Genomic DNA, 57671 nt, shown 5'->3' on the forward strand with positions numbered 1-57671 from the left:
GATCGTGTCGATCTCTGACTCCATGGTTTCCGGGCCGGTGTCGAGATAGTTCCGAAGGAGGTGGGACACTTCGTCACGGGTCTTGACGGTGTCGGCGCTTGCGACCTGCGCGAGAGCCCACCACTGCGGTTGGGTAGTGCCGATCCCCGCGAGGGCGGCCCGGGTGCGAGCGATGACGGCCTTGTAGGCCGCCCAACTCCAGTAGCCGATGGGCTGCTTGATCAGGTCGGTGTCGCTGTGCGAGTACTCCATGGCTGAAACCCCTGTCGCTGTCTGAGTCGGTTCGACGAGATCGACCGTAGAAACTCAACTGGACTTGAGGTCAAGGGCGTACCAGTCGGCTCGTCCAAGAGGTCGCCTACTTGCTGCTCACTCACCGTGAAACCACCGGCTGTAGTACTAGGGCGTGTTGTGAAAGTGCTGGTCACAGCCACTCATTGATGGCTGCAACCAGCACGGTCGCCTCGTAGCGGACGGCGAGCTTGTCGTATCTCGTGGCGACCGCACGGTGGCGCTTGAGGCGATTGATCCCGCACTCCACCGCGTGGCGCTCCTTGTAATCGGCCTTGTCGAACTTCGGCGGACGGCCGCCGCGGGAGCCGAGCTTCTGGCGGTTGCGGACCTGGTCGGCCTTCTCCGGGATGGTGCAGCCGATGCCGCGTCTGCGCAGATAGGCGCGGTTCCCGCGGGAGCCGTACGCCTTGTCGGCGCGAACCTTGTCCGGCCGGGTTCGCGGCCGGCCCCGACCGATGCGGGGCACCCGGATCCCCTCCAGGACCGGCTGGAACTGCGGACTGTCGTGTCGCTGGCCGGCGGTGACAAGCAGCGACAGCGGCTTTTGCCCCTGCTCGACCGCCAGGTGCAGTTTGGTGGTCAGCCCGCCGCGCGAGCGTCCGAGGCCGTGGTCGTCGGGTTCGGTGGCGACGCCGCCGGGAGGCTCCTTCTGCAGTGCCCCTTTTTACGCGCCCCGGCGGCATGCTGGTGGGCCCGGGCGGTTGTGGAGTCCACGCTGACGTCCCACGTGATCAGGCCCTTCGCATCGGCCTCGGCCTGCAACTGCTCGAAGATCCGCTTCCAGGTGCCGTCGCGCTGCCAGCGCCGGAACAGGTCGTAGGCCCGGTCCCACGGCCCGTACCGCTCCGGCACGTCGCGCCACGGGGCACCGGTCCTGGTCCGCCACCGTATGCCGTCTATCAACTGCCGCCGGGTCCACACCGGCGGACGGCCCGGCTTTTTGCCCAGCGGCAGCAACGGCTCAAGCCGGGCCCACTGGTCGTTCGTCAGATCACCACGCCCCACGGCAAGTGATCATTCACGACCAAGATCGACTTTCGCAACACGCCCTAGAGCTCATCCCGCGTTACAACGAAGGGACGTTTCCCTGCCGCTCCTGACGGCGCTGCCAGCGGTCCAGACTTCGGCAGGTCGATTGTGGGGAACTACCCTCGGGAGCCCTGGAAGTCTGGCAGAGTGATCAGTCGAGGTCCTGAGTATGTGTCCGCCACACCTGCAGGGATACTAGAATGTCTGATACGTATGACCTTCTGAATCCAGACTCCCTATCAGAGAACTACGTCCGGCAACTTCGCCAAACCATCGATGCCTACCTTCCCCAGTACATCTTCATTGGCGAGGTTCTCCAGAATTCTCTGGATGCGGTGCGCGAGGCACCGAAAGGGAAGCACAAGATTGATATACGAATCGACTTCGACACCCTAGAAGTGTCGATCCGCGACGACGCCGCAGGGTTCCCAAATGACCCAAAGCTCCTTTTCTTGGGTGGCGGCAAGAAAGATGGAAAGAAGCTTGCCGGCCAGGTAGGTGTTGGCCTCAAGGTAGTCCTTTTCAGTTCCGAGCATTTCACCATCCGGTCCAGGACACCGCAAGGCTCTTTCAAGTTCTCAGTCGAAAACGCCTGTGACTTCGACCAGGATCCGAGTGCGCGGCCCAGCTTCACGATGCCGAAGCAATTTGATCCGGACCCGGATCCCCTGGAAACCCTCGGCACGGAAATCACATACCGCTTCCGGAACAGCTCCAAAGTTCCGATGAATTACCTCCAGGAAGTCCAGGAGGAGGCTCTCCCAAGGGGACTTCGGTCAGACTTCGGTCAGACTCTCGCGAACGCAGTTCAGAGCGGCAATTTTCCCACCCGTTTTGCGGCTCTCCTTGCCTGCGACCTCAAGAGGTTTTCCTACCTCGGTATGACCCAGGTACCAGACGCCCTCAAGGACACGGCCGTCAATATCACGGTGAGGTGCACCAACCCGGCTACCGCCATCGGCAGCCCTCTCGACGAACTGTTCGACCACGAGCCCGAGTTTACGTTTCAGGCACCGGTCGGCTACCTCACCATGGGAGACACGGTTTCCTGGGCGAAACCTCCAAAGCCTGCTCTGTATTCCCAACATCTAGGGGCAGGCGGCGTTGACTTGCCCAAGACACATAACGGCTTCAACGTCACTGAATACCGCACGCCGGATGAATTCGAAGCCTTGCTCACCAATGCGCGCGGAAAGCTCCCTGATGGCATGGAATCCTTCAAAAAGGCACTCTTTCCGAAGATTAACCACGTGCGCCTCACCGTTGCTCGGATTCCTCATTTCGAACGCTATCTACCAGGGGGCAGCCAGCGTGTATTCAGCGCAAACGGAGTCGTCACTCGGCACTCGGCCGATCTGACCAAGGGGCGAAACCAGCAGTACGTGCGCTGCTTCGATATCGTCGTTGATGTCGACGCAGAACTGAACTACGGAAAGTACCACCTAAAGAATATGCGGCTGGTTGGCTTGCTGAAGAGCTTCGTCAACGAGGCGTACCGGTCAACTATCCAGAACGCGGCATCACGCTTTGTTGGCAAAGCTGACCCCTTTGAGGAAGAAGAGCGATCCGTCGCCTTCTGGTCCAGGAAGGACTTGATGCGGCCAGAGCTAACGATCCGCAAAGTTCCTGCCGACGAGAACGACGTGATCGCTCTTTTCTTCGAACTGGCCGGCATGGGAAAGTTCCCTGAATTCAGCTGGTACGGGCTGTCGCAGCGGGATAGGTACGATGCACGGGCAGTGATCCAGCGTGTCGGCGAGAGTGCCGATGTCCTCAAGGGCCCGGCCGAGTCGGATCTCCGGGTCGTTGAGTTCAAGATCCGAGCAGGGTCCATTACCCAGGATTTTGACCGGGAAGACAAGAGTCCGCGGGATGTCCATCTCCTCATCGCCTACGAGGAAGGCGAGTCGAAGTCTGCTCAATTCCAGTTCATCGATCTGCAGGACTCCGACACAGCGCATAGAGCCCCGGAGAGAATCTTCCCGCACGTAGCAAGAGTACTCAAGGACACGCAGACCGGCTATGAAGTGCAAGTGCTGATTCTCCGGGATTGCCTTGAGGTATTCTTCTCCCCGCCGCCGCCGCCCACCGCACCTGAAGACGTAGTCGACGAATAGCTTTAAGTCCACAGATAGGACTGGGACTGGTCCTCAGAACTGCCGAACCCCATAGGGGGGCGGGCCGGAAGTTGTCCGTTTCCGGCCCGCCCCCCTATGACGAAGGAAAGCACCCTCAAGGTCACAGATGGCAAACTGAGCAACCGGCTTCGTCGTCGTCAGAATCAAGTGCGTCGCTAAGCACTTCCAGGAGCGGCCGGTTGGGCTTGATGCGCTTGGCCGCGCGCTCCAGAGCCGCCTGGTGCTTGGCCTCGATCTCGTCCTTGCGCTCTATCAACTCCGGAAGCGACTCGCCCTGTGACCAGGTGTAGTTGCGGCCCTTCATGGCGGTGTGCCGGTATCGGACCTTGTCCTCGTACTCCACGGCCTTGGCGTACAGCTCGGGGTGGCGTTCCTTGAGGCCGACCCACTCGTGCTTCCGCTGGAAGAAGCAGAAGTAGCAGCCGGAGCGTGTGCGCCATTCGTAGTAGTCGGGCAGGCCGATGCCGGCCTCGTCGAGGATGCGCATCACGCCGTCCTTGTCAACGCCGTCCTCGCGGAAAGGGAAGACAGCCTCGATATTCGGCTTGGTGCTGACGTAGCCGAGGCGGTTCTCATCGGCTCGGATGGCTACGTAGGAGATGACCTTGTCGTCGCCGACCCAGTCTTCCAGGGGCTTGATCTTGAGGTTCTTGGTGCACCAGCGCATCTGCGGGCTGGGCAGGGTGCCCTGGTAGACCTCCATCCAGTGGTCGAAGTCGCGGTCGGCGTTGAGCCGCACGATGGACTTGCCCAGGGCGGCCTCAAGCCGGTTGAGGTACTCGTAGGTCTCAGGCAGTTCGGCGCCGGTGTCGCAGAAGAAGTACTCCATCTCCGGGACTCGGTCGCGCATGTAGACGGCGAGCGCGGAGGAGTCCTTGCCGCCGGAGATGCCGAGCACGTGCCGGGCTTTCTGGGTGTCGGCTTCGTCGGTCATCCCTGTGCCTTCCTTTCACTCGCCGCTGTCGCGGCTTCGGTCACGCGCTGGGCGAGGGCAGCGAGCAGGATCCGCGCTCCGTCCGGGCCGAGTGCCTTCTCGGCCTGCTTCAGGATGTCGGCGGCGAGGGTGTTGGCCTCGTCGCGGGCTTGCTCGGGTACGTAGATCAGGGTGCGCTGCTCTACACCGGCGCTGTCGGTCAAGGTCAACAGCTGAGCGTCGAGCTTCTCTTCCCGGCCACGAATCTCACGCCCAGCATGATGCAGGTGCCCAACGCGGTCGAGGGCCGCGGCCATGGCTCGGGCTTTCTGGGGGAAGACCTTGGCTTCGTGATCGTCCCAGTCGCCGAGGGCGGAGTTGGTGAGGCGTACGACGATGGGTTCCAGCCAGTCATCGTCTTCAAGGCTGTCACTGAGGACGAAGTCGACAAAGCCCCGCAGTTCCGGTGTGAGAACGGCGTCTGCGAAGCCCCGCAACCGGGCCGCGAGCTGGGTGCGCAGCTGGGACAGTTCGGCCGGCAGGCGAAACTCCTTGGCGAGGACCCGGACGACCTCGGCGCGCAGCCGACTGTCGATCGCGACGAGCTCGTCCGCCGCCGCAGCGAGGCGTTCGACGTAGGTGTTCGCTACTTCCGCGTTGACACGCGTGCGTGCCGGGACTTCGGGCAGGCCGAGGGCCTTCGGCAGCGCGTGGAAGATCAGCTCATCAGGGTCCACTGCCTTGGCAATGGTGGAGCGCACGACTCGGGCGTCGGCGGAGATGTTCTTGGTGGTGCGTGCGTACTTGTTGAGGTCGGCCACCCGCATGATCAGGGCGCTGGCGACGGCGAGCAGGTCGGGGTTACGCAGGGCCTTGGACCGTGGCGCCTCCACGCCGAGCGAGACCATCAGCTTCTTGATGATGCTGCCGCGCTGACCGTCTCCGGCTGGCGTGTACTTCACCGAGAATCGTCCTGGACCCTTAACGAGGCGCTCGACCGCATCGATGGTCAGCCGGGGCAGATAGGTGCCTTCCTCAAACAGGGCGACGTCGTGGCGGCGGATGACCAGGGCCGGCATCAGGAACACCGGGACAACACCCGCCTTGAGCCCGAAGGGCGGGCTCATCAGGGTCCGGATGACCTCCTCGATACCCAGGCGCTCGGTGGCACTGGTCAGGACCTCGTTCAGCGCATTCCAGGCGGGCTGGGCGTGCTCGTGTCCTTCGCCAGGCGGGGAGAAGCCGTACGGAAGCAGACTCTCCTGCTGACTCTCGGCCTGGGCCACCCCGTTCTCGCGGTGCAGGCCGAGGTAGGCCAGAGCACCGCTGTACATGGCGCGCTCGGCACGGTAGCCGTCACTGAAGCCGAGGTTTCTCTCCCCCGAGGCGGAGAGCATAGCCGTCAGCAGTATGCCGCGGGCCTGGGCGGCCTGGCTGGTCAGGACATGACGGCCGAGCATCTCATTACGGATGTGCGGCGTGTGCGGGTACACCGACTCGCAGGCCAGGGAGACCAGTCCGCTCAGGCTGCGGGCCGTCAGACCGGAAACGGCGGGCTCTACGCCGGATGCGATGCCGCTGTGCCAGAGGCTCCACGATGCCTCGGAGGATGGCGGGTAGAAGGCGTCCTGCAGCAGCTCCAGCAGCTCGGCCTCAGCCTGCACGATCCGCTCAGTGACTTCCCGCCGGGCGACGTGGTCGAGGCCCTGCTCGTTACTGAGTTCCTTGAGCGCGACCAGGTAGGTGGCCGTGGTGAGCACCACGTCGGGATTGGGGGTGGTGCCGACGAGTACCGGCAGGGGCGAGTCAACGTTGGGCCGGTCGGCGTCGGTGCCGAGGTGGAAGACGACGAGGCCGTCGGCGGGCTCCTTCAGCTCATCGGGGGCGGCGACGGTCTTGGTCTCCGGGCCGCTGACCGCGGTGTAGAACACGCGCATCATGCCGGTGACCTGACTGTGGCGGCCGGCCACGAATGCCTGCGGGACGAGGCTGCCGAGTCGGCGGATGACCGAGGAGGCATCGAGGTGGGCGATGATCTCCTTGATCTGGCCGTCGATGTCAACGTCCGTGCCCTGCCAGACCCGGTATTCACCGCTGAATTCACGGTGAACCACGAAACCTCGGCGGACGAGGTCGGCGAGCCGCTCTTCGAGGGCCGCGAAGGCATCGGGGTCAGCTACGTCGGTGGGATCGTGGAGGGCGAAGTGGATCATCGGCGCGGTGGCGCTGAGCGCTCCGTCGGAGTCGATCAGGTTGAGGACACCGATGGTCTTCAGGACGTCCTGGTCTGCGTCCGGGAGCCCATTGGCATCCCGAATGCGCGAGTCGACCTCGATCCACCGGCTCGCATTGGCGGAGGCAAGCAGGGTGGTGCGCCCGGAATTGAGGAAATAGTCGTACAACTGCGGCAGTCGCACCGTGCTGGCGCGGTCAGTCTTCTCGTTGCTGTGCTGCGCCAGCGAGTAGCGGACGGTGTTGGGCTCCCCGCTGTTGAGGAAGCCCGACAGGCTGCGGTCGTGCTGGCCGATCTGAGCGGCAAGGATGGGCGCGGCAAGGGCCGTGATCGGGTGCAGCGGGTAGAGGCCCGCGAAGTGGTCCGGCCCGAGTTCGGCCAAGACCCCAAGACCGTGCTCCGCCCAGATGCCAGCGGACGCCTCGGCCGACGCGGCGATCAGGGCCTGCCCCGCAGCGCTGACGGCCGAGCGGTCAAGGCGACGGCGCAGCAGGTGTAGGGAGTCGCCGTGGTGGGGGACGAAGGTGATGTCTTCGAAGCGCCCCTGGATCTTGGCCCATTCGCGGGTCTTGAGTTCGCTGGACCGTGAGGCGTAGTCCATGAACGACAGATGCTGCAGGGTCATCAGGTAGACGGGCAACCCGTTGGGGCCGGCCGCCTTCTCAGCAAGTTCCTGCAGCAGGAACAGGTCGTGCTGGGCGTCGGCGAACTCGTTGTGGCCGGCGAGGTGTTCCAGCGTCTTGCCGAACTCGTCGATGACGAGGAGCAGAGGCTGCTGCCCGTCCGCCGTCAGTGCGGTGACGGCGTCGAGGATGTCCTTGGCGCCGGCGCTGTCCGGGTCGGCGCATGCCGCGAGAGCCTCGGCAATGGCCTTTGGGACACGCTTGCCCCAGCGTCGTTCCGCCGCGGTGTGCAGGGCCCGGGCAAGCGTGGTGACCAGGGATTCGCGGCGTGCGGTGGCCACGCCGCCGAGGAATCCATCGGAGGCGATAGCGTCGCGTGCTGCGGCCAGGCGCTGGGCGAGAGCCGGACTGGCCTCGTCGAGGATGCGCTCGGCCTCGCTGCGCCGCTTGGCGTCCCGCCCGAGCAGGGCGTCGATGAAGTTGGACAGGGTGGACTTGCCGGACCCGTAAGGACCGGTGAACGACCAGGCGCGGGTGCGGCGCTGGTCGGCCAGCGCGCTCGCGATGCGTTCCAGAACGTCGACAGCCCGGGCTCCGACGTAGGGGTCGTGCAGGGCGTCCGCAACATCGCGCTCGAGGTTGGTCGAGCGCATCTGGGAGCCGACGAGTTCGATGCCTGCGGGGAACTGCGGGGCGGAGCTTGCGGGGCTGCTGGAGGCCCGCGTGGGGGTTGCGGTGGTCACGCGGTCTCCTCAAAGAGTGGCTCGGTGGTGTCGGTGTTCGTGGTGAGTTCCTTCTGCTCGGCCTCGGCAAGCTTGGGGAACTTGGCGGCCCACTCTTCGCGAGTGGGGAAGCCGGGGCGGCGGGTGACGAAGTCGTACTGTTCGTCGAGCACTTCCCAGGCCAGGACGAAGGGGTCGGCTGTGAAGGCGAGGCTGCGCTGTCCCACGGCCTCGGTCAGGTTGAGCTGCGGGTGGTCCGCGGCAATTTTCTGCAGCGCCATGACGATCTCGTTCTCCCGGACGCGGAAGGCGCGTCCTGGAGAGCCCGGCTCGTTGGCGAGGCGGGCCACGGAGATCGAGTTGGGCTGGCGGGAGAACTTAGCGGCATAGTCGAGGCAGGCGTAGGCCAGGACCCGGGCGGGCAGCGTGGTGCGGTGCCCGCTGGTGAACTGCCACTCGGGCTTGCCGCGCGTCCCGACGAAGGTGAGCAGGTCAAGATCCCGGAAGGGGCAGGCGAGCAGGTCCTCGTAGCTGCCCGGGGATCCGGCCTTCTCCGGGGCGCTGCGCGCGTACATCTTGGTGAGGCAGTCGATGTCGCGGATGATTGACGCTTCGACCGGGCTCTCCTTGTAAGAGAAGTTCACGTGCCGGGTGACGACCTGTGCCATGTCTGTCACCGTGAACCGAGAGAACGGTGCGAGGTGGAAGGCCGCGTACCAGGTCGGTGCGTGGCTCTTGGCCCCGGATCGGGAGGAGACCAGCCACCAGTGCAGCAGCCACAGGCTGCCATTCTCTTCCAGGTACGGGTCGGCGCCATCCTCGTCAAGAAGCCAGCGGGCCTCCCACGTGGGGAAGGAGTACTTGGAGCGCGCTCCTTGTGTCGGGTAGTGCTCGCGGGTCAGCTTGAACGCCCGCGACCAGTAGCGCATGGCGTTGACCATGTTCTTGCCCACGCCGAACAACACCGGCGCGTCGTCCGCGAGGAACGCGCTCGGGTCGTCTTTCACCTGCACGTATGCCTTGTGCAGCCAGCCGAAGCGGGGCGCGAACGTTTCGTGTCGCGCGAAGGCAAAATGGGCGGCTTCCCCAAGCCGGCTGTCTGACATCCGGGACCTCTCTGTGTCCAATGCGATTGCTCTAACAGGGCGACGGTCAGCAAGGACCGTGGGCTTCGGTCAGCGCGACGCGAACCTGCGTCACGGCGCGTTTGACGGCCTGCGCGGCGTGCTCGATCTCGGCATCCGTGGTGGCGTAGCCCAGCGAGAAGCGGATCGTGCTGTCGGCGTCTTCTCGGGACAATCCCATCGCCAGGAGCACATGGCTCGGCGTCGGAGCGCCGGATGCGCAAGCGCTGCCCTCCGAGGCGGCGACGTCGGGCATGGCCGCCAGGACTGCGTCCGCCGGCACCCCCGGAAAGGTGATGCTTGTAACGCCCGGCAGGCGCTGATCGCGCCGGCCGTTGATACGGCAGTCGGGTAGCGCACCGACCATCAGGTGTTCGAGTCGGTCACGCAGGGCCGCGACCCGCTCGGCTTCCTCGTTGAGGCCGCGGCGCGCGGCCTCGGCCGCTGCCCCCATCCCGATGATCCCTGCCACGTTCAGCGTGCCCGCGCGCCAGCCCCGCTCCTGTCCGCCGCCCACGAGGAGCGGCCGATGCGGCAGCGGCGCCCCGCGCCGTACATACAGGGCTCCAACTCCCTGCGGACCGCCGAACTTATGGGCCGACAGAGACAAGAGGTCGACGTCGAGTTCAGCAACGTCCACAGGGAGGCGGCCAATGATCTGAGTGGCGTCCGTGTGGATGAGTGCACCGGCTTCACGGGCCGCTTTGGCCGCGACGCGGAGGTCGGTGAGGACGCCGGTCTCGTTGTTCGCTGCCATGAGGGAGACCACACCCCCATGGCGTCCCGCGAAGACCTGATCCAGGGCGTCGAGATCCACCAGGCCGTCAGCGCCAACCGGCAGCAGCACAAGATCCTCGGGGCTCTCGACGGTGACCGTGCGGGCCATCTCCAGGACGGCCGGATGCTCAACAGGGCTTGTGACCAGGGGATTTCCGGCAGTGAACGCGGCACGGAGGGCCAGGTTGTTCGCCTCGGTCGCCCCGGACGTGAAGATGATCTCGCCGGGCGAGCAGCTGAGGAGGTCGGCTAGCCGCCGACGGGCGACGTCGACCCGATGAGCCGCCTGCCGTCCCGGTTGGTGCGCGCTTGAGGCGTTTCCGACCAACTGCATGGCCTCAAGAGCGGCCGCGAGGGCCTCAGACCGGATCGGGGCGGTGGCATTGTAGTCAAAATAGGACACATCAGACCCGTCCGGCCTGTTCATAATCCGCCACCCCGCTCCGCTCGTGTCGCACACCAATGTACTGCTGGTGGAAAGCTGCTCCCGCATCCAGGGTTCCACCAGGAGCACGAAGCGATCCTATCCACACAACAAGATCCACTATTTGAATCACCCAGAAGCGTGATGTCACAGACCTTTTATCGAACGAATGTTCTACCCCTTGGCGATGTGTACGCAACTCGCTCGCAGCAAGATCCACCCGAGGGGTCGGAGAACCTAGTCATTAAGTGACAAATCCCGGTCCTGGCTGGGGTTTTCGTCTGATGATGCTCCTGTTGTCAGTGCTCCCGATTAGGGTGGTTCGCACGCTGCGACATGGCAGTACCTGCCCGTTGGCGGTGCTTGGCGTGCTCGAACCGGGGGTGGGTTCATGATGACTGTGCTGACCGAGGCGCGTGCGGGCTCTTGCCCGCCACGCATCGGGCCGGTGATGCTGTGACGACGTGGTCACCGGGGATGTCCTTCAAGGCGCTTCTGGCCGATGCGCCGATGTCGTACATCCGGGCACATCTCGGCGATCAGCTGTGCGCCCTGCTCGATCTGATCGAGGGGGGCACAGCGGCAGATGACCGGCTGCGGGCCGTGGCCCCGATCGCCATCGACGCCGAGCGCCTGGTTGCTGACGAGGCCGAACGCTCCGCTCTCATAGCCTTGGCTCCAGGCCCCAAGCGGGCGGAGCTGGCGCAGCGCCTCGGCTCCGTGGGTGATGGACAGGCCCCGCTGGACTACCTTCAGAGCCTGAAGTGGACGGCGGACGAGCGACGCGAGCTGCTGGAGTTCTTGGGCTTCACTATCGATCGGGTGCCGTCCCTCCCGCCGGCGTTCAAGCAGGAGACGGCACCCGAGTACGGCTTGTTCCCGCATCAGCGACACGCGGCGGCCCGGGTCAAGGAATTGCTGTACGACGGCACGCGGCGGACAGTGCTTCATCTGCCCACTGGAGTCGGCAAGACCCGTACGGGCATGAGCCTGATCTGCGACCATCTGCGGCAACGTGAACCCACCGTGGTGGTGTGGCTGGCACACGGACAGGAACTGCTGGAGCAGGCCGCCGCCGAGTTCGAGCGCGCCTGGGCCAAAGTCGGCGACCGCCCGCTTCCCGTTCTGAGGGCATGGGGCAACGCCCCGGCGGAACTCGCAGGCATGACCGACGGGCTAGTCGTTCTCGGCCTGGAGAAGGCCGTCTCGACAGCAAAGTCGGACCCTCAGTTTCTGGCCACTCTCGCGGCACGCAGCACCCTGACCGTGTTCGACGAGGCACATCAGATCATCGCTCCCACCTTCCAGAGGGTCGTCGACGAGTTGACTATCCGTCATGACGCCAGCCTTCTTGGGCTGACGGCCACTCCTGGGCGTACGTGGGCCGACATCTCCAAGGACGAGGAGCTCTCCGATTACTTCTCCCGACAGAAAGTCATGCTGAAGATCGAGGGCTACACCAACCCCGTGACGGCCTTGATCGAACAGGGATACCTGGCAAAGCCGCTCATGAGGACCGTGGCCTCTGAGCCCGGCATGCACCTATCGGCCCGCGATCAGCAGCTTCTTGCACGATCGTTCGACATCCCGGCCGCGATGATGGCCGAGCTCGCGGGGGACGAGCAATGGAACCTCAAGATTGTCGAGACGATCATGGAGCTGCTCCAGGAGCAACACCGCCGGATCCTGGTGTTCGCCGCGTCCGTCGACCACTGCCGACTGATCGCGGCCGTGCTTTCCGCGGCAGGCATCGATGCTGAGTTCGTAACCGGCGAGTCCTCCCCTCGGCACCGCAGCCAGGTCATCTCTCGGTTCAAGGGGTCCGGTCGGCGCCCCATGGTTCTGTGTAATTTCGGCGTCCTGACGACCGGCTTCGACGCCCCAGCAGCCAGTGCGGCAGTGATCGCGCGTCCGACCAAGTCTCTGGTGCTCTACAGCCAGATGGTCGGCCGAGTCATCCGCGGCCCCAAGGCCGGCGGCACCCCTACCTGCGAGATCGTCACCGTCGTCAACCCGGAACTTCCCGGGTTCGGTGACGTGGCAGAAGCATTCACCAACTGGGAAGACGTATGGGAGATAGCGTGACCAGCGGCGGCAGCAACTACCGGATCGTCAGCCCTTCGCTGACCGTCAAGGCCATGCGGGACAGCGGCTACAAGAACACCGCCTACGCCCTTGCCGAACTGATCGACAACAGCATCGATGCCAAGGCCACGCTCGTGGAGGTCTTCGCCTGCGAGAAGCCGGTGAAGGTCAGCGCCCGGACCAGCCACCGCGTAGAGACGATCGCCGTTCTCGACAACGGCCACGGCATGACGCCCCCGCAGCTGCGGCGGGCCCTGAAGTACGGTGACGGCCAGGGCGCCGACCCCGGCCGCATCGGCCGTTTCGGCATGGGGCTGCCCAACTCCAGCATGTCCCAGTGCACCCGGCTGGACGTCTGGTCGTGGACCAACGGCCCGGGCAACGCCATGCACACGCACCTCGATCTCAAAGAGATCGAGGAAGGGTCGATCGATGACGTTCCTGAGCCCACACACGACCCGCTGCCGGACGAATGGCGGGACCTGAGCGAGGGACTCAGCGACACCGGCACGCTCGTCGTCTGGACCGACCTCGACAAGGTCAACTGGTACGGAGCCGCCGCCACCCTGAAGAACACCGCCGACCTCATCGGCCGCGTCTATCGACACTACCTCCACAACGGACGCGTCGACCTCCGGATGGCTCCCGTCCGAGACGGCAAGGTCACGGACGGCGAGTACTACGCCGTACCCAACGACCCGCTCTACCTGATGGCTCACACCTCCACCCCGGAGCCGTTCTCGGACAAGCCGATGTTCATGCCCTTCTCCATGGGCAGCGAGTCCGAACCCGGCGTGACGCACTTCCCCGTCATCCACGAGGGCAAGAAGCACAACATCACGGTCCGAGCCTCCATCGCCCGCCCGGAAGCCCGCCGTGCCGACGTCGAAGGCCACCCGTGGCCTGACGGCGTCAGCCGCACGTCCGACGCAGGCACGCTCCCATGGGGCAAGCACGCCGACCGCAACATCGGCATCTCGCTCGTACGCCAGGGCAGGGAGCTGGACCTCGACTCGTCCTGGGCGATCGGCTACAACCCGACGGAACGGTGGTGGGGCATCGAGGTGGAGTTCCCCCCGGAACTCGACCCCATCTTCGGCGTGACGAACAACAAGCAGAGCGCCACCATCTTCTCGTCCCTGGCCCACTTCAAATGGAAGGCCCATGCCGAGGCCGGCGAGTCTTTCAAGGGCTTCAAGGAGCGCCTCGTCGAACTCGGCGATCCGCGTCTTCCTCTCATCGACCTCGTGCTCTACCTGGAGGAGAAGCTCCTGCCGGCCATCCGGCGGCAGCTGAAACAGCAGACGGTCGGTACCCGCAAGACTAAGAAGCGGCACGACGATGACGTCGCATCCAAGGCCACGGACGCCGTCAAGCGCCGCAGCGAGGAGGGCCACACCGGCAAGACCGACGAGCTGGACGAAGGCGCGACTACCGAGACCAAGCGACAGGAACAGGTCGATACACTCACCCAGAGGCACCACCTGGACGAGGACACCGCGCAGTCCATGGTCGAGGAGGCCTTGGAGAAGGACCTTCGCGCACGGTGGATCTCCAGCTTTCAGGACACCTCCGCCTTCTTCAGCATCGACCTCATGGCCGGCATGCTGCAGGTGATCTTCAACGAGAAGCACCCCCTGCACTCTCAGTTGATGACCGTCCTCGAAGATGTCCCGGAAGACGCTGACGCGGACGAGCTACGCGACCGGCTCAACCAGGCCGCCGAGACCTTCAAGCTGCTGCTCTTCTCCTGGGCGCGCATGGAGGACGAGACCTACCCTGACCGTGAGCGCGAACGCATCGCGGACGCGCGTCGGGAGTGGGGCCGGTACGCTCGCGACTTCGTGGATGGAAAGGCCGGCGACGCGTGACCGAGCCCGCCCACATCTGGCGGCAGATCGAAGAACTGATGACGGGCGCCCATGGACGCGTAACCCTTGTGGCGCCCTTCATCAAGCGCGAAGTGCTGGCAGCCGCCCTCTCCGCCATCCCCGACTCAGTGGAGACCATCGACTGCATCACGCGGTGGATCCCCGAGGAGGTGGCGGCGGGGGTCTCGGACCCCGAGATCATTACCCTCGCGGAGGACGACAAGCGGCTGCGCGTTGCCCTGTGCCCGAGCCTGCACGCCAAGCTCTACCTCACCGGCGAACGCTGCCTGATCGGGTCGGCCAACCTGACAGGCAAGGCCACCGGGCGGGTCCCGAACCCGAACCTCGAGATCCTGGTCGAGGCGTCAGCAGCGCATCCCGAAGTCTCCCGAGTGCTCAGCGAGATCGAGGCTCGTGCGCTCGAGGCGACGCCCCACATGGCCGCCCTGGTGAGACAACAAGCGGAGCTGCTGAAGGCCCATCGCCCTGCTGCCTCCGACCAGCCACGAGAGGAAGCACAGCAGGGCTGGTACCCGGTCACGCGACGTCCGGAGACTGTGTACCCGTACTACTGCGGAAGGGCCCAATTCGGGCGATCCGTGGAAGCAGCCATCCTCCGTGACCTTGCGTTCCTGGGCATACCGGCGGGTTTGACCGAGACCGAGTTCACGGACTGGGTCGAAAGCCGCCTGCGCCAGATTCCTGCCCTCCAAACGCTGGTGCAGGGTGATCGCCTGACCAACGTCGAGCTGCAGCACGCACTGCAGGAGCAGGCGGGCTTGACCGATGAGCAGGCCAAGAGAGCGACTGAAACCATCGCCGCGTGGCTTCGACACTTCGGCCGCTTCTACACCGACGTCGGAACATGGGAAATCAGGCACGGACAAGAACTGTCGTAACCGCTCGCCTGACGTGACGCCGACCTCGGTACCGAGGCCGGCCCGCACCCGAATCTGATCGCCGGCGAGCTGCCGTCGGACCCGCCAACCTGAACCGCGGACTCGCCTAGGATCTGTTCGGATAGCCAGCTGTGGCGGCAGCGCCCCACCTGGCGGTCTCAAGGCAGGAACTCAGGTGCGGGAAGGTCCTCATGGCTCAAGCGCGGGTCCCCTACCTGCTCGGGCATGCTGAGATCGCTTCTCTCTTCCAAATCGAACGCCAGACATCTCAGAAGTGGCGTACGGAGGGCACGCTCCCCGAGCCCGACCTAGTCGCTTCTGGTAATCCTTACTGGTTGCTGACGACGGTGTTGAGCTTGGGCGGCGTCGGAGACCGGCAGGTTGATGAGCGGCAGCTCGACGCCTACAAAGCTGCCATCTCCCACGGCTACGTCCCGCGGGAGGATGAACAACTACCTGTGATCATCGGCATCCAGGAGGTGGCTCGCGTCCTAGGTCGAGACGCCCAGGCCGTCTCCCGGTGGCGTAACCGTCGACGTATCGCCGAGCCAGACCTCGTTCTCTCTGGCTCTCCGCTCTGGCTCTTGGAAACGATCATCGCGGATGCGTATCAGCGGCAGCGATCCGTCGTCCCCGCCGAAATCGCCCTGCTCCGCGCAGGACAGCGTGCCCCACAGAAGCCTCGCGGTCGCAGGTCAGGCAACCCCACCGTGCGCCCGCCAAAGGCGGTGGCGCCAGCAGCACGAACCTTCACGAGCGACGAGCAGGCCACCGCCGTGGAGTTCCTGGAATCGGTACTGACCCAGGGCTACTCCGTCGTGATCAAGCCTCAGACCTGACTCAACTGACCCTCTCCAACTAACGATCCCGAACGTCCAACGCCACCTGGCTGCGCCCACGTTCGCCGACAGCTGCGAGAGAAACACTTGATGAATGCCGGGATCATCCCTACTCTCTCTCACATGTCGATCTTGCAGCGCACCAGCGGCGCCCATAACGCCGACTCAACCGACACCGACCCACAGGCCGCCTTCTGCGAGCCGAACCACAACCCGATGAAGGTCGTCTCCTACGGAGGCGGCGTGCAATCAACGGCGCTGCTAGTGCTGGCGGCCCGTGGAGAGATCGACTTCCGCACCTTCCTCTTCGCCAACGTCGGCGACGACAGCGAGCACCCGGCAACGCTCACCTACGTTCGCGAGATCGCCATCCCGTACGCCGCACGTGCGGGACTGGATGTCCACGAGCTCAGGCGGCGCCGACGCGATGGGGCCGCGGAAACGCTCATGCAGCGGCTGAACCGGCCGGACACCCGGTCGATCCCCATCCCGGTCCGCATGGCCAACGGTGCTCCTGGCCGCCGCAACTGCACAGCCGACTTCAAGATCAAGGTGGTCGGCCGGTGGCTCCGGGAGCATGGCGCCACCGCGAAGGCCCCGGCGGTGGTCGGCATCGGCATATCGCTCGACGAAATCCATCGCGCCAACCGCCGGCGGAGGGAAGCCCACGAGATCATCGAGTACCCACTGCTCGACCTCGGGCTGCGCCGGGACGACTGCGAGCGCATCATCGCCGAGGTCGGCCTGCCGGTACCGCCCAAGAGCTCCTGCTTCTTCTGCCCCTTCCGCACCGTCGACGCCTGGCGCCACCAGCGCCGGCACGAGCCAGAGTTGTTCGCTCAGTCGGTCCGGCTGGAGGAGACGATCAACCGTCGACGGGCCGCACTGGGGCGGGATGCCGTGTATCTCACGAGGTACGGCGTCCCGCTCACCCAGGCCATCCCCGACCAGAGCCCGGGGGTAGATGACGTCGATGAGGATGAGGGGGCTTGCGACTCCGGCTGGTGCATGACCTGATACGTGCCGAGCAGGCCGCGATGGGTGGAGCCCGAAAGTCATGGCTTCGGGCCCCACCCATCATTTGTCCCTGTCGTCCGACGTGGCCGCCGCAGGGCGCTGCCGGTGGCAGATCAGAGCTCGGGCGGCTCACCGGGCTGAAGGTGGAGGACGGCGAGGTACTCGCCGTAGGGCATTTCTTCGTCCACCCAGCGGCTGCCCGAGGGGTCGGGAATCCACATGCCGTCGAGAAGGTACTTGTCATCGAAAACGGCGACGCGGTCCTCCTGCACCGCTGCCGCCATCAGCAGTTGGATTCCCAGCAGCAGCACCGTGGAGGCTTCCCTCAGCGCGCAAACCTCGGCGTGCCCGGTGGGAAAGACGTTCCCGTCCGCGTCGCTGTCCGGCTCAGGGATGGCGGCACGACCCCGGACGACCATCTCGTGCAAGGCAATCACCTGGGCCACCGCTGCCGCCACCGGCGTGCTGGCACCCGGCACGCCGTCCGGGGCATGCGTCCGCAGATGGTCAGCGACCGCGCGAGCATGGACGGGCCATTCCTCGGCGGGGTGATGCAGCCGCCGTTCGGCGGCCTCGACGGCCATCCAGGGCTCCGTGGCGTCCGGGTGCAGCAGCCGAACAAATCCTTCAAGTGCCGCGCGCAGGTAGCCGAGACGGACCTGGTGCTGCTGCCACTCCTCCATCATCTCGGTCCAGACGGCGTCGAAGTCGAGGCCCTCCGAGCACATGCCGCCGTCGTCGTACGACATGTCGAACGTCACCGAGCGCAGGCCCTGGGCGAGCCGCAGCCACTTGTAGGCCGTATCCCAGACGTCCTGCGCCCCGGGGACTCCGGTGACGGCGGAGGCGTGCTGCACCCAGTCGGTGAGTTCACGGACGTGGTCCTCGGACTCGGACAATGCGAGCGTTGACAAGGTGCGGTACGAGGGCAGGCAGGAGCCCTCCATCCGGGTAGTGGTCATAGGGTGGAGCGTGGCACACAGCACTGACAATCGCTCCAGCGCCGTGCACCGATGCGACGCTCAGGTGGTAGTGGTGCGGCGTACGAGCCGGTGGCCGCGCAACTCCCGCCCGCAGCGTACGAGTTCCCGCTCCCAGCCCTCTTCGGTGCCGATCAGGTGCGGGCTCTCGTAGAGGCCGGCGCGAACCTCGGCCTCCGTGAGCCTCCGGTACTTGGGTGCGCCGGGATCGTCCTCGGCAAGGAATTCGTGCTTACGGTGGAGAAGGGGACGGTTGGTGGAGTCCGCGTACGAGGTGAAGGAGGACTTGAGGGTCTTCAGGTCGACGGCGTACGAGGCCGCGATACGCGGGTGGGGATCCGTGTCGAACTCGGGGTAGTCGAGCCAGCTGACACCGCGGCCCTGGTGACGGAGCTTGACGACGGACCACTCGCCAGGGCGGCCGGCAGCGATGCTCGCGCACTGCTCGTACAGGCGCAGCACGGCCGGGATCCGGTGGAGTGCCCGGCGGTGCACGTACAGGGCGGTCGCGGTGAATTTACCGGCGATCGATCCGTTCATCGCGCGACGGACGTAGGCGTCGTCGCGCAGCTTGAACAGCAGCCGATCGGCTCGCTGGCACGCCTCGGTGTATGAGGGAAAAAAAGCACGGATGTCCAGTTGAACCGGCAGGGGCAGACTGCTCACGGGGCCTCGGCCATGGAACAACTCCAGCGCGAGGAACAGCAGCGTGTCGAGGGCTCCGCGTTCGGCGCTCCGCTCCACCTTCACCGGGTCGGCTTCCTGCTCGGCAAGGCGCTTCAATTCACCGGGGCGCAGGTGGCCGAGCAGGCTGATGATGGACTGCGGCATTTCCTCAAGCTGCGGCATCCGGCCCCGCTGCTCGAGATGAGCGACAACCGAGGTGATCGCCGAGGCGGTGTCCTCAGAAGCCAGCCATCCCCCGTCAGGGGCGACCTGGCGGGCGAGATAGCTCAGGCGGGCCGCATCGTCCTTGAAGGCGTAGACGATGCCCGGCGCCGCCGACACGCAGCGGACGCCGGTTGCTTCCTCTACGTATTCGCGCAGCTCGCCGGCGGCGTAGAGGTGCTGGAATGTGCGGCGCTGAGTGAGGATGCCGTCGCCGTACTCCGTGCCTTTGATCTGGTTGCGCTCCCACCTCAACCGTGCGGACACCACGAGCACGGACTTGGTGAGTGCCCAAGCACGCAGGAGCGTCTCTCGTCGTTCGTCGGGATTCTCGATGACGTTCAGGACATAGGTGAGAAGGACCACCTCGGCAGCCTCGCGCCGCCCATCCGGGAAATGCACCGGGTCCCACCCTGCGGCATCAAGACCGAGGTGCTGCAGTGCCCGTACATCGCCGCCACGTCCGCACCCGTAGTCCAGCACTCCCGTGTCTGCTTCCAACTGGAGATCGCCGACTGCACGGCGGGCCGGTAGCGAGAGGCCGACACGACCGATGGCGGTCCGATGCCTCTGGCTGCTCCAAAGCTGCTGTGTCATCGGTGTCCCCTGAGTCCACGGACAGGCCAGCATGCGACAGCACCGAACCTTATCTGATACCCGATACGATGACCCGGTTGTGCGGAGCCGCACCTCACAAAATCGCTAAGGAACCGGCTGGACGATATCCGCATATCGCCGCAGAACTTGCGGATTACGTCGCAGGCGCTGCTCGATCTCCGCTCTTCCCCACCAGCCGGTGAAGCAGTCACCACGCTGCGCTATTTCGTCCAGCAGGTCGATGGTAGCTACTGCTGGCTGACTTGACGTGGCAAGGAAATAACCCTCGGCTTTATACATGAATAGCGTGTCCAAGATCCCGCCACCCAGATCAGATCGACCAACGCTGCGCTTGCGGGCCTTGCATTGGATAATGACGCGGCGTTCTCTTGCCACCGCCTCACCTTCCATGACTGCCGCACCGGTAGTGGGTGGCGTTACCCAAGATGCAACGATGTCTCGGCCACCATCGCGTTCACGTGAAGCGCCGATCGCGCGGACCTCACGCACACCCGGTTCACACTCGAGCAAGTCGTAGATCAGTCGCTCGAATCTTCCGCCGTCGATTTTCTCGGACCAGGTGAACTCGCTGGGCGGGAAAAGTCGCTCCTGTTCAATACGATTCCGCTCAAGAACCAGAGAGCGTTCTCGCGAGAATCCCGAAAGTCCGCTCTCATGACGAAGCAGGACAGCGCGATTCCCACTGGATAGGACAACACTATCCTCTAAGGGAACAATGGTCGCACTGGCGGCTGGACTAGCACTTCCAAGCAATACCCCTTCCAACCCAAGAACGCGATCTGCGACGTGGAGAAGTTCTCGAGATACGTAATGGTGGAAGTGATTGCCGGTATAGAGGAACCCATTAATTCCCGCAATCTCTTCACTTGGATCGACACGCACCGCCTTTAGGAAATGGGCAACTTCTGCGGACTCGACCACGGCAACCGACCCGTCGTAGGTCCGATAGTAGAGCCAGCCAGTGCTATCCCTTTGAAAAAAGAGATCCCCTTCCGATGCCTCCGTCCGCAACTGTTCAGCGACACCCCTCGCCCAGATTTGATCAGTTTGACGAGTTGGGTCATAACCGTCATCCATGGGCGATGAATGTTGGGGGTGCCAAAGAGTGGTTACCCTATGAGCTAGACGTTCAAACAAAGCTAGATGCCCGAACAACTCTTCCGCAGAATCAAGCCCTACATCATCCGGAGGCAACAAGTAGTCTGCCCCTTGTTCCGGGACAAGGTAACGGCCGGAGAGCTCACCTGGAATCATCGTGGCTGGATGTTCAATATCGATCAGCGTCGCGGAAAAAACGCCTGTGTGCCGAAAAACGGAAGCCGCCAGCAGTGAGTAAACGTCGTGTAGGTCGGTCCGATCTCTGCTGAAGATTCGGGAGGCGCTGCAGTGCAGGGATGTGAAAACATCTCCGCCAGGTGTCTGCTCAAATATCAGTGACAGAGGAGAGCAAGACAGACCTATCCGCAACCAATCGGGACGTTCATGGATCTCAAAGCCAATGTCGTCCGCCCCCAGCAAGGACTCCTTGATCCTCTCAAGCACTGCGCGCGCCTCCCCTCCCGATGGACGCACTTCGCGTCCAACAGGAGCTGAGTCTATGAGCTCTTTCAGGGTTGCCGCTCCGGAGCGAGGAGGCCGCGGCAATTGACAACCTTCCATCCGGTCTGCCTCGGACTCGTCGAAAGGCGTGCCAGGACTCCAGTCTGGCCAGGCCGCGTTCGGTCGGCGCCCGTGCTGCGGAGAGCGCGCGGTTGACCGTGCCCTGGGTCGACGACCACTCGCGGCCGGGTGGGCGTTGGCCCTGAGAGCCAGCCGAGCCCGCTAGCCGCCGTCGTGGCCACAGCGCCGCTGCGTGCGGTACCACCAGCGCTGGGGCTACGGCGGGCAAGCCGAGTGGAGGGGCTAGCAGAGTTCTCACAGGCGGTACGAAAAGCGCAGCGCGCCGCCCTCCTCCCGGTAAAGATCGCGGCCTCGCGCGCTGAAGGGATTGGGGAGCATAGCCACCCGGAGCCGGGAGGGTTCCAGGACCGACGTGACCATGAGGATCCGCCAGCGGTCGCTGCCAATGTTCCGCTGGGCCGCCCGGACCTCGCTTTCACCGAGTTCAATCTGGCCTCCCTCGCCCTGACTGGCTTTGACTTCGAACAGCAAGGGGTGACGGCCACTGCCGACACGGAAGTCGTACCCAAGCCCGTCGTCCCCAGGGAGTCCAGGGAAGAACTTCCTGCGGTTCGTCGATACCCAGCTGGTTTCGTTAGCGGCCGAGTAGTTTCGGCAGAGCCACTGATAGGCGAACCATTCCCCGGCGTAGCCGATCGCCTCTCTTTGCGCGGCCGACAGCCTTCGGGGCTCTCCTCTGCCAGCGCCACCACGACCAGAGGGCGACGCTCCCCGTCGCCCCAGCCCCACGGGAGTCAGCGAGGCGAAGACGTTGCGGTTGCCGAGGAGCCGCGGATCCGCATCGAGCGCTCGCTGGAGCTCGGCGGTGAGTTCGCCGAAGTCACCGGTGTGTACATCGAGCTCCTTCCCGCCGATGGTGACAATCCGCTGGCGGTGCTCGCGCTGTGCCCGTGCCGAGTCGGCAGCCATGCGGCCGTTTTCGAGTTCGGCGGCTGTCACACCGTGGACGGCAGGGTCCGCGCTGGCAGGCATGCCAGCCGACCAGTGCCCGAGCGCCGCAAGCCAGGCGGCGATGTCATCGGGCCCGAGCAGACGGAAGTCCAGCGCGCCGGCCTCGTCGAGGAGTTCAGTCACCGCCTCCGCCGGATCTCCCTGGTCGAGTGCGGCGGGCAGCGGACGGCGGCAGGCGCGGATCAGGGCGACCAGATCGGGCACAACCGTCCTGATGGCCGCTCGGTTCCGGGGAAGCAGGGCCGTATAGGCAGGGAGGTCCGCGCCCCCCGCTGGGAGTCGCGAGCCCAGCCGCTCGGCGAGGACCTCCTCCACCCGAACGCGTACCTGCTGCGGTGTTGCCGTCTCCAGCGTGGTGTTCCACTCCGCGGGGGGTTCAATTCCCTCCAGCGTGCGCAACTGCCGCCAGTCTGGCTGGGCCTCGCGGGCGTCGAATCGCCGGAGTCGAGCCAGTCGGAGACGGTCGAGAAGCGCTCCCCGATGCCGCTGCAGATGCTTCTCGATCGCCTCCCGGTGGGCGTCCGCGTGGCTGATAACGGTGTGCGAAGGAGCCAGCCCGGCCAGGGTGGCATTGAACTCCGCGAACCCGACGCCGAGCACTTCGCGCAGTTCGTCGATGTCGCGTGCCCGCCGGGCCTCGGTCAGGAGCACGCTGGCCTCCACCAGCAGTTCCTCCGCGTGTACCTCAAGCGCCGCCTGAAACTCCCTGGTGTCGCGGGGAGGTGGTTCGACTAGGGCGTCGCCCCGCCGACGTCCCAGGAAGTGGACCAGGAACGGATAACAGCGGTGGACGACGGCGGCGGTTGTGCCTTCGTAACGCTGCACGGTTTCGGCGAACTGGTGCGGAGACAGACCGAGTGCCTGGCCGAGCTCCTCCTCCCCCGGCTCGCGGAGATCGGCGTGCAGGTGTTCCAGCTCGCGGGCCACCAGTCTCAGCCGGACACCGAGGTCGGGGCGGCCGGCCAGGTGGGCGACGGGTTCGGCGAGCCGGGCCACCGCGTTCCAATCTTCGGGCTGGGCCCGCTGCAGGAGCAGAGGGCGGTCGTCGTCGGGCAGCGGCAGGACCCCGCCGAGCCGGTTCGGCAACGCCACCTCTTCTTCGTCCAGCCGGATCTCCAGCGTCCGGTAGGTGCGCAAGCCGATCCGCCGGACGCCCGCGACCAGCTCCGCAAGGGACGTTTCAGTCGGCCGGATCCCTGTCGGACTGTGATCGGCCAGGGCCGCCAGCACCAAAGGCAGCCAGGGCAGGACGGAGACGAAGGGTGTCCCAGTCTCCGACCGGTCCAATGGTTCCTCGTCGACGACGACTTCCAACCGGGCCTCGTCAACATGACGTACCGACCGTGCTCCCCAGCGCCCGAGCAGATCGACGATCTCCCTGGCCAGGCCCGGCACCACGAGCAGCGGGCGTTCCATCTCCTGGGTGATGCGGGTCTTGACGCTTGCCCGTTCATCTGTGACGTAAAGCGTGCTGTTCCCGTCGCGCAGGGCGGCGAAGGGCACGGCGATCAGCAGCTCTCCCGACTCCGCGAGCAGGGTGCCTTGGGTGAAGGGCGGACTGCCAGGCGCGGCGGACGTGCGGGCTCGGGTGACCAGGGACCGCCACGCGTACTCGTTCGCGCGTTGCACCGCGGGGCGGTCTTCGGGCCCGACCGCGCGTTCAGCGACGAAGTCGGCCAAGGCCGCGACAAGCCTGCCGCTGTCCCGGGGGTCGTTCCACGTCGGAAGGCCGTACGACCGCAGCTTCGCCACCACCTCCGGAGTTTCCAGCAGGGAACTCACCTGGCGAGCGATCGTCGGCGCGAAAAGGGGCTCCTCTTCCATGCTGGGCGGGCAGTGCCAGGCTTCCCGGGGGCGTACGAAGCGCACTACGCGGCCGCGGCCGCGCACCGGAAGCCAGGGTTGCTCCCGTACGAAGGCGCCCAGCGGAGTGGGTACTTCCTGGGGGTCCTTGTTGCCGGGCCGGTCCCTGAGCCAGGTGCTGGTGAAGCAACTGGCCTGCCAGCGCGGCAAACCGTGCAGCACGAGTCGGGCGAAGGCGAGGCGGGCGGGCTCGCTCAGTTGGCAGACGATCTCCTGGCCCGGGAGCCGCCAGGCAGGGCTCCCCTTGTACGGCGTGTAGGGGTGCTGGGCGGTTTCGCTGTCGCGGTGGATGTGCGGCTGCCATTGCTCCGCGACGGCGACGGGCACCTTCGCCATGCGCACCAGGGCGGCCGGTGTCAGTTGCGAACCCTCCGCCATGGTGTCGGCGGTAGGCGTGAAGACCGGACGAAAACCGTCGGCGACTCCGAGCTCGGCGAGAAACGCCCGCCAGTCGGCCTCTGTATCCCTACGGCGGAGGAACGCGTCCGGCGTCGCGATGAACTGCCGGACGAGCGAGCGCAGAGCCGCGCTTTCCTCGCGCCCTTCATCCGCCACACGCGCCAGATCCTCCCCCATGGAGCCGGACCAGCCCGGCCCGAACTTGCCGCTGGCCGCCGGGATGAGCGGTCCGTCCGCCGACGGCACGTACAGACCGAGGTCGCGCAGGCGCAGCGCACCGGAGGACTGACGAGAACAGTGCAGATGGAAGACGAAGCGCAGGGCCTGATCGCGCAGCCTTCGGTCCTTGCTCTGCGAGAGCGCGTGCCGTATGTGCTCCAGCAGGCCCGCCGCGTCGAACCGGCGTACGAGACGGTGCTGTTCCAGGAAGAGGCGGGCCTGTTGTCGACGGACCTGCCCTTCGCTTTCGATCCAGGTCAGTTCCGGATGCAGATAGAACAGCCGCTTGCTCAGGGCTGGGGGTACCGCCAGGTTGCCGTCGGGAGCGGCGGCCGTGGCGCCGGAGGGCCCGGAGAGCCCCCTGGCTGGCGGGAAGAACGCCTGGCGCCGGGATTTGCGGCGTTCCTTGGCAGGGGCGGAGTCGACCGCTGCCGTGCCGTTCGTACGCTCCAACGTCCCGTCGGCCGTCAGCAGCAGTCTGCGGCCTTGCAGCACCCGGCCACGGCCTTCGAAGAGGTGGGGCAGATCCGCGTACACACCGTCCCACACGTCGACGGGGTCGTCGGGCCCGGGAAGCGGCAGCGTGGCCGCGATCCGCTCGACGTGGCCAGCGAGTGCGTCCGCTGACGGTTCCAGCGGGCATCGCAGGGCTTCGCAGAGTTTGGCCAAGCGTGCGCGCGGCCCGCGCGGCAGAACTGTGTCGACCACCGCCACACCAGCTTCGCATGCCGCCCGGGCGGTTAGCGCCGATAGATCCACCTCAGGCCACAGAACGACGGCTCGAGGCGCTGCCCACGCCGGCGAGGATCCGGCAGGGCCGAGCATCGGCACGATCGGTGTGTCGGCGAGCTCTCGCCCCTGAATACGCCGGGAGGCAGCGGCCAGCCGCCCGGCCCACTTCGGCTGCCAGCTCACCAGATCCACGGCCAACCGGGCCGCGTCAGGTGCTGCGCTGTCTCGGAGCGCCGTGGCGGCGGTGAGACAGGTCTCCGCCGCGGCATCGAGAAGCATGGTGTTGAGCGGGTGTTCCCCGTCGTAACCCGTGCGGTCGGTCTTGGTGTAGAGCGGCGCGTTGAGATGGCCGGCCAGCGGAGCGGTCACGTCGTCGCCGAGCGGCAGAAACGTGTACACACGCCCAGATGAGGCTGGCACGACCGGCAGGGCGATCTCGATGACGGCAGGCTTGGACCACTGGGTCCAGGAGTCATCCAGCCCCTCGTCGTCGACGGCCTCCGCGACCGTGGCCTCCAGTCTGGCAGCGGGCACCGTGCCGCGTACGAGCACGAATCGGCCAGCCGGTCCGAGATCGACCTGCGTCAGCGACACGGCCGGTGCAGCGCCTGCGGCCGGAACGTCCAGCACCGCGGGCAGCCGCTCCTCGCAGCGCGTCAGTTCGGTCCGCTCGTGCATGTCACCCGCACGCCGTTCCAGCACCAGACGCTCAAGGCGCTCCAGGAACAGCATGGGCGGAGCGCCTGAGCCGGCCAGCTCATCGATCCGCCGACGTACCTCGCGGCATGCCATCTCGCTGCGCAAGGGCAGTCGGATCACGGTGACATGGCCGGCTAGGGCCAGCTTCGCGCAGGTCTCGGGGACTACGGACACTGGGAACGGGAGCTGAAATGGCGGAAACTCCTCGGTCGCCCGGCGCACCAGCTCGGCGTCGGCCAGCAACAGGCTCAGGTCGTCGGGCGTGGCGAATCGGAAGCAGTATCCGTCTAGCGCGGCCGGGGTGCCGCCGTCGGGCCTGCCGCTGTAGATCTCGGGTGCGGCACTGATCTGCAACACGCTGCGGAACCCGACGCCCTTGTTGCCGATTCCCTCGCCGACCACCTTGTCGCTGCAGGAGAGCTTCGACACCGAATCCACACGGTCCCAGGTGAAGGGGTTGCCAGCGTTGGCGACATAGAGGGTGCCGTGCTCGCCTTCGTCCTCGTCGAGCAGGACGTGCACACGCCCGTCGTTCCGGTCATCAGGGTGCGCGTCATGGGCGTTCTGCAGCAGTTCCAGGAGGAAGCGCCCTCTGTAGTCGCGAGCGGTGCTCCGGGAGAGGCCGCGCAGCTGCTTGCCCGGCTGCCACCTACGCGTGTGCTGCCACTCGTCCAGCACCTCCCGGGTGTACGTCATCAGTTGTGCGGTGAACTCGCTGCTGTAGCCAACTGAGCCATCGGTACCCCGCAGCGCCCACGTCTCCCCAAGCTGACCCAAGTCGACAGCAGCCACGTATGCCCCCTCTGCCCCGTCTATGCAGGGACTCTAGCGGGACCCCAGGGACGTACTCAGGTCCTGTTCTGTTTGGGTCGCGTATTGATCACAGCTTTCTCGCACAGGGCCCAGGAAGCCATCAAACTTCCGTTTCAGGGACAAGGAGGCGCGCACTCACTGCGGCATAAGGTTGGGCATGTCGAGGGTCTCCCATTGCAGGTCGGAAGCCTTGCTTGTCAGGCGGCACAATACGTCCCGGATCATGAGCAGGTTGGCGGACACCTGTGCATGGTCGGCGGGGCTGCGCCGAACGGTTTGAGTGCCGTGATGAGAAACATCCGCCCTGGCTTGAGCGAAGCACCGCACCGGGCCACTTAGACAGAACTCGTGGACCCAGTCGTGCAGTTGGTCGACGCCCGGCCAGGCGCACCGCAGGAGCGGCAGTGGTGCCGAGACCACCATGGCGCGCAGCCGGTCCCGCAGGTCCCCGTCAGGAAGCACGCCTTCAACGGGCCGACGCCGAACTGGTGCGCCGGGTTGTGCGCCGCCGACGACTGATGTTGACCGACCACGGGCTGCAGCCATGAAACAAAAGATCGGGCACCCTCAACGTGGCTCCGTTCCAGAAAACGAAACAGCAGCTACAGACGAGCACGACCGCACCCGTCCTGAGCGTCATGGCGCCGACGGTCACACCGCCAGCCCTGTCCAGAACCAGCCACGCTCACGAGATCAAGCCCAACGGGATCGGTGGGGGTGCGGCCAGTGTCTACAAGGCTCTCGCACAACCTTCCGGACCTGTCCGCCATCAGCCGGCTGGTCGGCTCTCGGAACTGGCCTCGTGCAGGGGCTCCTCGGAAGCCGATCCTCGACCACGAGCAGGCTACTGACCCGGCAGTCCGGTGACCTGCTTTGATGGGTGGTGACGCGCTCCTGACCTGGTCAATGATCTTTCAGCTGTTTCACGCCCATGCCACACTCAGCGTCGCCTGTCCTTGTCGCCGCATCGATCCTTGCCACCTTGACAGTGTCTAACCTGCCCGACAATGCGCCTGACACTCCGTCAGAACGAGCGTCAAATGAGCGTCACGAGCGTCATTTCAGCGTCAAGATATCGCCCGTAACGCCCACACCGCACATAATGCGCACGCACAAAACCGCAGGTCAGGACCCCTTAGCCACCGGCTCAAGGATGGCAACGCACTCGACATGATGCGTCATCGGGAACAGGTCGAACACGCGCAGCATCCGTACCCGGTACCCGCCGTCCCGGAAGTACGCCAGGTCGCGGGCGAGGGCGGCCGGGTCGCAGGCGACGTAGGCGATGCGGCGGGCGCCCAGGGAGGTCAGGTGGGCCACGGTCGTGCGGCCGGCGCCCGCGCGGGGCGGGTCGAGGACGACGAGGTCGACCTCGGTGATTCCGGTGCGGGGCAGGACCGAGTCGACCTTGCCCTGCTCGATGCGGACGCGGGGGAAGTCGGCGAGGTTGTGCCGGGCGTCCTCCACCGCGCGCTTGCCGGACTCGATGCCGAGGACCGCGCCCTGCTCGCCGACCCGGTCGGCCAGCGCGCCCGCGAACAGGCCGGCGCCGCAGTACAGGTCGAGGGCCGTGTCGCCCTTGCGGGGCAGCAGACCCTGCATGACCGCGGTGATCAGGGTGTCCGCCGACTTCGGGTGGACCTGCCAGAAGCCTCCGCCTGCGACCCGGTGGGTGCGGCCGTCGGCGCGTTCACGGACGAAGGGGCGGCCGTGGACACGGTGGACCTGACCGTTGCGTTCGTCGATGCGCAGGACGGAGACGGGGCGGTCCAGTTCGACCAGGGGCAGGCGCGCACCCGGTTTCGGGGTCAGGACTACCTGGCGGTCCTGCGAGCCCGTCGCGGCGATCGCCTCGACGGAGTCCATGCCCGTCCAGTCCCGCTTCTCGATGCCCAGCTCGCTGACGCCCTCCGCAGCGATCATGCAGTGGTCGATGGGCTCGACCTCGTGCGAGCGGTGCCGGCGCAGTCCCGCGCGGCCGTCGGCGGTCACCGCGTACTGCACGCGCGTGCGCCACGCCGGGACCTGGCCGGCGGGGAGTTTGTCGCCCTCGGCGGGAACCACCGTGCCGTCCCAGCCGACCTCCTCGGGCGTGAGCCCGGCGAGCCGCCGCAGCTGCTCGGCGACGACCTCGCCCTTCAGCCGCCGCTGTGCTCCCGGCTTGGCGTGCTGCCAGTCGCAGCCGCCGCAACGGCCGGGCCCGGCGTACGGGCAGGGGGCGTCGATCCGGTCCTTGGAGGCGTCGAGCACCGTCACCGCGTCCGCGCGCAGGAAGCGGGCCCCCTCCTCGCCCTCGGTCACCCGCGCGACGACCCGCTCACCGGGCAGCGTGTGCCGGACGAACAACACCTGTCCCTCGGCCGTACGGGCGATGCAGTGGCCTCCGTGGGCGACGGGGCCGACCTCGACCTCGTACTCCTCCCCCACCAGTGATTTCCTCGGTTCTGCCTGCATGGCGGGGTGACTCCACAACATCGGGGGCGAAGATGCGGGCAGTGGCCCGCGACGACAGCCGTCCAGTCTACGTGTCCTTGGAGGAGCCCTTGGACCGCTGCTCCGAACCCCGCTCGGCCGAACCCCGCTCGACCGGACCGCGCCGCACCGCACCCGGCGCCGACCAGTCCGCCCGCTTGCGGGCGCGCCGCCTGGCCACCTCGGAGGACTGCAGCTGGTACGGCACCGAGGTCACCATCACGCCCGGTGTGAACAGCAGCCGGGCCTTCAGCCGCAGCGCGCTCTGGTTGTGCAGCAGCTGCTCGTACCAGCGGCCGACCACGTACTCGGGGATGAACACGGACACCACGTCCCGCGGCGACTCCCTGCGCAGGCTCTTGACGTACTCGATGACCGGCCGGGTGACCTCGCGGTAGGGGGAGTCCAGCACCTTCAGGGGCACCTCGATGCCGCGTCGCTCCCACTCCTCGTGCAGCGCCCGGGTCTCCGCCGCGTCGACGTTGACGCTGAGCGCCTCGAGGCTGTCGGAGCGCATCAGCTTGGCGTAGGCGAGGGCGCGCAGGGTGGGGCGGTGGATCCTGGAGACCAGGACGACCGAGTGGACCCGGGACGGGCGCACCATGTCGTCGCTCGGCTCCTCCGGTGCGGCGACCTCCTCGGCGACGCGGTCGTAGTGCCGGCGGATCATCGTCATCGTCACGTAGAAGACGCACATGCCGAGCAGCGCGACCCAGGCGCCGTGGGTGAACTTGGAGACGAGCACGACGACCAGGACCAGGCCGGTGAAGAAGGCGCCGAAGGCGTTGATGGCCCGGGAGCGGATCATGTGACGGCGTTTGGCCTGCTCCTTCTCGACGGCCAGCAGGCGGTTCCAGTGCCGGACCATGCCGATCTGGCTGAGGGTGAAGGACACGAACACCCCGACGATGTAGAGCTGGATCAGGCGTGTCGTGCTGGCGCCGTACACCCACACCAGCACGATGGCGGCGCCGGCCAGCAGCACGATGCCGTTGGAGAAGGCGAGCCGGTCGCCGCGGGTGTGCAGCTGACGCGGGAGGTAGCGGTCCTGGGCGAGGATCGAGCCGAGCAGCGGGAAGCCGTTGTAGGCGGTGTTCGCGGCGAGGAACAGCACCAGCGCGGTGGCGCCGGCCAGGAGGAGGAACAGCAGGCTGCCCTGGCCGAACACGGCTTCGGCCACCTGTGAGATCACCGGGTGCTGTACGTAGTCCGGACCCAGCGGTACGCCGTGGTGGAAGAGGTCCGTGGCCGGGTTCTCGGCCATGCGCACCCGGGTCGCGCCGGCCAGGGCGATGATGCCGCAGAACATGGTGACGGCGAGCAGGCCCATCAGCGCGAGCGTGGTCGCCGCGTTCTTGGACTTGGGCCTGCGGAAGGCCGGGACGCCGTTGGAGATCGCCTCGACGCCGGTGAGCGCGGCGCAGCCGGAGGAGAAGGCGCGCAGCAGCAGGAAGAACAGGGCGAAGCCCGCCAGGCCGGGGTGTTCGGGTTTGATCTCGAAGTCCGCCGTCGCCGCCCGCATCTCGTCGCCGAGCACCACGCCGCGGAACGCGCCCCACGCGATCATGGTGAAGACGCCCGCGACGAAGACGTACGTCGGGATGGCGAAGAGGGTGCCCGACTCCCGGACGCCGCGCAGGTTCATCAGCGTCAGCAGCACGATCACGGCGATGGCGCAGGCCACCTTGTTCTCGACGACGAACGGGATCGCCGACCCCAGGTTCTCGACGCCGGCGGAGATCGACACGGCGACGGTGAGGACGTAGTCGACCAGCAGGGCGCTCGCGACGGTCCGGCCGGCCCTGGGGCCCAGGTTGGTGGTCACCACCTCGTAGCCGCCGCCACCGCTGGGGTAGGCGTGCACGTTCTGCCGGTAGGAGGCGACCACGGTGACCATCAGGGCGACGATCGCGAGCGCGATCCAGGGGCTGAAGTGGTACGCCGACAGACCGGCGACGGAGAGGACGAGCAGGACCTCACCGGGTGCGTACGCCACGGACGACAGCGGGTCGGAGGCGAAGACGGGGAGTGCGACGCGCTTGGGCAGAAGCGTTTCGCCCAAGCGGTCGCTGCGCAACGCGCGCCCGATGAGAATGCGTTTGGGCACGTCGGTCAGTTTGGACACAACTGAGGATCGTATGCCTTCGAACACAGGGACTCCCGTCCGCCGCTCACATCCATACGGCTTCCGTACGGGGCTCGTGTCGCGGGGCGCGGCGGGGGCGGGCGCCTCTGCTCTCCGGGTGAAAACACGGGGTGGTGGCGCTGCGGGTTCCGCGGGAGGCGTCGGTTCCATGCCTATATGACTGGGCTATGACCGGGCCCCGTCCGCCGCCCCTCCGTGGAGGTTCCATGCACGCGTCCGCCGAACTGATCGGTGCCGTGGCCGCGCTTCTCTGTCTCGGGATCCTGGCCCTGGCCAGCATGCGCAGCATCACCCGCCGCTGATCGTCCCGCCGTGCCGATACGTTGGACCCGGGCGCCCGGACGCGGCAGCCGCACACGGCCCCCACACGCTGCGACCGGAGCCCCGGAGGACATCGGAGGCGCTCCGCCCCGGCATGATGTTGCCCGGCGGTCCGCACTCAGGCCGCCACGGGGTGCCCGGCGAGCCGAAAGAGAGACATGAGCACGATGGCCATGAAGATCGACGGGCCTGCAGGAAGCGCGGTGTGAGGCCATGCATATTGTCATCATGGGTTGCGGAAGAGTGGGTTCCGCCCTGGCTCGGACCCTGGAGGAGCAGGGGCACACGATCGCCGTGATCGACCGGGACCCGACCGCCTTCCGCCGTCTGGGCTCCGCGTTCAACGGCCGCCGGGTCACCGGGGTCGGCTTCGACCAGGACACCCTGCGCGAGGCGGGCATCGAGGAGGCCGGCGCCTTCGCAGCCGTCTCCAGCGGGGACAACTCCAACATCATCGCCGCGCGGGTGGCCCGTGAGATGTTCGGCGTCGAGAACGTCGCCGCCCGCATCTACGACCCCCGCCGCGCGGAGGTCTACCAGCGCCTGGGCATCCCCACGGTCGCGACGGTCCGCTGGACCGCCGACCAGATGCTGCGCCGGCTGCTCCCCTCGGGCGCGGAGCCGCTGTGGCGCGACCCCACCGGCGGGGTCCAGCTCGCCGAGGTGCACACCTCCCCGGCCTGGGTGGGGCACAGGATCAGCAAGCTGCAGGACCGGACCGGCGTCCGCGTGGCCTTCCTCACCCGGCTCGGCGAGGCGATCCTGCCCAGCTCCCAGACGGTGTTGCAGGAGGGGGACCTGGTGCACGTGATGATGCGCACCGACGAGATCGACCGGGTCGAGGCGGCGTTCGCCAAGGGCCCCGAAGAGGAGGGCGGTCACTGATGAGGGTCGCCATTGCCGGAGCCGGCGCCGTCGGCCGCTCGATCGCGGGCGAGCTGCTGGAGAACGGCCACGAGGTCCTGCTCATCGACAAGGCGCCGACCGCCATCTCGGTCGAGCGCGTTCCGCAGGCCGAGTGGCTGCTCGCCGACGCCTGCGAGATCACCTCCCTGGACGAGGCGGCGATCCAGCGCTGCAACGTCGTCATCGCCGCGACCGGCGACGACAAGGTCAACCTGGTCGTGTCCCTGCTGGCGAAGACGGAGTACGGCGTCCCGCGCGTCGTCTCCCGGGTGAACAACCCCAAGAACGAGTGGCTGTTCAACGAGTCCTGGGGCGTGGACGTCGCCGTCTCCACCCCGCGCCTGATGTCGGCCCTGGTGGAGGAGGCGGTCAGCGTCGGCGACCTGGTCCGGCTGCTGCGCTTCAGCCACGGTGACGCCAACCTGGTCGAGCTGACCCTGCCCGAGGAGTCGGCGCTGGCGGGCACCCAGGTCGGCGCCGTCCAGTGGCCCCAGGACACCTCGCTGGTCACGATCATCCGTGGGACGCGCGTTCTCACGCCGACCCGGGAGGACTCCCTGGAGGCGGGCGACGAACTGCTCTTCGTGGCCGCCCAGTCCCGCGAGGAGCAACTGGAGGACCTGCTGTCGGTACGCCGGAACGACGCGGCACGCTAGCGCCGGTCCGGCGGGGCTGTACGTGAGTGGGGGCGCCCGGTGTTCTCCGGGCGCCCCCACTCACGTACGCGACTGCGGAAGGAACTCAGGGGCGGCGGTGCCGGCCGGTCGTCGTCGCCCCGCCGTTCTCCGCCGGCTTCGCCGTCTCCGCCTCGCGGGCGGCCTTGCGCTCCTCCTCGGCCCGCTCCTCCGCCTCCATCTCCGCGAACACGTCGATCGGCGGCGGCGCCTTCGCCAGGAACACCCACGTCAGGTACACGGCGAGCAGGAACGGCGGGATCTTCAGGGCGACCAGGACCCAGCCCAGCTGCGTCGTGTCCGCCCACCAGTACAGCGGGAACAGGATCGCGCACTTGCCGAGCAGGATCAGACCCCAGGCCCAACTGGCCTTGGTGTACGCCTTCTTGCGGCCCGGGTTACGGGTGCGCCAGGAGAGGTTCTCCCGGAAGACGGGGCCCAGCATCAGGCCGATCAGCGGGACCCCGGCCATCGCGGTGATGATGTACGCGAGGGCCAGGCCCAGGGTGTAGAGCATGCCCGGCAGGTAGAAGTCCTTGGCGTTGCCGGTCATCATCGCGAAGACCACACCGAAGCCGACGCCGAAGACGCCGCTGAAGGCGTGCTTGACGGTGTCCTTCCTCGCCAGCCGGACCACGACCATCACCAGCGACACGGCGAGCGCCGCGATCGCCGACATGTGCAGGTCCTTGTTGATCGTGTAGATGCTGACGAAGAGAAGTCCGGGCAGCACCGTCTCGACCATGCCCCGCACTCCGCCGAACGCCTCGAACAGGGCGGCCTCGGTCACCGCCTTGGCGTCGTCGGCAGATGTGTCTTCGGTTGTCGGCTTGTCGAGCGACGTCACCGGCTACTCCCGTCCGAGGGGTCTCAGTTCGTATTTCGGATTGAACAGCACCCGGCGACCCCTGCTCATGGCGATGCGGCCCGATGCGATCAGTTTGCGCCCCGGTTCGATCCCGACGATGGAGCGCCGGCCGAGCCACACCACGTCCAGCGCGGCGGAGCCGTCGAACAGTTCGGCCTCCAGTGCCGGGACCCCCGCGCGCGGCCGGAGCGTGACCGTGCGCAAGGTACCAGTAACCGTGACGATCTGCCGGTCCTGGCAGTCGTCTATCCGCGTGCAGCCCGTGGTCTCCGTGTCCTCGCGCAGCTCCTCGGACTCCAGGTCCTCCTGCGACGAGGAGAGCCGATCGAGCATACGCCGGAACCGGCCCGCCGGTTTGTCCGAGCGAGGAACAGCACTCATGTCTGAAAGCGTACCGGGGTGCTCCGACGGTTACGTACCCCCTGGTGAACCGGCTCGAACCGCCGGGGCGCGCGTTCACCTGGACGTGCGGTCACCGGGGTGTGCGCTCACCGCTCGAAGCGGTAGCCCATGCCCGGCTCGGTGATGAAGTGCTTCGGGTGGGACGGGTCGGCCTCCAGCTTGCGGCGCAGCTGCGCCATGTACACGCGCAGGTAGTTGGTCTCCGTCCCGTACGAGGGCCCCCAGACCTCCTTCAGCAGCTGCTTCTGCGCGACCAGCCGGCCGCCGTTGCGCACCAGCACCTCCAGCAGGTGCCATTCGGTGGGGGTCAGCCGTACGTCCTTGCCGTCCCGGTGCACCTTCTTCGCGGCCAGGTCGACGGTGAACCCGTCGGTCTCCACCCTCAGGTCGTCCTCGGCGGAGGGCTCGGCCCGGCGCACGGCGGCGCGGAGCCTGGCCAGCAGCTCGTCCATGCCGAAGGGCTTGGTGACGTAGTCGTCGGCTCCCGCGTCGAGCGCCTGCACCTTCTCGTCGGAGGCCTGCCGGGCGGAGAGCACCAGGATCGGCACCCGGGTCCAGCCGCGCAGCCCCCTGATCACCTCGACGCCGTCCATGTCGGGCAGGCCCAGGTCGAGGACGACCACGTCGGGGTGGCGGGCGGCGGCCAGGCGGAGGGCCTCGGCACCGTCCTGGGCGGCGTCGACCTCGTACGAGCGGGCCTTGAGGTTGATCACGAGGGCGCGCACGATCGCCGGCTCGTCGTCGACCACCAGCACACGGGTCATGAGGACTGCCTTTCAGGTCTTTCAGGTTCTGCGGTACGGGCCGGCTCCGCGGGGCGGCCGGGTTCCGTCGCGGCGGGGCGGCCGGGTTCCGGCGAGGCGCCCGCCGCGCGGAGGGTCAGGGTCATGGTGAGGCCGCCCCCGGGGGTGTCGTCCGCGTTCAGCGAGCCGCCCATGGCCTCCACGAAGCCGCGTGCCACCGCCAGGCCGAGGCCGACACCGGCACCGCGCGGGGCGTCACCATAACGCTGGAAGGGCTCGAAGATGCGGTCCTTCGCGTCATCGGGGACGCCGGGGCCGCGGTCGACCACCCGCACCTCGACCCGGTCCGCGAGCGCGCTCGCGGCGACCAGGACGATGGTGCCGGACGGAGCGTACTTGACGGCGTTCTCGACCAGGTTGGCCACCGCCCGCTCCAGCAGCCCGGGGTCGACGGCGACCATGGGCAGCGTCTCCGGGATGTCCAGGGCGACGCTGCCCTCGGGGACCCCGCCGAGGGCCATGGGCACCACCTCGTCGAGGTCGAGTTCGCGGATCAGCGGGGTGACCGTGCCGGTGTTCAGCCGGGACATGTCGAGCAGGTTGCCCACCAGGTGGTCCAGCCGGTCGGCGCCGCCCTCGATGCCCTCCAGCAGCTCGGCCCGGTCCTCGGGCGACCAGTCGACGTCCTCGGAGCGCAGCGAGGAGACCGCCGCCTTGATCCCGGCGAGCGGGGTGCGCAGGTCGTGGCTGACGGCGGCCAGCAGGGCGGTGCGGATGCGGTTGCCCTCGGCCAGGGTGCGCGCCCGGTCGGCCTCGGCGCGCAGTCGCCGGCGGTCCAGGGCGGCGGCTGCCTGGGCCGCGAAGGCGCCCAGCACCCTGCGGTCCTCGGCGGGCAGGACCCGGCCGGTCAGGACGAGCGCCATGTGGTCCCCGACCGGAACGTCCACGTCCGCGTCGTCGGGCCGTTCGAGGACCGGTCCCGTGCCGGCCCGCCCGGCGCAGGTCCAGGGCTCGACGTCGCCGGCGCGTTCCAGCAGCGCCGCCGACTCCATGCCGAAGGTCTCGCGGACCCGTTCCAGCAGCGCCTCCAGACCGGTCTCGCCGCGCAGCACGTTGCCGGCCAGGAAGGAGAGGATCTCCGACTCGGCGCGCAGCCGGGCCGCCTGATGGGTGCGGCGGGCGGCGAGGTCGACCACGGACGCCACCGCCGCACCGACGGCGACGAAGATCACGATGGCGACGATGTTCTTCGGGTCGGAGACCGTCCAGCGGTGCAGGGGCGGGGTGTAGAAGTAGTTCAGCAGCAGCGAGCCGAAGGCCGCCGAGGCCAGGGCCGGCCGCAGGCCGCCGAGCAGGGCCGCCGCCACGGTCAGCGCCAGGAACAGCAGCATGTCGTTGGCCAGGCCCGGGTCGAAGGCGTTGAGCAGCAGGGCCAGCACCGCGGGACCCGCCACCCCGACCGCCCAGCCCCACGCCACCCGGGACCGTCCGAGCCGGGCGCCCCGGGCCACCGGCAGTCCGCGCCCCTTGGCGATCGCCTCGTGGGTGACGATGTGCACGTCCAGGTCGGGACCGGAGTCCCGTGCGACGGTCGCGCCGACGCCGGGACCGAAGACGTACTGCCACGCCTTGCGGCGTGAGGAGCCCAGCACGATCTGGGTGGCGTTCGCCGCGCGCGCGAAGGCGAGCAGGGCGGCCGGGATGTCGTCCCCGACGACGTGGTGGAAGGTGCCGCCCAGGTTCTCCACCAGGGTCCGCTGTTCGGCCAGCTCCCCCGGCGAGGCGGCGGTGAGCCCGTCGCCGCGGGCGATGTAGACCGCGAGCACCTCGCCCCCGGCGCCCTTCTCCGCGAGCCGCGCGGCACGGCGGATCAGGGTGCGGCCCTCGGGGCCGCCGGTCAGGCCGACCATGATCCGTTCGCGTGAGCCCCAGATGGCCGAGACGTCGTGCTCGCTGCGGTACCGCTGCAGGTACTCGTCGACCCGGTCGGCCACCCACAGCAGCGCGAGCTCCCTCAGCGCGGTGAGGTTGCCGGGGCGGAAGTAGTTCGACAGGGCCGCGTCGACCTTGTCCGGCTGGTACACGTTGCCGTGCGCCATCCGGCGGCGCAGCGCCTCGGGCGTCATGTCGACCAGCTCTATCTGTTCGGCCCGCCGGACCACCTCGTCCGGTACGGTCTCCCGCGGCCGTACGCCGGTGATCGACTCCACGACGTCACCGAGGGACTCCAGGTGCTGGATGTTGAGGGTCGACAGCACGTCGATCCCGGCGGCCAGCAGCTCCTCCACGTCCTGCCAGCGCTTGGCGTTGCGCACGCCGGGCACGTTGGTGTGGGCGAGTTCGTCGACGAGGACCACCTGGGGGCGGCGGGCGAGGACGGCGTCGAGGTCCATCTCGGGAAGGAGGGCGCCGCGGTGCTCCAGTTCCTTGCGCGGTACCTGTTCGAGGCCGTCCAGCAGCGCCCTGGTGCGCGGCCGGTCGTAGTGCTCGACGAACCCCACCACGCAGTCGGTGCCCCGCTCGACACGGCGCTGCGCCTCGGAGAGCATCGCGTACGTCTTGCCGACGCCCGGTGCCGCGCCGAGGTGGATCCGAAGTCTGCCGCGTCCCATCGGACCCCTTTCGAGGGAACCACCGGCTTCAGCCGGCGGGGGGATCGAATCTCTGATGTACGTCTCTGGTGTCCCGCGAGGGATCGGTTCGGGCTGGACCGCAACCTTCGGGTGGGAAGCCCCCTTCCTTCGGGAGGGGAGCGGAGTCACGGCCTCATTGTCTTCCGGTCTGAGGGCAGTGCTGTCCGGGTGGCCCTTACTGCCCGTGCAGAGTCGACCCTACGGTCGTCCGGTGCGGCGAAAGATGCTGCTCGGGGTGGTGAGCGCGTCCTTGACGGAACCCTGACGAAGGCCGTCGAACCCCGACGGGCACCGACGAGCCCCGAAGGACTCGGCTGGACGCCGCCGGTCGGCCGTCAGGGTTCGACGATCTCGCCGTCGCCGAGTTCCAGGACGCGGTCGGCGAGGCCGAGCAGGGTCGCGTCGTGCGTGGCGACGACCGCGGTGACCTGCTCGCTGCGCACCACCGCGCGCAGCAGTTCCATCACGGAGTGCCCGGTCTCCGCGTCGAGCTGGCCGGTCGGCTCGTCGGCGATGAGCAGGGCCGGGTCGTTGGCGAGGGCGCGGGCGATGGCGACCCGCTGCTGCTGGCCGCCGGACAGCTCGCCCGGCCGCTGTGCCGCGTGGTCGGCGAGGCCCACCAGGGACAGCAGCAGGTCCACGCGTTCCTCGCGCTCGCGCGGGTCGGCGCGGCGCAGCCGGAGCGGGACCCCCACGTTCTCGGCGGCGGTGAGGATGGGGATGAGCCCGAAGGACTGGAAGACGAAGCCGATCCGGTCCCGGCGCAGCGCGAGCAGCCCGTTCTCGTCCAGGCCGGCGAGGTCGAGCCCGTCGACGGTGACCCGTCCCTCGTCCGGGGTGTCGAGGCCGCCGACGATGTTGAGCAGGGTGGTCTTGCCGGATCCCGAGCGCCCCTTGAGAGCGATCAGCTCACCGCGCGGTACGTCGAAGGAGACACCGCGCAGGGCGTGGACCGCGGTGGCTCCGGTGCCGTAGGACTTGTGCACGTTCTCGACGCGCACCATGGTCTCGGTGCCCACCTGACCGACCGCCTGGCTCATTCGCCCGCCCTCCCCCGGGTACCGGTCGCGCACGTCGCCGCCGGACCGGGCCGCCAGTATCGCTGCCGGACGCCCTGTCGATCAACGGGCCGGAGCGGTCGAGCGGGGCAGGGGCCGCACCCGGCCGGGTGCGGCCCCTGCCCCGCTCGACCGACTCGACGGGCTCAGCGGACCTCGGTGATCTCCGGGCCGCGCGCCAGCTGCCCCATGCCGCCCGCGAAGCGGGAGCCCTCGGAGCCCTCGTCCTGCTGCACGCCCTCGGGGACCATCTGGGCGTCGTCCGGCAGCTTCAGGACGATCGGGTCGCGCGGCGCCATCGGGCCGTCCCCGCGCACCACGACCGTGTCCCGGAAGATCTGCTCCAGCAGCCCGGCGGCCTGCGGCTGCACCGCGCCCTGACCCGAGATCACCCCGCGCAGGAACCAGCGCGGGCCGTCCACGCCGACGAACCGTACGACCTGGAAACCGCCCGTGCCGTCGGGCAGTTGCACCGGTACCTGGGCACGCAGCTCCCAGCCCAGCGGGCCCTCGACCTCGTCGATGATGCCGCCCTGCTGGGTGATGCCGGACGCGATCTCCTCGCGGACCTCGCTCCAGATGCCCTCGCGCTTGGGGGCCGCGAAGCCCTGCAGCTGGATGGCGCTGTCGTGCACCACGACGGTGGCCGCGACGATCGCGTCGCCCGCGACCTCGACCCGCAGCTCCATGCCGTCCACGCCGGGCACGAACAGACCGCCCAGATCGACCCGGCCCTCGCCGGGCGCGCTCACCTCGGAACTGTCCCAGGGCCCGTCGGGCCGCGGTGCGGGCTCGAGCCTCAGCCGCTCGCGCTCGCCTCCGGCCTCCGTGTCGACACCGTCGACGACCTGCTCGGCCTCGCCGGCCGCGCCCTCGGCGGCATCCCTCTTCTTGCGACGTCCGAACACGTCACTGTCCTTCCCGGTCGGATACGACCGAAGCGTATCGATTCCCACCCGCTGTACCGCCTTCGGCGGCCTGAACGCTTGTGCCGCTCTTACCTTCCACCGCGGCATGGCCGCCGGTGGACCCGAAGCCCCCCTCGGCCCGTACCGAGCGGGGCAGCTCCGCGACCGGCACGAAACGGACCCGCTCGACCTGCTGGACGACCAGTTGGGCAATCCGGTCGAAGCGCTCGAACCGCACGGCCTCGCGCGGGTCGAGATTCACCACGATCACCTTGATCTCCCCACGGTACCCGGCATCAACCGTCCCCGGGGCATTCACCAGGGCGACGCCGCAGCGCGCGGCCAGACCGGATCGCGGGTGCACGAAGGCCGCGTACCCCTCGGGCAGCGCCACAGACACCCCGGTGGGCAGAACGGCCCGCTCCCCGGGCGCCAGTTCGCACGCCTCGGTGGTGCGCAGATCGGCTCCCGCGTCACCGGGGTGCTCGTACGCCGGAAGCGGTACGTCCGGGTCGACGCGCCGGAGCAGGACCCGGAGTGCGCCGCGGCGGGGCTCGCTCACGGGTTCACCTCGAAGGCACGGGCGCGGCGGACCTGGTCCGGGTCCTCCATGGCGGCCCGGATCTCCTCGGGGCGGCCGTGGTCGATGAAGTGGTCGACCTTGACCTCGATGAAGAGCGCGTCGGCGCGGACGGCGACCGGGCCGTCGGGGCCGCCGATGCGTCCGGTGGCGGTGGAGTAGATCTTCCGGCCCGCCACCGCGGTGACCTCCGCCTCCAGATGGAGCGTGGTGTCGACCGGCACCGGCCGGACGAAGTCGGTCTCGAGCCTGCCGGTCACGGCGATCGTCCGCAGCAGCCAGTTCAGCGAGCCGAGCGTCTCGTCCAGGGCGCTGGTGAGCACCCCGCCGTGCGCCAGGCCGGGGGCTCCCTGGTGGGCGGGCCGCACGGTGAACGCGGCGGTGACCGACACCCCTTCGCCGGCCCGCGCCTCGAGGTGCAGTCCGTGGGGCTGTTCGCCGCCACAGCCGAAGCACTGGCCGTAGTGCGCGCCCAGGAGCTCACCGGGCGCGGGCGCGTCCGGGTGGCGCACCGGTTCCACGGCATCGGCGGGGGGCTGGAGAACTGAGGAAGTACCACTCACAGGCGCAGACCTTACCCGCGCGTCCGCCGTCCCCCGACACCTGCCAAGCTGGATCCATGCAGCTCTCCGCCGCCCCGTACGAAGAACGCCTGACCGCGCCCCGCTCCTGGTGGCTGATCTCCCTGCTCGCGGGTGTCTCGCTGGCCCTGATCGTGCTGCCGCTCGGCACCCTGCCGATGCTCGGCGGCCTGGCCGTCGGCAGCGCCGCGGCGGCGGTCGTGGTCAGCGCGTACGGCTCGGCGCGCATCCGGGTCGTGGGCGGCCTGCTGATCGCCGGTGAGGCGAGGATCCCGGTGACGGCACTGGGCGAGGTGGAGGTCCTGGACGCCGAGGAGGCCCGTGCCTGGCGCACCCACCGGGCGGACCCGCGCTGCTTCATGCTGCTGCGGGCCTACGTCCCGGGGGCGGTGCGGGTGGAGATCACCGACCCGGAGGACCCGACGCCGTACGCCTTCCTGTCGACGCGTGAGCCGGAGCGGCTGGCGGAGGCACTGCGGGCGGCGAAGACCGCCGCCTAGCACGCGCCGGGCGGGGCCCGGCGGGCCCTGCGACCGGGCAGAACGGCGGCACGGGGACGGAGCCGGGTTCAGGGGGCTCCGTGTCCGCCCTCCTCACCGATGAACGGGCCCAGGTCCAGGGCGTCGGCCGGGGTCTCGAGGGCCGGGAGCGCGGGCAGGGCGTCCCAGGGGACCTGGGTCCTGCGCAGGTCGGCCTGGATGCGGGCGGCGAGCTTTCTGGTGTCCCTGCGGTTCATGACCGCGCCGACGGCGGCTCCCACCAGGAACGGCATGAGGTTCGGCAGGTTGCGCACGGTGCGCTTCGTGATCCGCTGGCGCAGTTCGCGCTTCATCCGGCTGTTCATCGCCGCGTTCACGGTGGAGGGCTTGGTCGCCTCGATCCCGCGCTCCTGCGACCAGGCGTTCAGGTACGCGGTGCTGCGCTGGGCGAGGCTGCCCGCGGGCCGTACGCCGTAGACCTCGTGGAGTTCGGCGATCAGTTTCAGTTCGATCGCGGCGACGCCGGTGATCTCGGCGGCCAGCTCCGTGGGCATCGCGGGCGGCACGGGCATCATCGCCGCCGCGCCGACTCCGGCCCCGACCGTCGCCGTGGCCCTCGCCGCGCCCGCCACGAGCTTGTCCGCGAGCTCCTCGGGACCGAGCCCGGGGAACTGCCCCCGCAGCGTCTGCTGGTCCCTCACGGGCACCCGCGGGGCCATGTCGATGATCCGGTCCGTGAGGTACGCCAGGCCGGCCCGCGCGCGGGCACCGCCCTTGCGGGCGCCTTCCCTGGCCTTGTCCCGGAACTCCGCGGCCCGCCGGCGAGCCACCGGTGCGGTGGTGGTGACCTCCGCGGATACCGGGAGGTCACCCCGGTCGACCGCGAGTTCGAGCGAGGCCGCCCCGGTGTCGGTTGAGCCTCGCTCGTGGTCACGCGTGTCGCGCTGAGGGCCGTCCTGCGGCCCCGAGTCCGCTCCCCTCGCGGGGAAACGGCGCTTCCGAGGAGGGGTCGAGCCAGTCACGGCCGACCCGCCCTCAGTCGCAGTCGCGGCAGATCGGCTGACCGTTCTTCTCCCGGGCCAGCTGGCTGCGGTGGTGCACGAGGAAACAGCTCATGCACGTGAACTCGTCCTGCTGCTTGGGCAGGACCCGGACGGCCAACTCCTCGTTCGAGAGGTCCGCCCCGGGCAGTTCGAGGCCTTCGGCCGCCTCGAACTCGTCGACATCCACGGCCGAGGCCGACTTGTCGTTACGGCGGGCCTTCAGCTCTTCAAGACTGTCCGAGTCGACGTCGTCGTCGGTCTTACGTGGAGTGTCGTAATCGGTTGCCATGGTCGCTCTCCCCCTCTGGGTGTATGCGGTGTCTCCAGCGCACTAACGCGTGAGAGGCCGGACTTGTGCCCGACCTGAGGCGGAGATTTTGCCTCACATCAAGGTCTGTTACTCAATCGACACCCAACCGAACTCCTCACGAGTGATCGGCGTGGATGCGATGGGGACCGTACACGGTCCGAACGCGGCACTTCAAAGCCGCCTCACCGTGTACTTCCCGTGACCAGGGCTCCCGAAAACCAGGACCTTCCCGGCCTTTCGGCGAGTTCATGATCACGGAGCGTGGAGAAAGCGGGAAACGCTCCTGTGAGCGATCCCACACGGGGGCGGCGGGGGCACTCTTCGAAAATTCTGCCGAAAGCGAACGCCCTCGTGTGTCGGCGACATGATGTCAGATCGGCAGGGTGACCCGCATCACGAGCCCACCCCCCTCGCGCGGCTGGGCGTAGATGTGCCCACCGTGCGCCCGCGCCACCGACCGGACGATGGAAAGCCCCAGCCCGACCCCCTTGTCGCTGCCCGTCCGCTCGGTGCGCAACCTCCGGAACGGCTCGAACAGATTGTCGACCTCGTACGCCGGGACCACCGGACCGGTGTTGGTCACCACCAGGACCGCCTGCCCGTGCTGGACCTGGGTGGTGACCTCCACCCATCCCCGCTCGGCCACGTTGTAGCGCACGGCGTTCTGCACCAGGTTCAGCGCGATCCGCTCCAGCAGTACGCCGTTGCCCTGGACGACCGCGGGCTTGTGGTCGCCGCGGATCTCCACGCCCTTGGCCTGCGCCTCGGCGTGCACCTGGTCGATGGCCTGGGAAGCCACCTCGGCGAGATCCACCGGCTTGCGCTCGACGATCTGGTTGTCGCTGCGGGCGAGCAGCAGCAGACCCTCGACGAGCTGTTCGCTGCGCTCGTTGGTGGCCAGCAGCGTCTTGCCGAGCTGCTGGAGCTCCACCGGCGCGTCCGGGTCGGAGAGGTGCACCTCGAGGAGTGTGCGATTGATCGCCAACGGGGTGCGCAGTTCGTGCGAGGCGTTGCCGACGAAGCGCTGCTGGGCGGTGAAGGCCCGCTGCAGCCGCTCCAGCATGTCGTCGAAGGTGTCGGCCAGCTCCTTGAGCTCGTCGTCCGGGCCGTCCAGCTCGATCCGGCGGGACAGGTCGGAGCCCGCCACCGCGCGTGCGGTGCGGGTGATCCGGCCCAGCGGCGACAGCACGCGGCCGGCCATCGCGTACCCGAAGGCGAAGGCGATGACCGCGAGGCCGAGCAGGGCGAGGAGGGAGCGGCTGAGCAGGTTGTCCAGGGCGTGCTGGCGCTGCTCGTTGACGCACTCGTTCAGCGCCCTGTTCAGCTCGTCCGCGGGCAGCTGCGCGCTGCGCAGCTGGCAGGTGTCGCTGGACACCTGTCCGGAGAGGATCCGGAAGGGCAGGTCACTGCCCACCTTGAGCGCGTTCGCGGCGAACAGGTAGATGATCGACAGCAGCAGGATGCCCGCGATCAGGAACATGCCGCCGTAGAGCAGGGTGAGCCGTATCCGGATGGTGGGGCGCAGCCAGGGGAAGGGCGGCACCGGCCTGCGGGGGTCCCAGGTGGGCTTCGGAGGTGTCTGCGGGGACCCCGGAGCGGGTGCGGGGGTGGTGGCCACGGGATCAGATCCGGTAGCCCGAGCCGGGCACGGTCACGATGACCGGCGGCTCGCCCAGCTTGCGGCGCAGGGTCATGACGGTCACCCGCACCACGTTGGTGAACGGGTCGGTGTTCTCGTCCCAGGCCTTCTCCAGCAGTTGCTCCGCGGAGACGACGGCGCCCTCGCTGCGCATGAGCACCTCGAGGACGGCGAACTCCTTGGGCGCGAGCTGGACCTCCTGGCCCTCGCGGAACACCTCGCGGCGGTTGGGGTCGAGCTTGATCCCGGCGCGCTCCAGGACCGGCGGGAGCGGCACGCTGGTGCGCCGCCCCAGGGCGCGCACGCGCGCGATGAGCTCGCTGAACGCGAAGGGCTTGGGCAGGTAGTCGTCGGCGCCGATCTCCAGGCCCTCGACCCGGTCGCTGACGTCACCGGAGGCCGTGAGCATCAGCACGCGCGTGGGCATCCCGAGTTCGACGATCCTGCGGCACACGTCGTCGCCGTGCACCAGGGGGAGGTCGCGGTCGAGGACGACCACGTCGTAGTCGTTGACGCCGATGCGCTCCAGGGCTGCCGCACCGTCGTACACGACGTCGACGGCCATGGCCTCCCGGCGCAGTCCGGTGGCCACCGCATCGGCGAGCAGTTGCTCGTCCTCGACGACGAGTACGCGCACGTCGCTGGTCCTTCCTCAAGTCCCGCCGGGCAGCGCTCCGGAGCGCACGCGGGCAGGGTACGGGTGGGTGTGTTGCCTCCATCCTGCCCTTTTCGGCCATAAGTCGGCTGTAAGGCGGGGGCGCGACCGGGAACGGACGGTGGCGCGGGGGCACAGGACGGGGGAACGTCCGGACGAACAGCATGGAAATACGAGATTTTCTCGTGCGGCGAGGTTTCCCCGGAAGGGAGCCTGGGGAGGACGGGTGTACATCCCGCGATCACGCTCTGCTTGCACCGTGCCACACCGTGGTGCGCATCAGTCCGTTTCCCGCAGGGCGGACCGGGTGTCCGACGCCGCAGCCCCAGGCCGAGCGGCGCCGGTCATCCACCGCAGACGTGATCGTCCCTTTCGAACGGCACGCCGCCGTGCCGTCGACCCACGACCCAGGACGAGGGGGCGCAGCATGGACGCTTTCACCGCAGGACTTCTGCAGCGCATAAGGACGACCGAGTCCGATCTGTCCCGGGCCCGCGACGAGGGTGACGACTTCCTCGTCGAGGTGGAGCAGGGCGAGCTCGACGACCTGCGCCGGCTCGCCGCCGAGCACGGTGTGCAGGTCGGCGCGTCCTGCGCCTGATCAGCCCGATCGCGTCGGTAGCGGCGCGTCGGTACCTGCGCATGAGTGCGTTCGAAGCGGGCCCCGGCGAATCCAGCGCCGGGGCCCGCTTCGTCGTCTTCGGCGGGTCTCCCCGGCCGTCCGTCCGTCAGTCGTGCCAGGCGCCGAAGTCCTCCAGCAGCCGCTGGAGGGGCTCGAAGACGCCCGGGGTGGCCGCGACCGCGAGATCCCACGAGGGGCGCTCACCGGGCCGTCCACCGGTCAGCGCGCCCGCCTCCCGGGCGATCAGGTCGCCCGCCGCCAGGTCCCAGGGGTGCAGTCCGCGCTCGTAGTAGCCGTCGAGGCGGCCGCAGGCGAGGTCGCAGAGGTCGACCGCGGCCGAGCCGCCCCGCCGGATGTCCCGCAGGAGCGGGATCAGCCGCTGCGCGACACCGGCCTGCCGGGTGCGGACCTCGGTGACGTAGTTGAAGCCGGTCGAGACCAGGGCCTGGTCGAGGGGCGGCGCGGGGCGGCAGGTCAGCGTGCGCTCGCCCTCCCAGGCACCGGTGGCACGGGCGCCGCCGCCGCGGACGGCGTGGTACGTCTCCCCGCGCATCGGGGCCTCGACCACCCCGACCACGGTCTCGCCGTCCTGCTCGGCGGCGATGGAGACGGCCCAGGTGGGCAGCCCGTACAGGTAGTTGACCGTCCCGTCGAGCGGGTCGATCACCCAGCGGACGCCACTGGTGCCTTCGGTCGTGCCGCCCTCCTCGCCGAGGACGCCGTCGTCCGGCCGGTGCTCGGCGATCAGCCCGGTGATCAGCTTCTCGGCCGCGATGTCCATCTCGGTGACGACGTCGATCGGGCTGGACTTGGTCGCGGCGACCTCCAGGTCGGCCGGCCGGCCGTCCCGCAGCAGCTCGCCCGCGCGCCGCGCCGCCTCGCGGGCCAGCTCCAGCAGTTCCGCGTGCAGGGGGTCGGTCACGGGGCTCCTCACGCGTAGGGGCTGTCGGCGCCCGCGGCGGCGGGGCGCGCGGCGCGGGCCGGGCAGCAGCCCACCGGGCAGAGGTTGTGGCTCGGGCCCAGGGCGCCCAGGGCGCAGGGGGTCACGTCCTCCTGGCCGCGCTCGGTGGCCGCGCGCTCCACGATCAGGTCGCGGATCGCGGCGGCGAACCGCGGGTCGGCGCCCACGGTCGCCGAGCGGCGCACCGGCAGTCCCAGCTCCCCCGCCTTGGCCGCGGCCTCGGTGTCGAGGTCGTAGATGACCTCCATGTGGTCGGAGACGAAGCCGATGGGGGCCATGACCACCGCCGGGGCCCCGGCCGCGTGCCGCTCCTCGAGGTGGTCGCAGATGTCGGGCTCCAGCCAGGGGATGTGCGGGGCGCCGGAGCGGGACTGGTAGACGAGCTGCCAGGGGTGGTCCACACCGGTGCGCTCCCGTACGGCGTCGGCGATCAGCCGGGCCACGTCCAGGTGCTGCCGTACGTACGCGCCGCCGTCGCCGTGCTCCTCGACGGGGCCGGAGGTGTCGGCGGAGGCGGTGGGGATCGAGTGGGTGCAGAAGGCGATGTGCGCGCCGTCACGCACCTCCTCGGGCAGCTCGGCGAGCGAGCGGACGACCCCGTCGATCATGGGGTCCAGGAAGCCGGGGTGGTTGAAGTAGTGCCGCAGCTTGTCGACCTCGGGCAGCTCCAGGCCCTCGGCCGCCAGCGTCTCCAGGGCCTCGGCGAGGTTCTCGCGGTACTGGCGGCAGCCGGAGTAGGAGGCGTAGGCGCTGGTCGCCAGGACGACGATGCGGCGGCGGCCGTCGCGGATCATCTCGCGCAGGGTGTCGGTGAGATACGGCGCCCAGTTGCGGTTGCCCCAGTAGACCGGCAGGTTCAGTCCGTGGTCGGCGAAGTCCTTGCGCAGCGCGTCCAGCAGGGCGCGGTTCTGTTCGTTGATGGGGCTGACCCCGCCGAACAGGAAGTAGTGCTCCCCGACTTCCTTCAGGCGTTCCTTGGGGATGCCGCGCCCGCGTGTCACGTTCTCCAGGAACGGGACCACGTCGTCCGGGCCTTCGGGGCCTCCGAAGGAGAGCAGCAGCAGGGCGTCGTAGGGGGTGGCATCGAGCTCGTCAGGCATGCCTTGATCCTGCCATCAGACACCGACAGCCGGACAACGGCGGGGGCCGACCGGACCACGGGCGGCGCAGGGGATACATTAGGGTCACCTAACCAGTAAGCTGTATCCACTGCGGTCGCACCTTACTGGGAGTCCGGTCTCCCGCGGTTCTCTCGCGGTCGTCCCTTGCTGAGACTTTCGGAGACCCCGTGCCCCGTCCCTACATCGCCCTGTTCGCGGCTCCCGGCAGCAAGAGCTTCTCGGCCGCGGGGTTCCTCGGCCGGATGCCGCTGTCCATGATGGGCATCGGCGTGGTCACGATGATCTCCCAGCTGACCGGGCGGTACGGCCTGGCCGGCGCCCTGGCGGCCACCATCGCCATGGCCGCCGCGGTGGCCGGCCCCCAGGTCTCCCGTCTGGTGGACCAGTACGGGCAGCGGCGGATCCTGCGCCCGGCGACGCTGGTCTCCCTCGCCGCGGCGGCGCTGCTGTTGTTCGCCGCGCACTACGGCTGGCCGGACTGGGTGCTCTTCGTCGCCTGCGTCGGCATCGGCTGCGTGCCGAGCCTCGGCGCGATGGTCCGGGCCCGCTGGGCCGAGCTGTACCGGGGCACCCCGCAGCTGCACACCGCGTACTCCTTCGAGTCCGTGGTGGACGAGCTCTGCTTCATCTTCGGGCCGATCGTCTCCATCGGGCTCTCCACCGCCTGGTTCCCGGAGGCCGGTCCGCTGCTCGCGGCCTGCTTCCTGGCGGTCGGCGTCTTCTGGCTGACGGCACAGCGGGCCACCGAGCCCGCCCCGCACCCGCGCGAACGCAAGGGCGCCGGCCGCGGGTCGGCGTCCGGCGGCACGGCGCTGCGCTCCGCGGGGCTGCGGGTCCTGGTGGCCACGTTCGCGGCGACCGGGGCGATCTTCGGTGGCGTGGACGTGGTCACCGTGGCCTTCGCGGAGGAGCGCGGGCACAAGGCCGCCGCCAGTGTGGTGCTCGCCGTGTACGCGCTGGGCTCCTGCACGGCGGCGGTCGTGTTCGGGCTGATGCGCTTCGCCGGAGCGCCCGAGCGCCGCTGGCTGCTGGGCGTGTGCGCCATGGCCGTGAGTATGATCCCCCTCCTACTGGTCGGGAACCTGCCGTTTCTGACCGTGGCGCTGTTCGTTGCGGGTCTGTCCATCGCTCCCACGATGATCACGACGATGTCCCTCATCGAAGAGCACGTACCACGCGCACAGCTCACCGAGGGCATGACCTGGGTGAGCACCGGGCTCGCGGTCGGGGTCGCGCTCGGCTCCGCCGCGTCCGGCTGGGTGATCGACGCGGCCGGGGCGCGTGCCGGGTACGGGGTTCCGGCGGTGGCCGGAGCCGTCGCGGTCGTGGTCGGTTTCCTCGGGTACCGCCGGCTCGAGCGGCCGGCTCCGGGTCGGGGAGGCTCCGTTGGGCAGCACGGCGAGCACGAGGAACGGAACATGGCGTAACTGGGGAGGCACCGTCCTCGCCCGCCCCGCGCGGGAGGTCGCGCCGGCCTCCGTCGAGGAACTGGCGTCGGCCGTACGCCGTGCCGCCGAGGACGGCCTCCCGGTGAAGGCGGTCGGCACCGGGCACTCCTTCACCTCCATAGCCGCCACCGACGGCGTGCAGATCCGCCCCCACCTGCTGACGGGGATACGCGACGTCGACCGGGCGGCGGGCACCGTCACGGTGGAGGCCGGCACCCCGCTCGAGCGGCTCAACACCGCTCTCGCGCGGGAGGGGCTGTCACTCACCAACATGGGCGACATCATGGAGCAGACCGTCGCCGGGGCCACCAGCACCGGCACCCACGGCACCGGCCGTGACTCGGCCTCCGTCGCCGCGCAGATCCGGGGCCTGGAACTGGTCACCGCCGACGGCTCGGTGCTGACCTGCTCCGAGAAGGAGAATCCCGAGGTCTTCGCGGCCGCCCGGATCGGTCTCGGCGCCCTCGGCATCGTCTCCGCGATCACCTTCGCCGTCGAACCGGTCTTCCTGCTGACGGCCCGCGAGGAACCGATGCCCCTCGACCGCGTCCTCGCCGAGTTCGACGCGCTGCACGCCGAGAACGAGCACTTCGAGTTCTACTGGTTCCCCCACACCGGCAACACCAACACCAAGCGGAACAACCGCAGCGCGGGCCCGGAACGGCCGGTGCACCCCGTCAGGGGCTGGTTCGAGGACGAGTTCCTCTCCAACGGCGTCTTCCAGGCGGCCAACTGGGTCGGCCGCGCGGCACCCGCGACCGTCCCCGCCCTCGCGCGGGTCTCCAGCAGGGCCCTGTCCGCGCGGACCTACACCGACATCCCGTACAAGGTGTTCACCTCGCCGCGCCGGGTGCGCTTCGTGGAAATGGAGTACGCGGTGCCGCGCGAGGCCCTGGTGGACACGCTGCGCGAGCTGAAGGCCATGGTCGACCGTTCACCCCTCCGGGTCAGTTTCCCCGTCGAGGTGCGTACGGCCCCGGCCGACGACATCACCCTGTCCACGGCCTCCGGCCGCGACACCGCGTACATCGCGGTCCACATGTTCCGGGGCACCCCCTATCAGGGGTACTTCACGGCGGCGGAACGCATCTTCACCGCCCACGAGGGGCGGCCCCACTGGGGGAAGATCAACACGCGGGACGCCGATTACCTCTCCCGGGTGTATCCGCGTTTCGCCGAGTTCACGGCGCTGCGGGACCGCCTTGATCCTGAACGCCGCTTCCGGAACGACTATCTGCGGAGGGTCCTGGGGTCGTAGCGGACACCTCCGGTTCCGGGCTCACGGGGGCGCCGGTGTCCTGGTTCCCGGTGCCGTCCGGGGTGCCCGCCGACGCGTCGTCGCCGTCCGGTGTGCCGCTGCCGGAGCCGGTGGCGGCGCCTCCGTCCTGAGGCGTCGCGGAGGGCGCGGGCGCCGGCCCGTCCCCTCCGGATTCCTCAAAACCGTCCGAGGTGCCGGGGTCGTTCGAGGTCCCGGAGTCGTCGGGGTCACCGGAGTACGGGTCGTCCGAACCCCCGGAGTCCCCGGAATCCCCGGAATCCCCGGAATCTCCGGAGTCGGACGCGTGCTGCCCGGTGACGGCGTTGCCGATGGTGGTGCTGGGCGTACCGCTGAGGCTCTGGCCCGAAAGGAGTTCGTAGGTGGTGATTCCGGCCATCGTGATCCCGAACACCAGCGCGGCCGCGCCCAGCATCCGCTTCCCGTTCCACCGCACTCCCCTGGCCCGGCCCCGGTACACGGTGCCCTCGGTGAACTCGCCGGGCGCGGGTACGGTCCGCCGCCCGGCCGCTGCGGCGACCGGGCGGCCGGTCCCCACGGCGGCCCCGCGGAACTGCTCGCCGGTGCGCTTGAAGAAGTGCTGGAAGAACGTTCCGCCGCAGGTGGCGACGATGCTCATGACTCCGGCGCCGATGATCGTCCCGTAGACGCCGAAGGAGGAGGCGAGTTGGGCGCCCAGCACCGCGGCCACCGCGCTGCCCGCGACCTGCGGCACGCTCAGGTCGCTCCGGGGGCTCTTCGCCTCCCCCGCGGCACCGACCTCCCCGGTGACACCCGGCTCACTCGCGACCTCCGGCCTTTCACGCATCCTCGGACCTTGTCCGCCTTCCCGCACGTTCCCTCACATCAGCGATCAACTGCATGACAATGCACACCAAGTCGACGCCCGAACGAAACCATTAGTTCCGTTTCTGGCGATTCCGTGAAGTACGCCACGCCGGGACCGGGGAAGCCCGGCCGCCATGGCGCGATGACGGCCGAGCAGCACCCCTTGCCAGAAGTCGGGCGGCGCGCCGATCCACGCACTTGGCCCGAATGGAGTACTGTGGCGAACCCTGGGTCCGGACGCCCATCAGGGTGCTCCGGCCCTTGAGGACCGCCGGGAGGGGGCTGGTTGCACAGGGTGACGCGCCCAGTCACTCAGCGTTGCGAAAAGGTAACCGTGCCATAACGGCGATCCAGGGCCCGTGCCCGACACGCCGGGCAACTCGGCAAGGTTGTGGCAGGCTGCACCCGGGCAGGCCACACTCGACTAGCGGAAGCAGCGACGCACGTGACGTCGGCAGGCACCACCCGGGAGGTCCCCATGCCCGAACTGCGTGTCGTGGCCGTCTCGAATGACGGCACACGGCTGGTGCTGAAGGCTGCGGACAGCACGGAGTACACGCTTCCGATCGACGAACGACTCCGCGCCGCCGTACGGGGCGACCGTCCACGCCTCGGCCAGATCGAGATCGAGGTGGAGAGCCATCTCCGCCCCCGCGACATCCAGGCGCGTATACGCGCCGGCGCGACCGCGGAAGAGGTCGCGCAGATGGCCGGCATTCCCGTGGACCGCGTCCGGCGCTTCGAGGGCCCCGTGCTCGCCGAGCGCGCCTTCATGGCGGAGCGCGCCCGCAAGACCCCCGTCCGCCGGCCCGGCGAGAACTCCGGCCCGCCGCTGGGCGAGGCCGTGCAGGAGCGGCTGCTGCTGCGCGGCGCGGAGAAGGACACCGTGCAGTGGGACTCCTGGCGCCGCGACGACGGCACCTGGGAGGTACTGCTGGTCTACCGGGTCGCGGGCGAACCGCACTCGGCGAGCTGGACGTACGACCCGCCCCGGCGGCTCGTCCAGGCCGTCGACGACGAGGCGCGTTCACTGATCGGCGAGTCCGACGACCTCGCCGCGGCGCCCGAGCCGAGCTTCCCGTTCGTGCCGCGCATCGCCCGGCTGCCGCGCGAGCGGCAGGGCCTGCCGCCCGGTCACGGGCCCGAGTCCGACGAGGAGCCGGCGGTCGCGGCGGGCGGTGAGCGGGACTCGCTCACCAGCCTGCTGGAGGCGGTGCCGAGCTTCCGGGGCGATCTGGTGGTTCCCGAGCGGGCCCCCGAGCCCGAACCCGAGGAGCCCGACTCCGGACCCGAGGCGGAGGAGCCTCCGGCCCCGGCGGCCTCGGCGGGTTCCGCCTACGCGGACGTCTTGATGCCCCGGGCCGTCAGCAGTCACCGGGACCGTCTCGTCGGCTCCACCGACCGTCAGGCGGAGGCGGACGGCGTCCGTCCGGGCCGCCGCGCCGCGGTGCCGAGCTGGGACGAGATCGTGTTCGGAACGCGGCGCAAGAAGCAGGACTGACCGGGATCCGGCACTGAGGTGATCCGATGCCGGTCAGTGCGGAAGGGGGGTGCTCGCCCCGGCGAGCACCCCTCTTCCGCTTCCGTCACGCGCTTACTGCGGATCCGGTCCCACCGCGACCGGCCGCTCCGGGTCCGACGACCACTCCGACCAGGATCCGACGTACAGCGCCGCCGGGACGCCCGCCACCGCCAGCGCCAGTACCTCGTGCGCCGCCGAGACGCCGGAACCGCAGTACACACCGACCGGCGTGTCCGCGGACGCGCCCAACGCCCGGAACCGCGCGCCCAGTTCACCGGCGGGCAGGAGTCGGCCGTCCGGGCCGACGTTCTCGGTGGTGGGTGCCGAGACCGCGCCCGGGATGTGCCCGCCGACCCGGTCGATCGGCTCCACCTCGCCCCGGTAACGCTCCCCCGCCCGCGCGTCCAGCAGCAGCCCGGACCGGGCCAGCGCCGCCGCGCCGTCGGCGTCGAGCAGCCCGGCCGCCGCCGGCACCGGCGTGAAGTCGCCCTCGTCCGGCTGCGGCACCGAGGTCTCGAGCGGGCCGTCCCAGGACGACAACCCGCCGTCGAGGACCCGCACGTCCGGGTGACCCGTCCAGCGCAGCAGCCACCACGCGCGGGCGGCCCCCCAGCCCAGTCCGCCGTCGTACACGACCACCGGCCGGCCCGCCGACACGCCCGCGCGGCGCATCGCGGCGCCGAACTCCTCCGGATCGGGCAGCGGATGACGTCCCCGCCCGGCCGACGGGGCGGCCAACTCCCGGTCCAGGTCGACGAAAACGGCACCGGGAAGGTGCCCGGACAGGTAGGCGGCCCGGCCGTCGAACGGCGGCCGGCCGGTCGCCGCGGGCGTGCTGAGCTGCCAGCGGACGTCGAGCAGCACCGGCGGGTCACCGCCCGCGAGCTCACCGGCGAGTTCGGATGCGGAGATGATGACGTTCATGGTCACCATCTTGGCGCACGGGGTGGCCGAGCCGTCCATGTCCGGCTACTCTGCTCGGCCGGGCAGACCCGATCACGAGGCGTATGGGAGCGGATACATGCTGTACTACCGCTCGGCGTCATCCGGCAGGCTCCCGGAAAAGGAGGGAGGCCCGCACATCAAGCATCCTCCAAAGACGGGAACCACCGTACGGGGCGGGCCCCGAGCGCGCGGCACCGTGGCTGATGCCCCTGGCTGCACGGCGACGGTCCACGGAGCGGACGCGATACGACCCTCGCCCGGGTCGAGATGAGCACGGCCACTGCAAGTGGTGGCCGAGAAGAGAGTGACGTTGACTTCCTCCCCCGTCTAAGGGCGGGGGAGTCCAGCGGTCGCCCGCTGGGGTTCCTGCTTCGCCGACGACTGCCCGCTCGGAGTTCTCCGTTGAGGTCTTACACCGTCTCCACAGGCCGATGCCGTCAGCCCGACGGCCAGAAGGTTCTTCGCCGCGTTCACGTCCCGGTCGTGGGTCGCGCCGCAGTCGCATGTCCAGGTGCGGACGTGCAGTGGCATCTTCTCCTGGAGGGTGCCGCAAACGGAGCACAGTCTCGAGGAGGGGAACCACCGGTCGACCGCGATCACTTGCCGCCCGTACCAGGCTGCCTTGTACTCCAGCATGCTCCGAAACTGCGACCACGCGGCATCACTGATGGCGCGGGCGAGCTTCCGGTTCTTGACCATGTTGCGCACGGTCAAATCCTCGATCACGATCGTTTGGTTTTCACGAACGAGTCGGGTGGTCAGCTTGTGCAGGTGGTCACGGCGGCGGTCGGTGATCCGGGCATGGATCTTGGCGACCTTGCGGCGGGCCTTGGCCCGGTTGGCTCCATCCCCCTTGGCCCTTTTCGCGAGGTTTCGCTGGGCCCTGGCCAGCCGGGCACGGTCCTTGCGTTCGTGCCGGGGGTTGGCGACCTTCTCCCCGGTGGAGAGGGTGAGCAGGTGGTTCAGGCCGACATCCACTCCGACCGCGCTGTCGGTGGCCGGGAGCGGCTTGACGCCCGGGTCCTCGCACAGCAGGGAGACGAACCACCGTCCCGCCGCGTCCTGGGACACGGTCACGGTGGACGGCTTCGCCCCCTCGGGAAGCGGACGCGACCACACGATCTCCAGCGGCTCGGGCATCTTCGCCAGCGTCAGCCTGCCGTCACAGAAGCGGAAACCGCTGGTGGTGCACTCGGCGGACTTCCTCGACTTCTTTCGCGACTTGAAGCGCGGGTACTTGGCCCGCTTGGCGAAGAAGTGGGTGAACGCCGTCTGGAGATGCCGCAAACACTGCTGCAGCGGCACCGAGGAAACCTCATTGAGGTAGGCGAGTTCCTCGGTCTTCTTCCAGGCCGTCAGCAGCGCCGACGTCTGGTTGTAATTGACCCGTTCCTGCCGTGCCCAAGCCTGCGTACGGGCCGCGAGCGCCATGTTGTAGACCTTCCGCACACACCCGAACGTGCGCGACAGCTCCGCTGCCTGCGCGTCGGTCGGACAGAAGCGGTACTTGAAGGCCCGCTTCACGCACGTCGTAGCCACTCTCACAAGCTAGTGCAACTGTTTGTGAGAAACAAACCTGCTGGTCAGGGCAGCATGATCCGCCCTGACAGCGGGTCGCAGCTCCTTGCCCTGCTCCGCAGGGGGTTCGTTTCCTCCCCGGTCGAAGCCGGGAGTAGCCCCGAAAGGAAATTGATGACCGACACACGGGGATCCGCCCGCCGAGACGGTGAAGCGCCCGTCCGGCACGCGCCCGGCGCGCCCTGCTGGGTGAGTCTCATGGTGCACGGACCCGAGGCGGCCCGGAGGTTCTACGAAGCGCTGTTCGGCTGGGAGTTCCGGTCCGGCCCGCAGCAACTCGGCCCGTACGCACGCGCGCTGCTCGACGGCTGCGAGGTGGCCGGCATCGGTCTGCTGCCGCCGGACCGCCATCTGCCCATCGCCTGGACGCCCTACTTCGCCTCCGCGGACGTGGACCGCACCGCCGAGGCCGTGCGGTCCTGCGGCGGCACGGTCGGAGTCGGCCCGCTGGACGCCTCCGACGCCGGGCGGCTGGCGATCTGCTCCGACCCCTCGGGGGCCGTTTTCGGCATCTGGCAGGCGGCCGCGCACCTCGGCACGGCCGTCACCGGGGTGCCCGGCGCGCCCGCTTGGAACGAGTTGACGACCTACGAGGCGGAACGGGCGGCCAAGTTCTACGTGTCGGTGTTCGGCCACACCGTGGAACCGGAGATCTCCACCGACGTCGACCGCGTGACCCTGAGCCTGGAGGGCCGCCCCGTGGCCGCCGTCCACGGCGTGGGCAACGGCCTCCTCCGGGACCGGGGACCGCACTGGACGACGTACTTCACCGTGGCCGACCTCGACGACGCAGTGGACCACGTCCCGCGCCTGGGCGGCCAGATCCTCGGACAGTCCCACACCGGCCCCCACGGCCGCACCGTCACGGTGACGGACCCGGAGGGCGCCCGCTTCACGCTCCTGCAGAGCCCTCGCTGACAGGCGGGTTCCGTGGTCGGCGTCGACCGCGGACGCAGGACCTCCTCCGGCAGGAAGCGGACGCGGCGTCGGTCCGGTGGTCCGGTCCGGTCGCAGCCGGTTCCGGCGCTGTGCGCGCCCCTCGTGGACGTCGGCCCGGCGCGTTACCGCCGGCCTGCACGTCCACCCGGCGCGGGCCGGGTGCTGCGGGGCTACTCCACGGCCCGGCCCGCGGTGTGCATCAGTTCGCGGATGGTGTACCCGTAGGTCTCGGCGAGGTCCTCGCCCGCGTGGCACAGCACCTCGTCGCCGTCGTGGCCGCCTTCACAGGCGTCCAGGCCGTCAAGTACGCCGAGGGCCACGGCCTCGGCCGCGTCGGGCATGCCCCACTCCAGACGGCGACGGACATCGGCCTCGTACCGCTCGACGACCGGTTCGATCAGGCGGCTCGCGGCCTCGTGGACGTCGGTGTACCCGAGACCCGGGCGATGGCCGGTGCTCAACTGGCCCGCGTCCAGAGTGCGCAGGGCGTTTTCGACCTCGACCGCGATCCTTTCCTGAAGGACCGTCAGTTCAGCGCGTGTCCGCGGGTCCAGCACGCGTAGGGCCAACCGGTCGGCTTCCGCGTGCAGTTCGGGTCGGGTGTCCAGCAACCGGTCCAGCACCGCGGCCTTCTCCACGGCGGTGAGTGCGCCCAGGGCCTCACCCGGGGCACGGCGAGCGTCATCGGCAGGCGTGGCGTGCCAGGGCAGGCGCCGCTCGACGGCGTGCAGGGCGAGTGCGACGGCATGCCGGCACAGGCGTCCTGGCGTCGGGGCGCACGCGCCACCGCATTCCGCCGTCAGTTCCCGCCCCACGACCTGCACCCGGACCCCGCGGGCGGTGCCCGAGCCGTCCCGCACCAGACCGCCGATGCCTCGGGACTCGCTCCCCGCCTCGATCACCGCACCGCCGTCGAGCAGGATCCGCCCCTCGATGGCCTCGGTGCCGTCGGCGAACGCGCACACCGTTTCCTCGTCCATTGCCACAGCCATTCGATCATTCAAGCGCACGGCTGAGGAGCTCCGCGAGCGGACGGCCGAAGCCACTACGTGGGCGCGGATACGGCAGCATCGCCGTGGTCATGAGGTACGACAGTTGGGCAGACGCAACCAGGAACACGGATCGCCGAGCGGTTGACCCGGGCGACCGACGGGACCACCGAGACGGCCCGTGAGGACCACGG

General features: G+C 68.7%; 46 protein-coding genes and 1 pseudogene (2 of these 47 running past the window's edge). 16 read left to right on the top strand and 31 right to left on the bottom strand.

Annotation, left to right across the window (positions count from 1 at the left end; translation table 11 throughout):
• Positions 1-252: the 5' portion of a MarR family winged helix-turn-helix transcriptional regulator gene (locus ACTWJ9_RS07460; protein WP_443295459.1), read on the bottom strand. Its footprint begins 207 nt before the window's first position; the window shows 252 of its 459 coding nt (coding positions 1-252); the start codon lies at positions 250-252; its stop codon lies off the left edge, out of view.
• A 172-nt stretch (positions 253-424) separates the two neighbouring features.
• A protein-coding gene (locus ACTWJ9_RS07465; protein WP_443295460.1) for an IS5 family transposase occupies positions 425-1299 on the bottom strand; the annotation gives its coding sequence in 2 pieces (ribosomal slippage) (positions 425-952 and positions 955-1299; 873 coding nt in all).
• Positions 1300-1523: 224 nt separating this feature from the next.
• Between ACTWJ9_RS07465 and ACTWJ9_RS07470 the strand changes: the two genes are divergently transcribed.
• The gene (locus ACTWJ9_RS07470; protein WP_443295461.1) at positions 1524-3440 is read left to right on the top strand and encodes an ATP-binding protein; all 1917 of its coding nucleotides are present in this window, start codon (positions 1524-1526) and stop codon (positions 3438-3440) included.
• Positions 3441-3561: 121 nt separating this feature from the next.
• Here ACTWJ9_RS07470 and ACTWJ9_RS07475 read toward each other — a convergent pair whose 3' ends face one another.
• The 4 genes from ACTWJ9_RS07475 to ACTWJ9_RS07490 are packed head-to-tail and all read right to left on the bottom strand — an operon-like array spanning position 3562 to position 10367.
• Positions 3562-4395, bottom strand: coding sequence for a phosphoadenosine phosphosulfate reductase domain-containing protein (locus ACTWJ9_RS07475; RefSeq protein WP_443295463.1), 834 nt, complete (start codon positions 4393-4395; stop codon positions 3562-3564).
• Positions 4392-7973 (bottom strand): ATP-binding protein, encoded by a 3582-nt coding sequence (locus ACTWJ9_RS07480; protein ID WP_443295464.1) that lies wholly within the window; start codon positions 7971-7973, stop codon positions 4392-4394. The genes ACTWJ9_RS07475 and ACTWJ9_RS07480 overlap by 4 nt, the downstream gene beginning before the upstream one ends.
• On the bottom strand, positions 7970-9058 hold the full coding sequence (locus ACTWJ9_RS07485) for a DUF4007 family protein (protein ID WP_443295466.1): 1089 nt from the start codon (positions 9056-9058) through the stop codon (positions 7970-7972). The genes ACTWJ9_RS07480 and ACTWJ9_RS07485 overlap by 4 nt, the downstream gene beginning before the upstream one ends.
• Positions 9059-9104: 46 nt before the next feature.
• Complete coding sequence (locus ACTWJ9_RS07490; protein WP_443295467.1) at positions 9105-10367, bottom strand: cysteine desulfurase family protein; 1263 nt, start codon at positions 10365-10367, stop codon at positions 9105-9107.
• 387 nt (positions 10368-10754) lie between these two features.
• Here ACTWJ9_RS07490 and ACTWJ9_RS07495 point away from each other — a divergent pair, with 387 nt between their 5' ends.
• The 5 genes from ACTWJ9_RS07495 to ACTWJ9_RS07515 all read left to right on the top strand — a co-directional run bounded on the left by ACTWJ9_RS07495 (position 10755) and on the right by ACTWJ9_RS07515 (position 16988).
• On the top strand, positions 10755-12362 hold the full coding sequence (locus ACTWJ9_RS07495) for a DEAD/DEAH box helicase (protein WP_443295468.1): 1608 nt from the start codon (positions 10755-10757) through the stop codon (positions 12360-12362).
• Entirely contained in the window at positions 12347-14233 is a 1887-nt protein-coding gene (locus ACTWJ9_RS07500) for an ATP-binding protein (protein WP_443295469.1), read from the top strand. Before ACTWJ9_RS07495 ends, ACTWJ9_RS07500 begins: the two co-directional genes overlap by 16 nt.
• The gene (locus ACTWJ9_RS07505; protein ID WP_443295470.1) at positions 14230-15132 is read left to right on the top strand and encodes a phospholipase D family protein; all 903 of its coding nucleotides are present in this window, start codon (positions 14230-14232) and stop codon (positions 15130-15132) included. Before ACTWJ9_RS07500 ends, ACTWJ9_RS07505 begins: the two co-directional genes overlap by 4 nt.
• A gap of 335 nt (positions 15133-15467) precedes the next feature.
• Positions 15468-15971, top strand: coding sequence for a hypothetical protein (locus ACTWJ9_RS07510; RefSeq protein WP_443295471.1), 504 nt, complete (start codon positions 15468-15470; stop codon positions 15969-15971).
• A gap of 216 nt (positions 15972-16187) precedes the next feature.
• Positions 16188-16988, top strand: a complete 801-nt coding sequence (locus ACTWJ9_RS07515) for a phosphoadenosine phosphosulfate reductase (protein ID WP_443295867.1) — start codon at positions 16188-16190, stop codon at positions 16986-16988.
• A 113-nt stretch (positions 16989-17101) separates the two neighbouring features.
• Here the strand turns inward: ACTWJ9_RS07515 and ACTWJ9_RS07520 are convergent, their stop codons facing one another.
• The 5 genes and pseudogenes from ACTWJ9_RS07520 to ACTWJ9_RS07540 all read right to left on the bottom strand — a co-directional run bounded on the left by ACTWJ9_RS07520 (position 17102) and on the right by ACTWJ9_RS07540 (position 26809).
• A complete protein-coding gene (locus ACTWJ9_RS07520) occupies positions 17102-17950 on the bottom strand; it encodes a hypothetical protein (RefSeq protein WP_443295472.1) in 849 nt (282 codons plus the stop codon).
• A gap of 60 nt (positions 17951-18010) precedes the next feature.
• Positions 18011-19486, bottom strand: coding sequence for a DNA phosphorothioation-associated putative methyltransferase (locus tag ACTWJ9_RS07525; RefSeq protein WP_443295473.1), 1476 nt, complete (start codon positions 19484-19486; stop codon positions 18011-18013).
• A gap of 72 nt (positions 19487-19558) precedes the next feature.
• Positions 19559-21016 carry a restriction endonuclease gene (locus tag ACTWJ9_RS07530; protein WP_443295474.1) on the bottom strand — a complete coding sequence of 486 codons (1458 nt, stop codon included), beginning with the start codon at positions 21014-21016 and terminating at the stop codon, positions 19559-19561.
• A gap of 91 nt (positions 21017-21107) precedes the next feature.
• Positions 21108-21272 (bottom strand): annotated as a pseudogene (locus ACTWJ9_RS07535) (IS5/IS1182 family transposase); the annotation flags it as partial.
• Between the two features lie 116 nt (positions 21273-21388).
• Positions 21389-26809: a sacsin N-terminal ATP-binding-like domain-containing protein gene (locus ACTWJ9_RS07540; RefSeq protein ID WP_443295475.1), complete on the bottom strand. Its 5421-nt coding sequence runs from the start codon at positions 26807-26809 to the stop codon at positions 21389-21391.
• Between the two features lie 369 nt (positions 26810-27178).
• Between ACTWJ9_RS07540 and ACTWJ9_RS07545 the strand changes: the two genes are divergently transcribed.
• Entirely contained in the window at positions 27179-27349 is a 171-nt protein-coding gene (locus ACTWJ9_RS07545) for a hypothetical protein (RefSeq protein ID WP_443295476.1), read from the top strand.
• Between the two features lie 606 nt (positions 27350-27955).
• Here ACTWJ9_RS07545 and ACTWJ9_RS07550 read toward each other — a convergent pair.
• Both ACTWJ9_RS07550 and ACTWJ9_RS07555 read right to left on the bottom strand, forming a co-directional pair.
• Positions 27956-29284, bottom strand: coding sequence for a class I SAM-dependent RNA methyltransferase (locus tag ACTWJ9_RS07550; protein ID WP_443295478.1), 1329 nt, complete (start codon positions 29282-29284; stop codon positions 27956-27958).
• A 67-nt stretch (positions 29285-29351) separates the two neighbouring features.
• The gene (locus ACTWJ9_RS07555) at positions 29352-31427 is read right to left on the bottom strand and encodes an APC family permease (RefSeq protein WP_387038888.1); all 2076 of its coding nucleotides are present in this window, start codon (positions 31425-31427) and stop codon (positions 29352-29354) included.
• A 555-nt stretch (positions 31428-31982) separates the two neighbouring features.
• Between ACTWJ9_RS07555 and ACTWJ9_RS07560 the strand changes: the two genes are divergently transcribed.
• Together ACTWJ9_RS07560 and ACTWJ9_RS07565 are read left to right on the top strand one after the other, a co-directional pair.
• On the top strand, positions 31983-32654 hold the full coding sequence (locus ACTWJ9_RS07560) for a potassium channel family protein (RefSeq protein WP_279333370.1): 672 nt from the start codon (positions 31983-31985) through the stop codon (positions 32652-32654).
• Positions 32654-33331 (top strand): potassium channel family protein, encoded by a 678-nt coding sequence (locus tag ACTWJ9_RS07565; protein WP_279333371.1) that lies wholly within the window; start codon positions 32654-32656, stop codon positions 33329-33331. The genes ACTWJ9_RS07560 and ACTWJ9_RS07565 overlap by 1 nt, the downstream gene beginning before the upstream one ends.
• A gap of 85 nt (positions 33332-33416) precedes the next feature.
• Here the strand turns inward: ACTWJ9_RS07565 and ACTWJ9_RS07570 are convergent, their stop codons facing one another.
• The 8 genes from ACTWJ9_RS07570 to ACTWJ9_RS07605 form a co-directional block, all read right to left on the bottom strand.
• A complete protein-coding gene (locus tag ACTWJ9_RS07570) occupies positions 33417-34196 on the bottom strand; it encodes a DUF3159 domain-containing protein (protein WP_279333372.1) in 780 nt (259 codons plus the stop codon).
• 3 nt (positions 34197-34199) lie between these two features.
• The gene (locus ACTWJ9_RS07575) at positions 34200-34598 is read right to left on the bottom strand and encodes an OB-fold nucleic acid binding domain-containing protein (RefSeq protein WP_109380175.1); all 399 of its coding nucleotides are present in this window, start codon (positions 34596-34598) and stop codon (positions 34200-34202) included.
• Between the two features lie 107 nt (positions 34599-34705).
• The gene (locus ACTWJ9_RS07580) at positions 34706-35383 is read right to left on the bottom strand and encodes a response regulator (RefSeq protein ID WP_387042354.1); all 678 of its coding nucleotides are present in this window, start codon (positions 35381-35383) and stop codon (positions 34706-34708) included.
• The gene (locus tag ACTWJ9_RS07585; RefSeq protein ID WP_443295479.1) at positions 35380-37974 is read right to left on the bottom strand and encodes an ATP-binding protein; all 2595 of its coding nucleotides are present in this window, start codon (positions 37972-37974) and stop codon (positions 35380-35382) included. Before ACTWJ9_RS07585 ends, ACTWJ9_RS07580 begins: the two co-directional genes overlap by 4 nt.
• Before the next feature lie 356 nt (positions 37975-38330).
• The gene (locus ACTWJ9_RS07590) at positions 38331-39035 is read right to left on the bottom strand and encodes an ABC transporter ATP-binding protein (RefSeq protein ID WP_279333374.1); all 705 of its coding nucleotides are present in this window, start codon (positions 39033-39035) and stop codon (positions 38331-38333) included.
• Positions 39036-39199: 164 nt separating this feature from the next.
• Positions 39200-39961 (bottom strand): DUF3710 domain-containing protein, encoded by a 762-nt coding sequence (locus ACTWJ9_RS07595; protein ID WP_279333375.1) that lies wholly within the window; start codon positions 39959-39961, stop codon positions 39200-39202.
• 1 nt (position 39962) lies between these two features.
• On the bottom strand, positions 39963-40523 hold the full coding sequence (gene dut / locus ACTWJ9_RS07600; protein ID WP_384209462.1) for a dUTP diphosphatase: 561 nt from the start codon (positions 40521-40523) through the stop codon (positions 39963-39965).
• On the bottom strand, positions 40520-41104 hold the full coding sequence (locus tag ACTWJ9_RS07605; RefSeq protein ID WP_279333377.1) for a PaaI family thioesterase: 585 nt from the start codon (positions 41102-41104) through the stop codon (positions 40520-40522). Before ACTWJ9_RS07605 ends, dut begins: the two co-directional genes overlap by 4 nt.
• A 56-nt stretch (positions 41105-41160) precedes the next feature.
• Between ACTWJ9_RS07605 and ACTWJ9_RS07610 the strand changes: the two genes are divergently transcribed.
• Complete coding sequence (locus tag ACTWJ9_RS07610; protein ID WP_279333378.1) at positions 41161-41622, top strand: DUF3093 domain-containing protein; 462 nt, start codon at positions 41161-41163, stop codon at positions 41620-41622.
• Between the two features lie 68 nt (positions 41623-41690).
• On the opposite strand, the gene ACTWJ9_RS07615 is transcribed toward ACTWJ9_RS07610, so the two are convergent.
• The 4 genes from ACTWJ9_RS07615 to ACTWJ9_RS07630 form a co-directional block, all read right to left on the bottom strand.
• On the bottom strand, positions 41691-42623 hold the full coding sequence (locus ACTWJ9_RS07615) for a hypothetical protein (protein ID WP_387042177.1): 933 nt from the start codon (positions 42621-42623) through the stop codon (positions 41691-41693).
• A 13-nt stretch (positions 42624-42636) separates the two neighbouring features.
• Positions 42637-42933 (bottom strand): DUF4193 domain-containing protein, encoded by a 297-nt coding sequence (locus tag ACTWJ9_RS07620; protein WP_003993510.1) that lies wholly within the window; start codon positions 42931-42933, stop codon positions 42637-42639.
• Between the two features lie 391 nt (positions 42934-43324).
• Positions 43325-44572 (bottom strand): sensor histidine kinase, encoded by a 1248-nt coding sequence (locus ACTWJ9_RS07625; protein ID WP_384209452.1) that lies wholly within the window; start codon positions 44570-44572, stop codon positions 43325-43327.
• 4 nt (positions 44573-44576) lie between these two features.
• Positions 44577-45230 carry a response regulator transcription factor gene (locus ACTWJ9_RS07630; protein ID WP_109380166.1) on the bottom strand — a complete coding sequence of 218 codons (654 nt, stop codon included), beginning with the start codon at positions 45228-45230 and terminating at the stop codon, positions 44577-44579.
• 445 nt (positions 45231-45675) lie between these two features.
• Here ACTWJ9_RS07630 and ACTWJ9_RS07635 point away from each other — a divergent pair, with 445 nt between their 5' ends.
• Complete coding sequence (locus ACTWJ9_RS07635) at positions 45676-45849, top strand: hypothetical protein (protein WP_279333381.1); 174 nt, start codon at positions 45676-45678, stop codon at positions 45847-45849.
• Between the two features lie 127 nt (positions 45850-45976).
• Here ACTWJ9_RS07635 and ACTWJ9_RS07640 read toward each other — a convergent pair whose 3' ends face one another.
• Positions 45977-46792, bottom strand: coding sequence for an inositol monophosphatase family protein (locus ACTWJ9_RS07640; RefSeq protein WP_279333382.1), 816 nt, complete (start codon positions 46790-46792; stop codon positions 45977-45979).
• 8 nt (positions 46793-46800) lie between these two features.
• On the bottom strand, positions 46801-47931 hold the full coding sequence (locus ACTWJ9_RS07645; protein WP_279333383.1) for a ferrochelatase: 1131 nt from the start codon (positions 47929-47931) through the stop codon (positions 46801-46803).
• 188 nt (positions 47932-48119) lie between these two features.
• Here ACTWJ9_RS07645 and ACTWJ9_RS07650 point away from each other — a divergent pair, with 188 nt between their 5' ends.
• Positions 48120-49379, top strand: coding sequence for an MFS transporter (locus ACTWJ9_RS07650; protein WP_279333384.1), 1260 nt, complete (start codon positions 48120-48122; stop codon positions 49377-49379).
• Complete coding sequence (locus ACTWJ9_RS07655) at positions 49339-50658, top strand: D-arabinono-1,4-lactone oxidase (protein ID WP_279333385.1); 1320 nt, start codon at positions 49339-49341, stop codon at positions 50656-50658. The genes ACTWJ9_RS07650 and ACTWJ9_RS07655 overlap by 41 nt, the downstream gene beginning before the upstream one ends.
• Here the strand turns inward: ACTWJ9_RS07655 and ACTWJ9_RS07660 are convergent.
• Positions 50582-51484: a hypothetical protein gene (locus ACTWJ9_RS07660; protein ID WP_443295480.1), complete on the bottom strand. Its 903-nt coding sequence runs from the start codon at positions 51482-51484 to the stop codon at positions 50582-50584. The genes ACTWJ9_RS07655 and ACTWJ9_RS07660 overlap by 77 nt on opposite strands.
• Positions 51485-51982: 498 nt before the next feature.
• Between ACTWJ9_RS07660 and sepH the strand changes: the two genes are divergently transcribed.
• Positions 51983-53005: a septation protein SepH gene (sepH, locus tag ACTWJ9_RS07665; RefSeq protein ID WP_279333387.1), complete on the top strand. Its 1023-nt coding sequence runs from the start codon at positions 51983-51985 to the stop codon at positions 53003-53005.
• Positions 53006-53098: 93 nt separating this feature from the next.
• On the opposite strand, the gene ACTWJ9_RS07670 is transcribed toward sepH, so the two are convergent.
• Both ACTWJ9_RS07670 and ACTWJ9_RS07675 read right to left on the bottom strand, forming a co-directional pair.
• Complete coding sequence (locus ACTWJ9_RS07670; protein ID WP_443295868.1) at positions 53099-53950, bottom strand: sulfurtransferase; 852 nt, start codon at positions 53948-53950, stop codon at positions 53099-53101.
• A 348-nt stretch (positions 53951-54298) separates the two neighbouring features.
• Positions 54299-55510: an RNA-guided endonuclease InsQ/TnpB family protein gene (locus tag ACTWJ9_RS07675; RefSeq protein ID WP_443295481.1), complete on the bottom strand. Its 1212-nt coding sequence runs from the start codon at positions 55508-55510 to the stop codon at positions 54299-54301.
• A gap of 153 nt (positions 55511-55663) precedes the next feature.
• On the opposite strand from ACTWJ9_RS07675, the gene ACTWJ9_RS07680 reads away from it, so the two are divergent.
• A complete protein-coding gene (locus ACTWJ9_RS07680) occupies positions 55664-56467 on the top strand; it encodes a VOC family protein (protein WP_443295482.1) in 804 nt (267 codons plus the stop codon).
• Positions 56468-56658: 191 nt separating this feature from the next.
• On the opposite strand, the gene ACTWJ9_RS07685 is transcribed toward ACTWJ9_RS07680, so the two are convergent.
• On the bottom strand, positions 56659-57480 hold the full coding sequence (locus tag ACTWJ9_RS07685; protein WP_443295483.1) for a hypothetical protein: 822 nt from the start codon (positions 57478-57480) through the stop codon (positions 56659-56661).
• Between the two features lie 141 nt (positions 57481-57621).
• Here ACTWJ9_RS07685 and ACTWJ9_RS07690 point away from each other — a divergent pair, with 141 nt between their 5' ends.
• On the top strand, positions 57622-57671 hold the start of the coding sequence (locus ACTWJ9_RS07690) for a hypothetical protein (RefSeq protein ID WP_443295484.1). 235 nt of this gene lie beyond the right edge of the window; 50 of the gene's 285 nt are visible here — the first part of the coding sequence; the start codon lies at positions 57622-57624; the stop codon falls past the right edge of the window.

Source organism: Streptomyces sp. GDS52 (assembly GCF_052246875.1).
In the GTDB taxonomy this organism is placed as follows: Bacteria; Actinomycetota; Actinomycetes; order Streptomycetales; family Streptomycetaceae; genus Streptomyces; species Streptomyces cathayae.

Coding starts and splice junctions, on each gene's coding strand:
- ACTWJ9_RS07685 (WP_443295483.1), bottom strand. CDS start 57,480: ATGGCTGTGGCAATGGACGAGGAAACGGTGTGCGCGTTCGCCGACGGC.
- ACTWJ9_RS07575 (WP_109380175.1), bottom strand. CDS start 34,598: ATGAGTGCTGTTCCTCGCTCGGACAAACCGGCGGGCCGGTTCCGGCGT.
- sepH (WP_279333387.1), top strand. CDS start 51,983: ATGCCCGAACTGCGTGTCGTGGCCGTCTCGAATGACGGCACACGGCTG.
- ACTWJ9_RS07525 (WP_443295473.1), bottom strand. CDS start 19,486: ATGCTGGCCTGTCCGTGGACTCAGGGGACACCGATGACACAGCAGCTT.
- ACTWJ9_RS07475 (WP_443295463.1), bottom strand. CDS start 4,395: ATGACCGACGAAGCCGACACCCAGAAAGCCCGGCACGTGCTCGGCATC.
- ACTWJ9_RS07680 (WP_443295482.1), top strand. CDS start 55,664: ATGACCGACACACGGGGATCCGCCCGCCGAGACGGTGAAGCGCCCGTC.
- ACTWJ9_RS07670 (WP_443295868.1), bottom strand. CDS start 53,950: ATGAACGTCATCATCTCCGCATCCGAACTCGCCGGTGAGCTCGCGGGC.
- ACTWJ9_RS07610 (WP_279333378.1), top strand. CDS start 41,161: ATGCAGCTCTCCGCCGCCCCGTACGAAGAACGCCTGACCGCGCCCCGC.
- ACTWJ9_RS07485 (WP_443295466.1), bottom strand. CDS start 9,058: ATGTCAGACAGCCGGCTTGGGGAAGCCGCCCATTTTGCCTTCGCGCGA.
- ACTWJ9_RS07660 (WP_443295480.1), bottom strand. CDS start 51,484: ATGCGTGAAAGGCCGGAGGTCGCGAGTGAGCCGGGTGTCACCGGGGAG.
- ACTWJ9_RS07500 (WP_443295469.1), top strand. CDS start 12,347: ATGGGAGATAGCGTGACCAGCGGCGGCAGCAACTACCGGATCGTCAGC.
- ACTWJ9_RS07645 (WP_279333383.1), bottom strand. CDS start 47,931: ATGCCTGACGAGCTCGATGCCACCCCCTACGACGCCCTGCTGCTGCTC.
- ACTWJ9_RS07620 (WP_003993510.1), bottom strand. CDS start 42,933: ATGGCAACCGATTACGACACTCCACGTAAGACCGACGACGACGTCGAC.
- ACTWJ9_RS07550 (WP_443295478.1), bottom strand. CDS start 29,284: ATGCAGGCAGAACCGAGGAAATCACTGGTGGGGGAGGAGTACGAGGTC.
- ACTWJ9_RS07560 (WP_279333370.1), top strand. CDS start 31,983: ATGCATATTGTCATCATGGGTTGCGGAAGAGTGGGTTCCGCCCTGGCT.
- ACTWJ9_RS07495 (WP_443295468.1), top strand. CDS start 10,755: ATGTCCTTCAAGGCGCTTCTGGCCGATGCGCCGATGTCGTACATCCGG.
- ACTWJ9_RS07590 (WP_279333374.1), bottom strand. CDS start 39,035: ATGAGCCAGGCGGTCGGTCAGGTGGGCACCGAGACCATGGTGCGCGTC.
- ACTWJ9_RS07565 (WP_279333371.1), top strand. CDS start 32,654: ATGAGGGTCGCCATTGCCGGAGCCGGCGCCGTCGGCCGCTCGATCGCG.
- ACTWJ9_RS07515 (WP_443295867.1), top strand. CDS start 16,188: ATGAAGGTCGTCTCCTACGGAGGCGGCGTGCAATCAACGGCGCTGCTA.
- ACTWJ9_RS07470 (WP_443295461.1), top strand. CDS start 1,524: ATGTCTGATACGTATGACCTTCTGAATCCAGACTCCCTATCAGAGAAC.
- ACTWJ9_RS07520 (WP_443295472.1), bottom strand. CDS start 17,950: ATGACCACTACCCGGATGGAGGGCTCCTGCCTGCCCTCGTACCGCACC.
- ACTWJ9_RS07580 (WP_387042354.1), bottom strand. CDS start 35,383: ATGACCCGTGTGCTGGTGGTCGACGACGAGCCGGCGATCGTGCGCGCC.
- ACTWJ9_RS07585 (WP_443295479.1), bottom strand. CDS start 37,974: ATGGGACGCGGCAGACTTCGGATCCACCTCGGCGCGGCACCGGGCGTC.
- ACTWJ9_RS07635 (WP_279333381.1), top strand. CDS start 45,676: ATGGACGCTTTCACCGCAGGACTTCTGCAGCGCATAAGGACGACCGAG.